This window comes from Streptomyces sp. SYSU D01066-1 (assembly GCF_054956795.1).
In genome coordinates, this window is the sequence record NZ_JBUDHV010000039.1 from 1 (window position 1) to 56,534 (window position 56,534).

At 72.3% G+C, this 56,534-nt stretch carries 53 protein-coding genes and 1 pseudogene (1 of these 54 running past the window's edge); 38 read left to right on the forward strand and 16 right to left on the reverse strand.

The window, feature by feature from the left end:
- Positions 1-114: 114 nt before the first annotated feature.
- Both tal and tkt read right to left on the reverse strand, forming a co-directional pair.
- A complete protein-coding gene (gene tal / locus ACY1JF_RS26735; RefSeq protein ID WP_462707817.1) occupies positions 115-1,233 on the reverse strand; it encodes a transaldolase in 1,119 nt (372 codons plus the stop codon).
- A 35-nt stretch (positions 1,234-1,268) separates the two neighbouring features.
- On the reverse strand, positions 1,269-3,356 hold the full coding sequence (gene tkt, locus ACY1JF_RS26740; protein WP_462707818.1) for a transketolase: 2,088 nt from the start codon (positions 3,354-3,356) through the stop codon (positions 1,269-1,271).
- 362 nt (positions 3,357-3,718) lie between these two features.
- Here tkt and ACY1JF_RS26745 point away from each other — a divergent pair, with 362 nt between their 5' ends.
- From ACY1JF_RS26745 to ACY1JF_RS26755, 3 genes are all read left to right on the forward strand, one after another.
- Positions 3,719-4,687: a heme o synthase gene (locus tag ACY1JF_RS26745; RefSeq protein WP_462707819.1), complete on the forward strand. Its 969-nt coding sequence runs from the start codon at positions 3,719-3,721 to the stop codon at positions 4,685-4,687.
- An 88-nt stretch (positions 4,688-4,775) separates the two neighbouring features.
- Positions 4,776-5,138, forward strand: a complete 363-nt coding sequence (locus ACY1JF_RS26750) for a hypothetical protein (RefSeq protein WP_462707820.1) — start codon at positions 4,776-4,778, stop codon at positions 5,136-5,138.
- A 60-nt stretch (positions 5,139-5,198) separates the two neighbouring features.
- A complete protein-coding gene (locus tag ACY1JF_RS26755; protein ID WP_462707821.1) occupies positions 5,199-6,305 on the forward strand; it encodes an amidohydrolase family protein in 1,107 nt (368 codons plus the stop codon).
- Between the two features lie 6 nt (positions 6,306-6,311).
- Here ACY1JF_RS26755 and ACY1JF_RS26760 read toward each other — a convergent pair whose 3' ends face one another.
- From ACY1JF_RS26760 to ACY1JF_RS26775, 4 genes are all read right to left on the reverse strand, one after another.
- Positions 6,312-7,319: a COX15/CtaA family protein gene (locus tag ACY1JF_RS26760; protein ID WP_462707822.1), complete on the reverse strand. Its 1,008-nt coding sequence runs from the start codon at positions 7,317-7,319 to the stop codon at positions 6,312-6,314.
- Between the two features lie 46 nt (positions 7,320-7,365).
- On the reverse strand, positions 7,366-8,148 hold the full coding sequence (locus ACY1JF_RS26765; protein WP_462707823.1) for an ABC transporter permease: 783 nt from the start codon (positions 8,146-8,148) through the stop codon (positions 7,366-7,368).
- Complete coding sequence (locus tag ACY1JF_RS26770) at positions 8,145-9,068, reverse strand: ABC transporter ATP-binding protein (RefSeq protein WP_462707824.1); 924 nt, start codon at positions 9,066-9,068, stop codon at positions 8,145-8,147. Before ACY1JF_RS26770 ends, ACY1JF_RS26765 begins: the two co-directional genes overlap by 4 nt.
- A gap of 188 nt (positions 9,069-9,256) precedes the next feature.
- The gene (locus ACY1JF_RS26775) at positions 9,257-10,069 is read right to left on the reverse strand and encodes an AAC(3) family N-acetyltransferase (protein ID WP_462707825.1); all 813 of its coding nucleotides are present in this window, start codon (positions 10,067-10,069) and stop codon (positions 9,257-9,259) included.
- 161 nt (positions 10,070-10,230) lie between these two features.
- Between ACY1JF_RS26775 and ACY1JF_RS26780 the strand changes: the two genes are divergently transcribed.
- The 12 genes from ACY1JF_RS26780 (at position 10,231) to ACY1JF_RS26835 (ending at position 20,267) form a co-directional block, all read left to right on the forward strand.
- Entirely contained in the window at positions 10,231-10,962 is a 732-nt protein-coding gene (locus ACY1JF_RS26780; protein ID WP_462707826.1) for a helix-turn-helix transcriptional regulator, read from the forward strand.
- Positions 10,959-12,380 carry a Fe-S cluster assembly protein SufB gene (gene sufB, locus ACY1JF_RS26785; RefSeq protein WP_462707827.1) on the forward strand — a complete coding sequence of 474 codons (1,422 nt, stop codon included), beginning with the start codon at positions 10,959-10,961 and terminating at the stop codon, positions 12,378-12,380. The genes ACY1JF_RS26780 and sufB overlap by 4 nt, the downstream gene beginning before the upstream one ends.
- 56 nt (positions 12,381-12,436) lie before the next feature.
- On the forward strand, positions 12,437-13,663 hold the full coding sequence (gene sufD, locus ACY1JF_RS26790) for a Fe-S cluster assembly protein SufD (RefSeq protein WP_462707828.1): 1,227 nt from the start codon (positions 12,437-12,439) through the stop codon (positions 13,661-13,663).
- Positions 13,660-13,977 carry a non-heme iron oxygenase ferredoxin subunit gene (locus ACY1JF_RS26795; protein WP_462707829.1) on the forward strand — a complete coding sequence of 106 codons (318 nt, stop codon included), beginning with the start codon at positions 13,660-13,662 and terminating at the stop codon, positions 13,975-13,977. Before sufD ends, ACY1JF_RS26795 begins: the two co-directional genes overlap by 4 nt.
- A 7-nt stretch (positions 13,978-13,984) precedes the next feature.
- On the forward strand, positions 13,985-14,749 hold the full coding sequence (sufC, locus tag ACY1JF_RS26800; protein WP_462707830.1) for a Fe-S cluster assembly ATPase SufC: 765 nt from the start codon (positions 13,985-13,987) through the stop codon (positions 14,747-14,749).
- Positions 14,746-16,002, forward strand: a complete 1,257-nt coding sequence (locus tag ACY1JF_RS26805; RefSeq protein ID WP_462707831.1) for a cysteine desulfurase — start codon at positions 14,746-14,748, stop codon at positions 16,000-16,002. Before sufC ends, ACY1JF_RS26805 begins: the two co-directional genes overlap by 4 nt.
- An 11-nt stretch (positions 16,003-16,013) precedes the next feature.
- A complete protein-coding gene (sufU, locus tag ACY1JF_RS26810; protein WP_462707832.1) occupies positions 16,014-16,487 on the forward strand; it encodes a Fe-S cluster assembly sulfur transfer protein SufU in 474 nt (157 codons plus the stop codon).
- The gene (locus ACY1JF_RS26815; protein ID WP_462707833.1) at positions 16,484-16,816 is read left to right on the forward strand and encodes a metal-sulfur cluster assembly factor; all 333 of its coding nucleotides are present in this window, start codon (positions 16,484-16,486) and stop codon (positions 16,814-16,816) included. Before sufU ends, ACY1JF_RS26815 begins: the two co-directional genes overlap by 4 nt.
- A gap of 118 nt (positions 16,817-16,934) precedes the next feature.
- On the forward strand, positions 16,935-17,924 hold the full coding sequence (locus ACY1JF_RS26820) for a sulfotransferase family protein (RefSeq protein WP_462707834.1): 990 nt from the start codon (positions 16,935-16,937) through the stop codon (positions 17,922-17,924).
- A 50-nt stretch (positions 17,925-17,974) separates the two neighbouring features.
- The gene (locus ACY1JF_RS26825; RefSeq protein WP_462707835.1) at positions 17,975-18,295 is read left to right on the forward strand and encodes a DMT family transporter; all 321 of its coding nucleotides are present in this window, start codon (positions 17,975-17,977) and stop codon (positions 18,293-18,295) included.
- A 345-nt stretch (positions 18,296-18,640) separates the two neighbouring features.
- Positions 18,641-19,630: a 2,3,4,5-tetrahydropyridine-2,6-dicarboxylate N-succinyltransferase gene (gene dapD, locus ACY1JF_RS26830; RefSeq protein WP_462707836.1), complete on the forward strand. Its 990-nt coding sequence runs from the start codon at positions 18,641-18,643 to the stop codon at positions 19,628-19,630.
- A 412-nt stretch (positions 19,631-20,042) separates the two neighbouring features.
- Positions 20,043-20,267, forward strand: a complete 225-nt coding sequence (locus ACY1JF_RS26835; protein ID WP_462707837.1) for a hypothetical protein — start codon at positions 20,043-20,045, stop codon at positions 20,265-20,267.
- Between the two features lie 33 nt (positions 20,268-20,300).
- Here ACY1JF_RS26835 and dapA read toward each other — a convergent pair whose 3' ends face one another.
- Positions 20,301-21,203 carry a 4-hydroxy-tetrahydrodipicolinate synthase gene (gene dapA / locus ACY1JF_RS26840; RefSeq protein WP_462707838.1) on the reverse strand — a complete coding sequence of 301 codons (903 nt, stop codon included), beginning with the start codon at positions 21,201-21,203 and terminating at the stop codon, positions 20,301-20,303.
- Between the two features lie 165 nt (positions 21,204-21,368).
- Positions 21,369-22,316: a LysR family transcriptional regulator gene (locus tag ACY1JF_RS26845; protein WP_462707839.1), complete on the reverse strand. Its 948-nt coding sequence runs from the start codon at positions 22,314-22,316 to the stop codon at positions 21,369-21,371.
- A 103-nt stretch (positions 22,317-22,419) separates the two neighbouring features.
- Between ACY1JF_RS26845 and ACY1JF_RS26850 the strand changes: the two genes are divergently transcribed.
- From ACY1JF_RS26850 to ACY1JF_RS26865, 4 genes are all read left to right on the forward strand, one after another.
- The gene (locus tag ACY1JF_RS26850; protein ID WP_462707840.1) at positions 22,420-23,313 is read left to right on the forward strand and encodes an NAD(P)H-binding protein; all 894 of its coding nucleotides are present in this window, start codon (positions 22,420-22,422) and stop codon (positions 23,311-23,313) included.
- A gap of 121 nt (positions 23,314-23,434) precedes the next feature.
- A complete protein-coding gene (locus ACY1JF_RS26855; protein ID WP_462707841.1) occupies positions 23,435-23,800 on the forward strand; it encodes a darcynin family protein in 366 nt (121 codons plus the stop codon).
- Between the two features lie 173 nt (positions 23,801-23,973).
- A complete protein-coding gene (locus tag ACY1JF_RS26860; protein ID WP_462707842.1) occupies positions 23,974-24,348 on the forward strand; it encodes a DUF3618 domain-containing protein in 375 nt (124 codons plus the stop codon).
- Positions 24,349-24,440: 92 nt separating this feature from the next.
- The gene (locus ACY1JF_RS26865) at positions 24,441-25,145 is read left to right on the forward strand and encodes an antibiotic biosynthesis monooxygenase (RefSeq protein WP_462707843.1); all 705 of its coding nucleotides are present in this window, start codon (positions 24,441-24,443) and stop codon (positions 25,143-25,145) included.
- A gap of 3 nt (positions 25,146-25,148) precedes the next feature.
- On the opposite strand, the gene ACY1JF_RS26870 is transcribed toward ACY1JF_RS26865, so the two are convergent.
- Positions 25,149-26,966 carry an endonuclease/exonuclease/phosphatase family protein gene (locus tag ACY1JF_RS26870; RefSeq protein ID WP_462707844.1) on the reverse strand — a complete coding sequence of 606 codons (1,818 nt, stop codon included), beginning with the start codon at positions 26,964-26,966 and terminating at the stop codon, positions 25,149-25,151.
- A 274-nt stretch (positions 26,967-27,240) separates the two neighbouring features.
- Between ACY1JF_RS26870 and ACY1JF_RS26875 the strand changes: the two genes are divergently transcribed.
- Both ACY1JF_RS26875 and ACY1JF_RS26880 read left to right on the forward strand, forming a co-directional pair.
- Entirely contained in the window at positions 27,241-28,683 is a 1,443-nt protein-coding gene (locus ACY1JF_RS26875; RefSeq protein WP_462707845.1) for a hypothetical protein, read from the forward strand.
- A 54-nt stretch (positions 28,684-28,737) separates the two neighbouring features.
- Positions 28,738-29,129, forward strand: a pseudogene (locus ACY1JF_RS26880) (alkaline phosphatase PhoX); the annotation flags it as partial.
- 58 nt (positions 29,130-29,187) lie between these two features.
- Here ACY1JF_RS26880 and ACY1JF_RS26885 read toward each other — a convergent pair.
- The 7 genes from ACY1JF_RS26885 to ACY1JF_RS26915 form a co-directional block, all read right to left on the reverse strand.
- Positions 29,188-30,393 carry a TerD family protein gene (locus tag ACY1JF_RS26885; protein ID WP_462707875.1) on the reverse strand — a complete coding sequence of 402 codons (1,206 nt, stop codon included), beginning with the start codon at positions 30,391-30,393 and terminating at the stop codon, positions 29,188-29,190.
- A 206-nt stretch (positions 30,394-30,599) separates the two neighbouring features.
- On the reverse strand, positions 30,600-31,589 hold the full coding sequence (locus ACY1JF_RS26890) for a zinc-dependent alcohol dehydrogenase family protein (RefSeq protein WP_462707846.1): 990 nt from the start codon (positions 31,587-31,589) through the stop codon (positions 30,600-30,602).
- Positions 31,586-32,440 carry a carbohydrate ABC transporter permease gene (locus ACY1JF_RS26895; RefSeq protein ID WP_462707847.1) on the reverse strand — a complete coding sequence of 285 codons (855 nt, stop codon included), beginning with the start codon at positions 32,438-32,440 and terminating at the stop codon, positions 31,586-31,588. The genes ACY1JF_RS26890 and ACY1JF_RS26895 overlap by 4 nt, the downstream gene beginning before the upstream one ends.
- A complete protein-coding gene (locus tag ACY1JF_RS26900) occupies positions 32,437-33,378 on the reverse strand; it encodes a carbohydrate ABC transporter permease (protein WP_462707848.1) in 942 nt (313 codons plus the stop codon). Before ACY1JF_RS26900 ends, ACY1JF_RS26895 begins: the two co-directional genes overlap by 4 nt.
- Positions 33,375-34,745, reverse strand: a complete 1,371-nt coding sequence (locus ACY1JF_RS26905; RefSeq protein WP_462707849.1) for an ABC transporter substrate-binding protein — start codon at positions 34,743-34,745, stop codon at positions 33,375-33,377. The genes ACY1JF_RS26900 and ACY1JF_RS26905 overlap by 4 nt, the downstream gene beginning before the upstream one ends.
- 78 nt (positions 34,746-34,823) lie before the next feature.
- Positions 34,824-35,594: a DeoR/GlpR family DNA-binding transcription regulator gene (locus ACY1JF_RS26910; RefSeq protein WP_462707850.1), complete on the reverse strand. Its 771-nt coding sequence runs from the start codon at positions 35,592-35,594 to the stop codon at positions 34,824-34,826.
- 262 nt (positions 35,595-35,856) lie between these two features.
- Positions 35,857-36,666: an NAD-dependent epimerase/dehydratase family protein gene (locus ACY1JF_RS26915; protein ID WP_462707851.1), complete on the reverse strand. Its 810-nt coding sequence runs from the start codon at positions 36,664-36,666 to the stop codon at positions 35,857-35,859.
- A gap of 388 nt (positions 36,667-37,054) precedes the next feature.
- Here ACY1JF_RS26915 and ACY1JF_RS26920 point away from each other — a divergent pair, with 388 nt between their 5' ends.
- The 17 genes from ACY1JF_RS26920 to ACY1JF_RS27000 all read left to right on the forward strand — a co-directional run.
- Positions 37,055-37,996, forward strand: coding sequence for a 5-dehydro-4-deoxyglucarate dehydratase (locus ACY1JF_RS26920; protein WP_462707852.1), 942 nt, complete (start codon positions 37,055-37,057; stop codon positions 37,994-37,996).
- Positions 37,993-39,174, forward strand: coding sequence for a hypothetical protein (locus ACY1JF_RS26925; RefSeq protein ID WP_462707853.1), 1,182 nt, complete (start codon positions 37,993-37,995; stop codon positions 39,172-39,174). The genes ACY1JF_RS26920 and ACY1JF_RS26925 overlap by 4 nt, the downstream gene beginning before the upstream one ends.
- A 159-nt stretch (positions 39,175-39,333) precedes the next feature.
- Positions 39,334-40,011, forward strand: a complete 678-nt coding sequence (locus ACY1JF_RS26930; protein ID WP_462707854.1) for a GntR family transcriptional regulator — start codon at positions 39,334-39,336, stop codon at positions 40,009-40,011.
- A complete protein-coding gene (locus ACY1JF_RS26935; protein ID WP_462707855.1) occupies positions 40,008-40,916 on the forward strand; it encodes a dihydrodipicolinate synthase family protein in 909 nt (302 codons plus the stop codon). The genes ACY1JF_RS26930 and ACY1JF_RS26935 overlap by 4 nt, the downstream gene beginning before the upstream one ends.
- On the forward strand, positions 40,913-42,643 hold the full coding sequence (gene araD, locus ACY1JF_RS26940; RefSeq protein ID WP_462707876.1) for an L-arabinonate dehydratase: 1,731 nt from the start codon (positions 40,913-40,915) through the stop codon (positions 42,641-42,643). Before ACY1JF_RS26935 ends, araD begins: the two co-directional genes overlap by 4 nt.
- A 176-nt stretch (positions 42,644-42,819) precedes the next feature.
- Positions 42,820-43,755 carry a carbohydrate ABC transporter permease gene (locus ACY1JF_RS26945; protein WP_462707856.1) on the forward strand — a complete coding sequence of 312 codons (936 nt, stop codon included), beginning with the start codon at positions 42,820-42,822 and terminating at the stop codon, positions 43,753-43,755.
- The gene (locus ACY1JF_RS26950) at positions 43,752-44,651 is read left to right on the forward strand and encodes a carbohydrate ABC transporter permease (RefSeq protein ID WP_462707857.1); all 900 of its coding nucleotides are present in this window, start codon (positions 43,752-43,754) and stop codon (positions 44,649-44,651) included. Before ACY1JF_RS26945 ends, ACY1JF_RS26950 begins: the two co-directional genes overlap by 4 nt.
- Positions 44,648-45,967: a pectate lyase family protein gene (locus ACY1JF_RS26955; protein WP_462707858.1), complete on the forward strand. Its 1,320-nt coding sequence runs from the start codon at positions 44,648-44,650 to the stop codon at positions 45,965-45,967. The genes ACY1JF_RS26950 and ACY1JF_RS26955 overlap by 4 nt, the downstream gene beginning before the upstream one ends.
- A complete protein-coding gene (locus ACY1JF_RS26960) occupies positions 45,964-47,109 on the forward strand; it encodes a Gfo/Idh/MocA family protein (protein ID WP_462707859.1) in 1,146 nt (381 codons plus the stop codon). The genes ACY1JF_RS26955 and ACY1JF_RS26960 overlap by 4 nt, the downstream gene beginning before the upstream one ends.
- Positions 47,106-47,951 (forward strand): DUF6807 domain-containing protein, encoded by an 846-nt coding sequence (locus ACY1JF_RS26965; RefSeq protein ID WP_462707860.1) that lies wholly within the window; start codon positions 47,106-47,108, stop codon positions 47,949-47,951. Before ACY1JF_RS26960 ends, ACY1JF_RS26965 begins: the two co-directional genes overlap by 4 nt.
- Positions 47,948-49,453, forward strand: coding sequence for a glycoside hydrolase family 43 protein (locus tag ACY1JF_RS26970; protein ID WP_462707861.1), 1,506 nt, complete (start codon positions 47,948-47,950; stop codon positions 49,451-49,453). The genes ACY1JF_RS26965 and ACY1JF_RS26970 overlap by 4 nt, the downstream gene beginning before the upstream one ends.
- 34 nt (positions 49,454-49,487) lie before the next feature.
- A complete protein-coding gene (locus ACY1JF_RS26975; protein WP_462707862.1) occupies positions 49,488-51,467 on the forward strand; it encodes a pectinesterase family protein in 1,980 nt (659 codons plus the stop codon).
- Between the two features lie 49 nt (positions 51,468-51,516).
- Positions 51,517-52,866 (forward strand): ABC transporter substrate-binding protein, encoded by a 1,350-nt coding sequence (locus ACY1JF_RS26980; protein ID WP_462707863.1) that lies wholly within the window; start codon positions 51,517-51,519, stop codon positions 52,864-52,866.
- 127 nt (positions 52,867-52,993) lie between these two features.
- On the forward strand, positions 52,994-53,782 hold the full coding sequence (locus tag ACY1JF_RS26985; protein WP_462707864.1) for a rhamnogalacturonan acetylesterase: 789 nt from the start codon (positions 52,994-52,996) through the stop codon (positions 53,780-53,782).
- A 34-nt stretch (positions 53,783-53,816) separates the two neighbouring features.
- Positions 53,817-55,142 carry a pectate lyase family protein gene (locus ACY1JF_RS26990; protein WP_462707865.1) on the forward strand — a complete coding sequence of 442 codons (1,326 nt, stop codon included), beginning with the start codon at positions 53,817-53,819 and terminating at the stop codon, positions 55,140-55,142.
- A 77-nt stretch (positions 55,143-55,219) separates the two neighbouring features.
- Positions 55,220-56,326, forward strand: a complete 1,107-nt coding sequence (locus ACY1JF_RS26995; protein ID WP_462707866.1) for a pectinesterase family protein — start codon at positions 55,220-55,222, stop codon at positions 56,324-56,326.
- Positions 56,319-56,534, forward strand: the 5' portion of a protein-coding gene (locus ACY1JF_RS27000) for a pectate lyase family protein (protein WP_462707867.1). Its footprint extends 1,062 nt past the window's final position; 216 of the gene's 1,278 nt are visible here — the first part of the coding sequence; its start codon is at positions 56,319-56,321; its stop codon lies beyond the right edge, outside the window. The genes ACY1JF_RS26995 and ACY1JF_RS27000 overlap by 8 nt, the downstream gene beginning before the upstream one ends.

Below are 56,534 nucleotides of genomic sequence, written 5' to 3' on the forward strand. Positions count from 1 at the left end.
TCTTGCGGGACAGATCACCGGTGACACCGAAGATGACCAGGCCCGACGGCCCCGCGATGCGCGGGAGCCGTCGGTCTGCGGGGTCACGCAGCGGGTTGCTGCTCGACAAGGATCTCAGCCCTCCGAGGGGGCGAGGCGCTGGAGCTCGGCCTCGGTCGACTTGAGCAGGTCGTTCCAGGAGCCCTCGAACTTCTCCACGCCCTCGTCCTCCAGGAGCTGGACGACCTCGTCGTAGGAGATGCCGAGCGCCTCGACCGCGTCGAGGTCGGCGCGGGCCTGCTCGTAGGTGCCGGAGACGGTGTCACCGGTGATCTCGCCGTGGTCCTCGGTGGCGAACAGGGTCGCCTCCGGCATGGTGTTCACCGTGTTGGGTGCGACCAGTTCGGTGACGTACATGGTGTCGTCGTACGCCTTGTCCTTCACGCCGGTCGATGCCCACAGCGGACGCTGCTTGTTGGCGCCGGCCTTCTCCAGGGCCGCCCAGCGCTCGCCGGAGAAGATCTCCTCGTACGCCTGGTAGGCCAGGCGGGCGTTGGCGAGCGCGGCCTTGCCGCGCAGGGCCTTGGCCTCGTCGGTGCCGAGCGCGTCGATCCGCTTGTCGATCTCGGTGTCCACGCGGGAGACGAAGAAGGACGCCACGGAGTGGATGTCCGACAGGTCCAGACCGCGCTCCTTCGCCTTCTCCAGGCCGGTCAGGAACGCGTCCATGACCTTGCGGTAGCGCTCCAGGGAGAAGATCAGCGTCACGTTGACGCTGATGCCCAGGCCGATGACCTCGGCGATGGCCGGGATGCCGGCCTCGGTCGCCGGGATCTTGATCAGCGTGTTGGGGCGGTCCACCAGCCAGGCGAGCTGCTTGGCCTCGGCCACCGTCGCCTTGGTGTCGTGCGCCAGGCGCGGGTCGACCTCGATGGAGACCCGGCCGTCCTTGCCGCCGGTCGCCTCGTAGGTGGAGCGCAGGATGTCGGCGGCGTCGCGGACGTCCGCCGTCGTGATCATGCGGATGGCCTCTTCGACGGTCACCTTCCGGGCGGCCAGGTCGGAGAGCTGCTGGTCGTAACCGTCGCCCTCGGAGATCGCCTTCTGGAAGATGGTCGGGTTGGTGGTGACGCCCACGACGTGCTGCTGGTCGATCAGCTCGGCGAGGTTGCCGGACGTGATCCGCTTGCGCGACAGGTCGTCCAGCCAGATCGCCACGCCTTCATCGGAAAGGCGCTTGAGTGCGTCTGTCATGGAAAATGCATCTCCTACGTGTCGTTGTACGAGCGTCAGCGCTGGGCCGCGGCGATCGATTCCCTCGCCTTTTCGACGACGTTCTCCGCAGTGAAACCGAACTCCTGGAAGAGCACCTTGCCGTCGGCGGAAGCACCGAAGTGCTCCAGGGAAACGATGCGGCCGGCGTCCCCGACGTAACGGTGCCAGGTGAGACCGATCCCGGCCTCGACGGCGACGCGGGCCTTCACGGACGGGGGCAGGACGCTGTCCCGGTACCCCTGGTCCTGCTGCTCGAACCACTCGACGGACGGCATCGACACCACGCGCGTCGGCACGCCGTCGGCCTGGAGCCGCTCGCGCGCCTCGACGGCCAGGTGCACCTCGGAGCCGGTGGCGATGAGGATGACCTCGGCGTCGCCGCCCTCGGCGTCGAACAGTACGTAGCCGCCCTTGGCCGCGTTGTCGTCGGCCTCGTAGGTCGGCACGCCCTGGCGGGTCAGCGCCAGGCCGTGCGGCTGGCCCTTGCCGAACTCCTTCGTCCAGCGGCGCAGGATCTCGCGCCAGGCGATGGCCGTCTCGTTGGCGTCGGCCGGGCGGACGATGTTCAGGCCCGGGATGGCGCGCAGCGAGGCGAGGTGCTCGACCGGCTGGTGGGTGGGGCCGTCCTCACCCAGACCGATGGAGTCGTGCGTCCACACGTACGTCACCGGCAGGTGCATGAGGGCGGAGAGGCGGACGGCGTTGCGCATGTAGTCGGAGAACACCAGGAAGGTGCCGCCGTAGATGCGGGTGTTGCCGTGCAGCGCGATGCCGTTCATCTCCGCGCCCATGGAGTGCTCGCGGATGCCGAAGTGGATGGTGCGGCCGTACGGGTCGGCCTCCGGCAGCGGGTTGCCCTCGGGCAGGAACGACGACGTCTTGTCGATCGTGGTGTTGTTCGAGCCGGCCAGGTCGGCGGAGCCGCCCCACAGCTCGGGGACGACCGCGCCGAGCGCCTGGAGGACCTTGCCGGAGGCGGCACGGGTGGCGACGCTCTTGCCGGTCTCGAAGACCGGGATCTTCTCCTCCCAGCCCTGGGGCAGCTCGCCCCGGGCGATCCGGTCGTACTCGGCGGCGCGCTCGGGGTTGTTGTCCCGCCACTGCTGGTACGCCTTCTCCCACACGGCGCGGGCCGCCCGGCCCTTCTCCAGGGCCTTGCGGGTGTGCTCGATGACCTCGTCGGAGACCTCGAAGGTCTGCTCCGGGTCGAAGCCGAGGACGCGCTTGGTGGCCGCGACCTCGTCGTCACCGAGCGCCGAGCCGTGCGCGGCCTCGGTGTTCTGCGCGTTCGGCGCCGGCCAGGCGATGATCGAGCGCATGGCGATGAACGACGGCCGGTCGGTGACCTGCTTGGCCGCCTCGATCGCGGCGTGCAGGGCGTGGGGGTCCAGGTCGCCGTCCGGCTTCGGGGCGACACGCTGGACGTGCCAGCCGTAGGCCTCGTAGCGCAGAACGGTGTCCTCGGAGACGGCCGTCTCGGTGTCGCCCTCGATCGAGATGTGGTTGTCGTCCCACAGCAGGATCAGGTTGCCGAGCTTCTGGTGGCCCGCCAGCGAGGACGCCTCGGCGGAGATGCCCTCCTGGAGGCAGCCGTCACCGGCGATGCAGTAGACGAAGTGGTCGAACGGCGACTCGCCGGCCGGGGCCTCGGGGTCGAACAGGCCCCGCTCGTAGCGGGCGGCCATCGCCATGCCCACCGCGTTGGCGACGCCCTGGCCCAGCGGGCCGGTGGTGGTCTCCACGCCGGTGGTGTGGCCGTACTCCGGGTGGCCCGGGGTCTTCGACCCCCAGGTCCTGAAGGACTTCAGGTCGTCCAGCTCCAGGCCGAAGCCGGCCAGGTACAGCTGGGTGTAGAGGGTCAGGGACGAGTGTCCGGCGGACAGCACGAAGCGGTCGCGCCCGACCCAGTCCGCGTCGGAGGGGTCGTGCCGCATCACCTTCTGGAAGAGGGTGTAGGCGGCAGGTGCCAGGCTCATCGCCGTACCCGGATGGCCGTTACCGACCTTCTGTACGGCGTCGGCGGCCAGGACGCGGGCGGTGTCCACGGCCCGCTGGTCCAGCTCGGTCCACTCGAGGTCTGTGGTGGTCGGCTTGGTGCTCACCCTGGGTCAGGGCTCCTCTCCACATGTCGGATGCCGGTGCGCGCGAAACGCCCACCGGCTGCCGGCGTTCTTTCGGCATCGGCCGGCCGCTGTCGAGCCTACCCCCGTGAGTACGTGCGCTTTTCCCCGCTATTCCAGACTGCCGGGCGTCCGTGTGATCCGCCTGTCGACCGGGTGAAACGGTATTCGGCAAGTGAATACGGAGGCGCTCATCCGACTGCTCAGCCGACTCCGTGTACGCACGTCGGAGCGTGGTCGCCAACACGAGCCCACCCCCGCGACGGCCGGGGTACGGGCAACGTCTAAAGTGGCGTGGTACGCGCGAGCCTTTACCCGCACTTCACGCGGGAGGGCTTGCTGGGATGTCTCTGTCAGGGGTGTGCGTGACGGCCGTTGAATCCCGTCCTGCGGGGGTTATCGGGACGAGCCAGAGCCCGAGTCACCGGCCGTTCGGGGCCCGTGTCAAGGCGTTCGTGGCGCTGACCAAGCCGCGGATCATCGAGCTTCTGCTGATCACCACCGTTCCGGTGATGTTCCTCGCCGAACAGGGTGTGCCCGATCTGAAGCTGGTGCTGCTGACCTGCGTCGGCGGCTACCTCTCCGCGGGCGGCGCCAACGCGCTGAACATGTACATCGACCGGGACATCGACGCGCTGATGGACCGCACCTCCCAGCGTCCGCTGGTCACCGGGATGGTCAGCCCGGTCGAGTGCCTGGTCTTCGGCATCGCCCTGGCGGTCGTCTCCACGCTGCTGTTCGGCCTCACCGTCAACTGGTTCTCGGCCTGGCTCTCCCTCGGCGCGCTCCTCTTCTATGTCGTCGTCTACACGATGATCCTCAAGCGCCGCACGTCGCAGAACATCGTCTGGGGCGGCATCGCCGGCTGTCTGCCGGTGCTGATCGGCTGGTCGGCGGTGACCGACTCGATCTCCTGGGCGCCGGTCGTCCTCTTCCTGGTGATGTTCTTCTGGACGCCGCCGCACTACTGGCCGCTGTCCATGAAGGTGAAGGACGACTACGCGCGCGTGGGCGTGCCGATGCTGCCGGTCATCGCCTCCAACAAGGTCGTCGCCAAGCAGATCGTCGTCTACAGCTGGGTGATGGTCGCCGTCTCCCTGCTGCTGACCCCGCTGGGCTACACCGGCTGGTTCTACACGGCCGTCGCCCTGCTCGCGGGCGGCATGTGGCTGTGGGAGGCGCACGGGCTGCAGAACCGGGCGAAGGCCGAGGTGACGGGCGGCAAGCTCAAGGAGATGCGGCTGTTCCACTGGTCGATCACCTACGTGTCGGTGCTGTTCCTGGCCGTGGCGGTCGATCCGTTCCTGCGCTGACCCCCGGCTCCCGACGGGCGGGGCGCGTGGCCCGGGCCACGCACCCCGCCCGTCGCCGTTTCCCCTACCCGCCGGTAGCATCCAGGGCATGGCAGACACGCAGCAGGCAGAAACCGGGCAGGGCGCCGCGAAGGCCGCCGCGAAGGCCGAGCGCGCGGCGGGCCGGCTGGCCGGGCGGATCGGGTCCTTCGCCCGGGCGCACGGCGGGGCCGAGGGCCAGGTGGCCCACCTCGGCCGGCGCGGGGCGCGGATCGTGCTCGTCGGCGCGGACGGCGGCTGGGGCGACGTGGTCGCGCCGACGTACGAGATCGCCGAGAAGGCGGTGGAGAAGGCGGGGATCACCGTCCACGAGTCCTTCGACGGCGAGTTCGCGGGCAAGGTGCGGACGGGACCGTACGAGTGGTCGAGGATGGCCGGGATCCAGCTCGGCGGCCCCCGCAGCAACACCTAGGACGCCGGTCACCCGTTAGGACTCGTGAGCAGCAGCACGGCGTCTACACGGGGAGCCCGGATGATCGAAACGCCGTCCCTGGTGGACCAGTACTGCCACGGCGTCCTCAAGACGGAGCTGGGCCTGGGCACCTTCGAGGCCCAGCTGGGCCTGACCGAGGGCCCGCCCGCCCCGGGCACCACGCTGTTCGACACCCAGACCGGGTTCGCCGTACGCCGCTGGTGCCCGCCCCTGCTCGGCCTGGAACCGCACTGCCCGCCGGCCCGCTACCTGGCCCGGCGCCGCGAGCTGGGCGTCCTGGAGGCGGACCGCAAGCTGCTGCGCGGCAGCGGCATCACCACCTACCTGGTCGACACGGGCCGGCCCGGCGACCTCACCGGCCCGGCCGAGCTGGCCTCGGCCGCCGCCGCCGACGCCCATGAGATCGTGCGGCTCGAACCGCTGGCCGAACAGGTGGCCGACACCTCCGGCACGGTGGAGTCCTTCCTCGCCAACCTCGCCGAGGCGGTGCACGGCGCCGCCGCCCACGCCGTCGCCCTCACCTCGGTGGCGGGCGCCCGGCACGGCCTGGCCCTGGCGCCCGAGCCGCCGGAGCCGGGCGAGGTGCGCGGCGCCGCCGGACGCTGGCTGGCCGCACGCCGGGCCGGCGGCGAGCTGAGCGACCCGGTGCTGCTGCGCCACCTGCTGTGGATCGCGCTCACCTCCGGACGGCCGCTCCAGCTCCACGCGGGCCTCGGCGCGCCCGGCCCGCACACCGACCGCGCCGACCCGGTGCTGCTCACCGGTTTCGTACGGGCCACCGCCGGCCTCGGCACCGACCTCGTCCTGCTGCACGGCTACCCGTACCACCGGCACGCCGCCCACCTCGCCGGCGCCTTCCCGCACGTGTACGCCGACTCGGGCGCCGCCCTGGTCCGCACCGGCGCCCGTGCCGCCACCGTCCTCGCCGAGATCCTGGAGCTGGCCCCCTTCGGCAAGATCCTCTTCTCCAGCGGCGGCGGGGGCCTGCCCGAGCTGCACGTGGTGGGCGCCCGGCTGTTCCGCGAGGCGCTCGGCCGGGTGCTCGGCACCTGGGTGGCCGAGGGGGCGTGGTCCCTGGCGGACGCGCAACGGGTGGCGGGGATGGTCGCCTCGGGGAACGCGGTCCGGGTGTACGGCCTGGCGTGAGCCCGGTCAGGTCCGGGCGAGCGTGGCCCGCGTCGCCGGGCCGGGCACCGGGGTGTCCTCCCGCGGCCGCTCGCGCAGCGCCAGCAGGACCCGCAGGGCACCGATCCACACCAGGCACGAGCCGACCATGTGCAGGCCGACCAGGATCTCGGGCAGGTCGGTGAAGTACTGCACATAGCCGATGACGCCCTGCGCCAGCAGGATCAGGAACAGGTCGCGGGTGCGGGCCAGCGGCCCCCGGGGCGCGTCGACCGCCTTCAGCACGAACCACAGGGCGAAGGTCAGCGTCACCACGATCCACGCCAGCACGGCGTGCGCCTTGGAGACCGTCTCCCAGTCCAGCGGCATGCGCGGGACCTCGCTGGAGTCGCCCGCGTGCGGGCCCGCGCCGGTGACCACCGTGCCGACCGCGATCAGCAGCACGCAGACGGCGACGAGCACCCACACCAGCTGCTGGACGGACGTGCCGGTCAGGGGACGCGGTGCCGCGTCGCCCTCCCGGGTGCGCTGCCACATCACGGTCGCGACCGAGATCAGCGCGGTCGACAGCAGGAAGTGGGCGGCGACGGTGTACGGGTTCAGGCCGACCAGGACGACGACGCCGCCGAGGACCGCGTTGCCCATCACGACCCAGAACTGCGCCCAGCCCAGCCGGGTCAGCGAGCGCCGGTACGGCTTCTCGGACCGGGCGGCGACGATCGCCCAGCCGACCGCCGCGCACAGGACGTAGGTCAGCAGCCGGTTGCCGAACTCGATGACGCCGTGGACGCCCATCTCGCTGGTGGTGGTGAGCGACTCGCCCGTGCACTTGGGCCAGGTCGGGCAGCCCAGGCCGGAGCCGGTCAGGCGGACGGCACCGCCGGTGCCGACGATGATCACCGACATCACGAGGGCGGACAGCGCCGACCGCCGGACGGTGCGGGGCCGCGGGGTCCAGCGCGCGGCGATGAAGGCGAGCGGGTTGCGCACGGCGGCTGCGAGGTCGTCGCGGGTCACGTTTGGCACGCGTTCCATCGTAGGGGGCCGCTTGTGCACGCGTTCACGAGGGTCCGGCTCCGCGTCACTCCCAGCGGAAGAACCGCCCCGCCGCGGCCAGCGCCACGGCCGCCCACCCGGCGAGGATCCCCAGGTCGGCCCATGGCAGCCCGGCCCCGTGCTGGAGCACGTCCCGCAGTCCGCCGGAGAGCGCGGAGAGGGGCAGCAGGCCCAGGACGTCCTGCGCCGCGCCGGGGAACTTCTCCAGCGGCACGATCACACCGCCCCCGACGAGCAGCAGCAGGAAGACCAGGTTGGCGGCGGCCAGCGTCGCCTCGGCCTTCAGCGTGCCGGCCATCAGCAGTCCGAGGCCGGAGAAGGCCGCCGTGCCGAGGACCAGGAGGAGCAGTACGGCGAACGGGCCGCCGTGCGGGGACCAGCCCAGCGCGAACGCGATCACGGTGAGCAGGACGACCTGGAGCACCTCGGTGACCAGCACGGACAGGGTCTTGGCGGTCATCAGGCCCCAGCGCGGCAGCGGCGAGGACGCCAGCCGCTTCAGCACCCCGTACCGGCGTTCGAAACCGGTCGCGATGGCCTGGCCCGTGAACGCCGTCGACATCACGGCGAGCGCCAGGACGCCGGGGGCGAGGAAGTCGACGGCCGCGCCCGCCCCGGTGTCGATGATGTCCACCGAGCTGAACAGCGCCAGCAGCAGCGTCGGGATGATCACCGTCAGCAGCAGCTGCTCGCCGTTGCGCAGCAGCATCTTCGTCTCCAGGACGGCCTGGGCGGCGATCATGCGGCCGAGCGGGGCGGCGCCGGGCTTGGGCGCGTAGGTGCCGGGCGTGCCGGTGGATGTGGTCACGAGCGCAGCTCCTTGCCGGTCAGCTCCAAGAAGACGTCCTCCAGGGTGCGCCGCTCCACCGAGATCCGGTCGGGCATCACCCCGTGCTGGGCGCACCACGACGTCACCGTCGCCAGCAGCTGCGGGTCTATCTTGCCGGTGACCCGGTACGCGCCCGGCGTCAGCTCGGCCGCCGAGGAGTCCGCCGGGAGCGCCTTGAGCAGGCTCGCCACGTCCAGTCCCGGGCGGCCGGTGAAGCGCAGGGTGTTCTCGGCGCCGCCGCGGCACAGCTCCTCGGGCGAGCCCTGGGCGATCACCCGGCCCGCGTCGATGACCGCGACGTCGTCGGCGAGCTGCTCGGCCTCGTCCATGTGGTGCGTGGTCAGGATCACCGAGACGCCGTCGGCGCGCAGGTCCCGGACCAGGTCCCAGGTGGCGCGGCGGGCCTGCGGGTCCAGGCCGGCGGTGGGCTCGTCCAGGAAGACCAGCTCCGGGCGCCCCACCACGGCCATCGCCAGCGCGAGCCGCTGCTGCTGGCCGCCGGAGAGCCGGCGGTAGGCGGTCCGGCCGCAGGAGCCCAGGCCGAGGCGCTCGATCAGGGCGGGCACGTCCAGCGGGTGCGCGTGCAGCTTGGCGACGTGGCGCAGCATCTCGTCGGCGCGGGCGCCGGAGTAGACGCCGCCGGACTGGAGCATCACCCCGATGCGGGGCCGCAGCTCGGCGGCCTGGCGCCGGGGGTCGAGGCCCAGCACGCGCACCGTGCCGGAGTCCGGCCGCCGGTACCCCTCGCAGGTCTCGACCGTGGTCGTCTTGCCCGCCCCGTTGGGACCGAGGACGGCGGTCACCCCCGCCCGGGCCACCAGGTCGAGGCCGTCCACCGCGGTCTTCGTGCCGTACCGCTTCACCAGGGCCTGGACCTGGACCACGGGCTCGCTTCGCATGGGTCACGAGTCTAGGGAGGCGCGCGGCGGCCCGGGCGCCGGGGTGCGCGGTCTCCTTCTCGCGGGGGCGGTGCGGGGTCGGTGGTGGCCGGGGCGGGTGCCGGGGTCCGGTGCGGGGCTTGCGTGGCCGGGGCGGTGCCGGGGTCCGGGGTCCGTCCGGTGGGGGACGGCGCGGGGCCGGCCGCGGTTCACGCGCCGGGGTGCGCGGTCTCCTCCTCGCGGGGACGGTGCAGCGCCAGCCACCGCTCGGCGTAGGCCACCGCGTCCGCCACCGGGAACAGGCGCGCGTCGGCCGCGCCGACCGTGCCGCGTACGACGGGCCGGTCCCGTTCGAAGTCGTGCCCCAGTTCGTCGAACCGGTCCGAGGTGATCGACACCTCCGTCACCCGCTCCCAGCCGTACGGACCGGGGCGGCCCACCTCGACGAGCGGGGCGGGTACGCGGTACTCGGCCAGGTGGAAGGCGGTGCAGGAGCCGTAGCCGGCGCCCAGCAGGAGGACCCGGGCGCCGAGCCGCTCCAGGGTGGCGAGGGGGCTGCGCTCGCCGAGCCGGCAGTCGGTGGCGTGGTCCGCGACGACCTCGGCGGCGCGCGGGCCGACGGCCGCGAACGACGTCTGCGGGTGCGCGCTGCGCAGGGCGCCCGGCCAGGTCCGTACGGTCTCCGGGACCACGCCGACGCCGCGGGCGGGGGTGGTGCGCGGGTCGTACGGGGGCATGGCGGTGCGGATGGCGGGCCACCACTCGGCGGGCACCGGCGGGTTCTCCCACAGGGCCGGGTCGCAGAGGTCGGCGGTCTGGGTCGGCACGACCAGGGTGCCGTCCGGACCGAGGGCGTCGAGGAGCCCCTGGACCACGGCCACGGCACCGCCGCACACCCAGCCGAGGGAGCGCAGCGAGGAGTGGACCAGCAGGATCTCGCCGGAGCGCACGCCGAGGGCGCGCAGTTCGCCGACGAGGGTGCCGCGGGTGACGAGCGGGCCGGTGGGAGGAGGTGCGGGCATGTCGGCGAGTGTCCCCGAGCCGGGCTGGACGCGCTACCGTTTCCGGTCGGTCAGTGATCGTTTCCGCAGGTCAGATTAGGTATACCTAAGTGACGCACGGCACCGTCGGCGGGCCCTGGCGCGGCTTGCCGGGCTCGGAAGAATTACGCAACAATGGCGTTGTGAAATACGTCGGCGAGGCGCCCCACGAGGAGCTCGCGACCGGTGAGCGCTCCACGCGCAACCGCGTCGCGCGGTCCATCCTGGACCACGGACCGTCGACCGTCGCCGAGCTGGCCGGCCGCCTCGGCCTCACCCAGGCCGCCGTCCGCCGCCACCTCGACGCGCTGACCGCGGACAACGTCGTGGAGCCCCGCGACCGCCGCGTCTACGGCGCGCGCACGCGCGGGCGGCCCGCGAAGGCGTTCGCGCTGACCGACTGCGGCCGGGACGCCTTCGACCAGTCCTACGACAAGCTCGCCGTGGACGCGCTGCGCTGGATCGCCGAGCGCGAGGGCGGGGAGCAGGCGGTCGCCGCCTTCGCCCGCGCCCGGATCGCCGCCCAGAGCGGCGCGTACCGCAAGGCCGTCGAGACGGCGCCCCCCGAGCGGCGGGCGGAAGCGCTGGCCAAAGCCCTGAGCGCGGACGGGTACGCTGCCACCGCGCGCAGCGCTCCCCACCCCCGGCGGGGTGAGCAGCTCTGCCAGCACCACTGCCCGGTCGCCCACGCCGCCGAGAAGTTCCCGCAGCTGTGCGAGGCCGAGACGGAATTTTTCGCCGAGCTGCTCGGTACTCACGTACAGCGGCTGGCGACCATCGCGCACGGCGACGGCGTCTGCACGACGTTCATTCCGAAGACTTCCAAGACCACTGACAACGCAGCCGAAAGCACGGCCGGGAGGAACCCCGCATGACTCTCCCCACGGAGACTGCCCACCCCGAACTCGAGGGCCTGGGCAAGTACGAATACGGCTGGGCCGACTCCGACACGGCCGGCGCCTCCGCCAAGCGCGGTGTCGACGAGGACGTCGTCCGGGACATCTCCGCCAAGAAGTCCGAGCCGGAATGGATGACCAAGCTCCGTCTCAAGGGCCTGAAGCTGTTCGAGAAGAAGCCCATGCCGAACTGGGGCTCGGACCTCTCCGGCATCGACTTCGACAACATCAAGTACTTCGTGCGCTCCACGGAGAAGCAGGCGGAGTCCTGGGAGGACCTGCCCGAGGACATCAAGAACACCTACGACAAGCTCGGCATCCCCGAGGCGGAGAAGCAGCGCCTGGTCGCCGGTGTCGCCGCCCAGTACGAGTCCGAGGTCGTCTACCACCAGATCCGCGAGGACCTGGAGGAGCAGGGCGTCATCTTCCTGGACACCGACACGGCGCTCAAGGAGCACCCGGAGCTGTTCAAGGAGTACTTCGGCACGGTCATCCCGGCCGGTGACAACAAGTTCGCCGCGCTGAACACCGCCGTGTGGTCGGGCGGCTCCTTCATCTACGTCCCGCCGGGCGTGCACGTGGAGATCCCGCTCCAGGCCTACTTCCGGATCAACACCGAGAACATGGGCCAGTTCGAGCGGACCCTGATCATCGTCGACGAGGGCGCCTACGTGCACTACGTCGAGGGCTGCACCGCGCCGATCTACAAGTCGGACTCGCTGCACTCCGCCGTGGTCGAGATCATCGTCAAGAAGAACGCCCGCTGCCGCTACACGACCATCCAGAACTGGTCGAACAACGTCTACAACCTGGTCACCAAGCGCGCCGTGGCGTACGAGGGCGCGACCATGGAGTGGATCGACGGCAACATCGGCTCCAAGGTGACGATGAAGTACCCGGCCGTCTACCTGATGGGCGAGCACGCCAAGGGCGAGACCCTCTCCATCGCCTTCGCGGGCGAGGGCCAGCACCAGGACGCCGGCGCCAAGATGGTCCACATGGCCCCGAACACGTCCTCCAACATCGTCTCCAAGTCGGTGGCGCGCGGCGGCGGCCGTACCTCCTACCGCGGCCTGATCGAGATCGGCGAGGGCGCCCCGGGCGCCAAGTCCAACGTGCTGTGCGACGCGCTGCTGGTGGACACCATCTCCCGCTCCGACACCTACCCCTACGTGGACGTCCGCGAGGACGACGTGTCCATGGGCCACGAGGCGACCGTCTCCAAGGTCTCCGAGGACCAGCTCTTCTACCTGATGAGCCGCGGTCTGACCGAGTTCGAGGCGATGGCGATGATCGTGCGCGGCTTCGTCGAGCCGATCGCCAAGGAACTGCCGATGGAGTACGCCCTCGAACTCAACCGGCTGATCGAGCTGCAGATGGAAGGCGCGGTCGGCTGACCCCCGCGCCGTACCGTCAAACCCTTACGTAACGGAAAGCGAGCACTACGACAGCCATGGCTGAGGCTCAGAACTCCCCCACTTCCGGCTTCGCTCCAGCGGGGGGACCCCTACCGGTGGGCTCCACCACCGCCGGTGCGATCGCGGTGGCCGCCGAGGCCGACTCGACCGTCGCCACCCGCATGAGCGCGCCCCCGTCCTTCGACGTGGCCGACTTCCCGGTCCCGCACGGCCGGGAGGAGGAGTGGCGGTTCACCCCGCTGGAGCGGCTGCGCGGCCTGCACGACGGCACCGCGACCGCCTCGGGTGACGGCGTCAGGGCCGACATCGAGGCCCCCGAGGGCGTCACCGTCGAGACCGTCGGCCGGGACGACGCGCGGCTCGGCAGGGCCGGCACCCCGGTGGACCGCGTCGCGGCCCAGGCGTACTCGGCGTTCGAGCAGGCCTCGGTCATCACCGTCCCCAAGGAGACACAGCTCACCGAGCCGGTCCGCATCGCCGTGCACGGCCAGGGCGGGGTCGCCTACGCCCACCAGGTGATCGAGCTGGGCGCGTTCGCCGAAGCCGTGGTCGTCATCGACCACACCGGTGACGCGGTGCTCGCCGCCAACGTCGACTACGTCCTCGGCGACGGCGCCAAGCTGACCGTCGTCTCCGTCCAGGACTGGGACGACAAGGCCGTCCACGTCGCCCAGCACAACGCGCTGGTCGGCCGCGACGCCTCCTTCAAGTCGGTCGTCGTCACCTTCGGCGGCGACGTCGTCCGCCTGCACCCGCGCGTCACGTACGCCGGCCCCGGCGGCGAGGCCGAGCTGTTCGGCCTGTACTTCACCGACCGGGGACAGCACCAGGAGCACCGCCTCCTGGTCGACCACAACGTGCCGCACTGCAAGTCCAACGTCGTCTACAAGGGCGCGCTCCAGGGCGACGAGGCGCACGCGGTCTGGATCGGCGACGTGCTCATCGAGGCCAAGGCCGAGGGCACCGACACCTACGAGATGAACCGCAACCTCGTCCTCACCGACGGCGCCCGCGTCGACTCGGTCCCCAACCTGGAGATCGAGACCGGCGAGATCGTCGGCGCCGGCCACGCCAGCGCCACCGGCCGCTTCGACGACGAGCAGCTCTTCTACCTGATGGCCCGCGGCATCCCCGAGCTGGACGCCCGCCGCCTGGTGGTCCGCGGCTTCTTCGCCGAACTGGTCCAGCAGATCGGTGTCCCGGACATCGAGGAGCGCCTGATCGCCAAGATCGAGCAGGAGCTGGAGGCGTCGGTCGCATGACCTTCGTACGCGCCTGCGGACTGAGCGAGCTGGAGGAGGACACCCCGAAAAGGGTGGAACTCGACGGCACGCCGGTCTGCGTCGTCCGCACGGAGGGCGAGGTGTTCGCGGTCAACGACGTCTGCTCGCACGCGAACGTCTCCCTGGCCGAGGGCGAGGTCGACGACTGCCACATCGAGTGCTGGCTGCACGGCTCGCGCTTCGACCTGCGCTCCGGCAAGCCCGACAGCCTTCCGGCGACGCGCCCCGTCCCCGTATACCCCGTAAAGATCGAAGGGGACGACGTGCTCGTCTCCCTCACCCAGGAGTCCTGAGGCACCCATGGCAACGCTTGAAATCCGAGACCTGCACGTCACCGTCGAGGCCGACAACGCCACGAAGGAGATCCTCAAGGGTGTCGACCTGACCGTGAAGCAGGGCGAGACGCACGCCATCATGGGCCCCAACGGCTCCGGCAAGTCGACCCTCGCCTACGCGCTCGCCGGTCACCCCAAGTACACGATCTCCGGCGGCACCGTCACCCTCGACGGCGAGGACGTCGTCGAGATGGCCGCCGACGAGCGCGCCCGCGCCGGCCTCTTCCTCGCCATGCAGTACCCGGTCGAGGTCCCCGGCGTCTCCGTCTCCAACTTCCTGCGCACCTCCGCCACCGCCGTCCGCGGCGAGGCCCCCAAGCTGCGCACCTGGGTGAAGGAGGTCAAGGAGGCCATGGAGCGCCTCAACATGGACCCCGCCTTCGCCGAGCGCAACGTCAACGAGGGCTTCTCCGGCGGTGAGAAGAAGCGCCACGAGATCCTCCAGCTCGAACTGCTCAAGCCGAAGGTCGCGATCCTCGACGAGACCGACTCCGGCCTCGACGTCGACGCGCTGCGCATCGTGTCCGAGGGCGTCAACCGCGTCCGCGAGTCCGGCGAGGTCGGCACCTTGCTGATCACGCACTACACGCGCATCCTGCGCTACATCAAGCCCGACCACGTCCACGTCTTCGCAGGCGGGCGGATCGTGGAGTCCGGCGGCCCCGAGCTGGCCGACAAGCTGGAGAACGAGGGCTACGAGGCATACACGAAGGGTGGCGCATCCGAGTGACACAGCTGCCGGGCCTCCTCGACACCGAGGCGATCCGCAAGGACTTCCCGATCCTGGACCGCCAGGTCCACGAGGGACGCAAGCTCGTCTACCTGGACAACGCGGCGACCAGCCAGAAGCCGCGTCAGGTGCTCGACGCTCTCAGCGAGTACTACGAGAGCTACAACGCCAACGTCCACCGTGGCGTGCACGTCCTCGCCGAGGAGGCCACGGCGCTGTACGAGGGCGCGCGCGACAAGGTCGCGGAGTTCATCAACGCGCCCTCCCGCGACGAGGTGGTCTTCACCAAGAACGCCTCGGAGTCGCTCAACCTCGTGGCGAACATGCTGGGCTGGGCCGACGAGCCCTACCGGGTGGACTCCGACACCGAGATCGTCATCACGGAGATGGAGCACCACTCCAACATCGTGCCGTGGCAGCTGCTCGCGCAGCGCACCGGCGCCAAGCTCCGCTGGTTCGGCCTCACCGACGACGGCCGCCTCGACCTGTCGAACATAGAGGAGATCATCACCGAGAAGACGAAGATCGTCTCCTTCGTGCTGGTCTCCAACATCCTCGGCACCCAGAACCCGGTCGAGGCGATCGTCCGCCGCGCCCAGGAGGTCGGCGCCCTGGTGTGCGTCGACGCCTCCCAGGCCGCGCCGCACATGCCGCTGGACGTCCAGGCCCTCCAGGCCGACTTCGTGGCCTTCACCGGCCACAAGATGTGCGCCCCGACCGGCATCGGCGTCCTGTGGGGCCGCCAGGAACTCCTGGAGGACCTGCCCCCCTTCCTCGGCGGCGGCGAGATGATCGAGACGGTGTCGATGCACTCGTCGACGTACGCGCCCGCCCCGCACAAGTTCGAGGCGGGCACGCCCCCGATCGCCCAGGCGGTCGGACTCGGCGCGGCGATCGACTACCTGTCGGCGATCGGCATGGACAAGATCCTCGCCCATGAGCACGCGCTGACCGAGTACGCGGTGAAGCGGCTGCTGGAGGTCCCGGACCTGCGCATCATCGGCCCGACCACGGCCGAGGAGCGCGGCGCCGCGATCTCCTTCACGCTCGGTGACATCCACCCGCACGACGTGGGCCAGGTCCTCGACGAACAGGGCATCGCGGTCCGGGTCGGCCACCACTGCGCCCGGCCCGTCTGCCTGCGCTACGGAATTCCCGCGACCACGCGAGCGTCGTTCTATCTGTACTCCTCGCCGGCCGAGATCGACGCCCTGGTCGACGGCTTGGAGCACGTACGGAACTTCTTCGGATGAGGGGCTGACGCGTGAAGCTGGACTCCATGTACCAGGAAGTCATCCTGGACCACTACAAGAACCCCCACGGGCGTGGTCTGCGCGATGGCGACGCCGAGGTGCACCACGTGAATCCGACGTGCGGCGACGAGATCACCCTCCGAGTGAAGTACGACGGCACGACGATCGAGGACGTCTCGTACGAGGGGCAGGGCTGTTCCATCAGCCAGGCGTCGGCCTCCGTACTGAACGACCTGCTGGTCGGCAAGGACCTCGCCCAGGCGCGGCAGATCCAGGAGACCTTCCTGGAGCTGATGCAGTCCAAGGGCAGGCTGGAGCCCGACGACGCGATGGAGGAGGTCCTGGAGGACGCCGTCGCGTTCGCCGGGGTCTCGAAGTACCCGGCCCGGGTCAAGTGCGCCCTCCTGAGCTGGATGGCGTGGAAGGACGCGACGGCCCAGGCGCTGGACGGCGCCGGCACCGACGCCGAGAGGAAGACGGTATGAGCGAGACCCTGGAGATGAAGCCGGCCTCGGAGGAGGAGCTCCGCGAGGCCCTGATGGACGTCGTCGACCCCGAGCTGGGCATCGACGTCGTCAACCTGGGCCTGATCTACGGCATCCACATCGACGACGCCAACATCGCGACCGTCGACATGACCCTGACCTCGGCGGCCTGTCCGCTGACCGACGTCATCGAGGACCAGGCCAAGTCCGCCACGGACGGCCTCGTCAGCGAGCTGCGCATCAACTGGGTCTGGATGCCGCCGTGGGGCCCCGACAAGATCACGGACGACGGGCGGGAGCAGCTGCGCGCGCTCGGCTTCAACGTCTGAGCCACCCCCCCGCCGTACGACGGCCCCCGGCGCGATCCGCCGGGGGCCGTCGCCGTTTCACAGTCCTTTCTCCCCCCGCTCTCAGTCTCCGCTCAGACCCGGGCGGCAGCGTGGGCCGGTGAACGCTTCCCCCCGCCCCGTCTTCCTGCTCGGCTGCCCCCGCTCCGGCACCACCCTGCTCCAGCTGATGCTGCACGCCCACCCGAGGATCGCGCTGCCGCCGGAGAACCGCTTCGTGCTCCCGGCCTACGAGCGCCGGCTGGCCTTCGGCGACCTGCGCGACCGCGGCAACCGGGCCGACCTGGCACAGTGGATCACCGGGCGGAAGGAGACCCGCTTCCACGAGCTGGGGCTCGACCCGGCGACCGTGGCGGCGCGCATCACCGACGGACCGCCGACGCTCGGCTCGGCGCTGGGCACCGCGCTGCGGGCCTACGCCGAACGGCACGGCAAGACCCGCTGGGGCGACAAGCGCCCGGCGTACGCCCTGCACGTCCCGGAGATCCTGCGCCTCTTCCCCGACGCGCAGTTCGTCCACCTGGTGCGCGACGGACGGGACTGCGTGGCCTCGCTGCTGCGGATGCCGTGGTGGCACGCCGGGTTCCACGAGGCGGTCGCCACCTGGTCCCAGGTCATGGACACCACCCGCCGCCACGCCCGCCGCCTGGGCCCGGGCAGTTGGCACGAACTGCGCTACGAGGACCTCCTCACCGACCCCGGACCGGCCCTGCGGGGGCTGTGCGCCTACCTGGGCGAGGAGTACGACCCGTCGATGACCGAGCCGTACCGGCTCGCGGAGGTCGCCGTGCCCGCCCGCAAGACCTGGCACCGCAACACCCACGGCGCGCTGGACGCCTCCCGCTCGGGCACCTGGCGGCAGCGGCTCACCCCCGACCAGATCCAACTGTGCGAGGCCGCGTTCGGCGACCGGCTGGTGCGCGCCGGGTACGAGCCGAGCGGCGCGGTGCGGCCCGCCCCCGCCGACATGCTCCGCTACCGCCAGGTGTCGGCGCTGCGCCGCGCGGCGCACGCCAGGCGGCGGCTGCGCGACCGGCGGGCACGGCTGGCGGAGCGGGGCCCGGTCGCGCGGGTGCCGACGGCCGGCTGACCGTCCGTCACGCGTACGCCCGTGCGGGCCTCCTGTATACGCTCGCCCGCATGGGATACCTGCTGCTCGTCGGCGCCATCGCCGCGGAGGTCGCCGGCACCACCGCGATGAAGTACAGCGAGGGGTTCAGCAGACCGGTGCCGAGCCTGCTCACGGTGGCCGGCTACATCGTCTCCTTCACCCTGCTGGCCCGGACGCTGAAGACGCTCTCGGTCGGCACGGCGTACGCCATCTGGTCCGGCCTCGGCACGGCCGCCATCGCCACGATCGGCGTCGTCTTCATGGGCGAGGGCATGACCGCCGCCAAGGCCGCCGGGATCGCGCTGATCATCGTAGGAGTGGTGGTGCTGAACCTGGGCGGGGCGCACTGACCCCCGCCGCCGGCCCGCGACCGCCGACCGGAGCACCGGCGCGGCGATCCGGCGCGTGGGCCGCGGGGGACACCACCGCCTCGGCTGCCGCACGGCCGCGCCCCGGCTCTTCGGCGCGCCCCCGCGCGACGCCGGACGAACCGCTGGTGCGGTACGCGGTGGCGGCGGGTGAACGACGGCCTCGCCGAGGCGCCCGGAGGCCCACCCGGCGCTGAGGGGCACGCGGGGGATGCGCCGGGCGCGAGAGCCGGTACGGGGGCGTCCGGCCGGGCGACGATACCGGCAGGTGAGACGTACCAGCGGGCTGGTTCGCCCTCGGCGGGCCCGGCCGGTTAAGTTGCCCCCATGACCGACACGACTGCTCCCCGCACCACCGGTGCCGTGGCCGCCGGCCTGGCCACCGTCGCCGCCGACGGCACCGTTCTCGACACCTGGTTCCCCGCCCCCGAACTGGTCGACGGGCCCGGCCCGTCCGGCACCGAGCGCCTCACCGCAGAACAGGCCGCCGAACTCCTCGGCGGCGGCGCCACCGCCGCCGTCGGCCCGGACACCCGCCGGGGCGTCGAGGTGGTCGCGGTCCGCACGGTCATCGCCTCCCTGGACGAGAAGCCGATCGACGCGCACGACGTCTACCTGCGCCTCCACCTGCTCTCCCACCGCCTGGTCAGGCCGCACGGCCAGAACCTGGACGGCGTCTTCGCCCACCTCGCCAACGTCGCCTGGACCTCGCTGGGCCCGGTCGCCGTCGACGACCTGGAAAAGGTCCGCCTCAACGCCCGCGCGGAGGGCCTGCACCTCCAGGTCACCTCGGTCGACAAGTTCCCCCGCATGACGGACTACGTCGCCCCCAAGGGCGTGCGCATCGCCGACGCCGACCGCGTCCGCCTGGGCGCGCACCTCGCCGAGGGCACCACGGTCATGCACGAGGGCTTCGTCAACTTCAACGCCGGCACGCTGGGCACGTCGATGGTCGAGGGCCGCATCTCCGCCGGCGTCGTCATCGGTGACGGCTCGGACATCGGCGGCGGCGCCTCCACGATGGGCACGCTGTCCGGTGGCGGCAACGTCATCATCTCCATCGGCGAGCGCTGCCTGATCGGCGCCGAGGCGGGCGTCGGCATCGCGCTGGGCGACGAGTGCGTGGTCGAGGCCGGCCTCTACGTCACCGCCGGCACGCGGGTGACGATGCCCGACGGCGAGATCGTCAAGGCCCGCGAACTGTCCGGCGCGTCCAACATCCTCTTCCGCCGCAACTCGGTGACGGGCACGGTGGAGGCCCGGCCGAACAACGCGGTGTGGGGCGGGCTGAACGACGTGCTGCACAGCCACAACTGACGACGGGCGGTTCCGCCCCGTTCCGGCAGTGACGAGCTGTCCGCGGCGGGGCGGACACCGTTCCGGTCGGCGCCGGTCGGGGCCCGTACGCCGGTCAGGCCGTCAGTCCCGGAGGACCGGCCCGATCGGCGGTTCGTGAGCGCCGACGACGTCCCCGGCCCGGGCCCCGGTCCAGCGGCTCCTCCCGGCCGGCCCATCTCTTGACCTCCGACACGCCGCAGCTCTCCGCGGCCTCCCGGCGCATGCGCTCGTCCGGTCCCTGACACCCCTGGTGGAGAGGGCGGTTCGGGAAACGACCCGACGAGTCGAGGAAGCCGTCGCAGCGTGGGCGTGACCTCACCACGGGTTCGGCAGATGAACAGGCGGACGCTTCTGTCCGATCAGACGGCGAACCGACGAAACGAGGTCTGGTATGAGGAACGAGCGGGCGAAGAGTGTGGCGCGTTGGGTGACCGGGGCGGGGGCCGCCGCAGTGGTCTGCTGGCTTCCGGCGGGGGCCGCGCACGCCGACGAGACCAACACCGAATCGCACAACGGGCCCCGGATCGGTCTGGTGAACGTCGGGCAGGTCGACGACCCGATGGAGGACGTGCTGGAGCACACGCTGCTGTTCGGGGACGGTTACCGCTGGCAGTGACGTACGTGTGTCAGCGGTGGGAGCCCGTGTTCGTCACCCGGTGACGTCCGTGGTCAGGCGCTCGTACGCCGCTCGCAGCCCGTCGGCCGCCTCCCGGCCGGCGGGGCGCAGCGGCGCGCGGACCGGGTCCGCGGGGAGGCCGAGGTGGCGCAGGAGGGCCTTGGCGGTGACCGTTCCGGGCAGGCCCGCGGCCGTCGTCGCCTCGATCAGCTCGCTCGCCCGCAGCTGGAGCCGGGCCGCCTCGGCCGTGCGGCCCGCGTCGTGGGCGTCCAGGATGGCGCGCATGCGGTCCGGGATCACGTTCGCGACCGTACTGACGTAGCCGGTGCCACCTGTGGCGTACAGGGGCAGGGCGTATTCGTCGCAGCCCGTGCAGTACGCCAATTCCGTCCGCGCGAGGAGTCGTTGGGTGCCGAGGAGGTCGTACGCGCAGTCCTTCACGGCGACGATCCGCGGGTGGCCGGCGAGGCGGAGCAACGTGTCGGGTGCGATGCGGGTGCCGGTGCGGGCCGGGATGTCGTAGAGCATGACCGGGAGGTCCGACGCGTCGGCGACCTCGCGGAAGTGTGCCTCCAGCGCGTCCTGGGGAGGCCTGCTGTAGTACGGCGTGACCACCAGCAGGCCGTCCGCGCCGGCGCGCTGGGCCGCGCGGGCCAGGGCCGCGCTACGGCGGGTGTCGGCGCTGCCCGCCCCGGCCACGATCGTCCCCCGGTCGCCCACCGCCTCCCGCACCGCCGAGATCAGCTCGGTCTTCTCGGTGTCCGTGGTGGTCGGGGACTCGCCCGTCGTCCCCGACAGGACCAGGCCGTCGCAGCCCCGGGTGACCAGGTGGTCGGCGAGGCGGCGGGCGCCGTCGAGGTCGAGGGCGCCGGAGTCGGTGAAGGGCGTGACCATGGCGCACAGGGCGCGGCCGGAGGGAGGGGTGGTGGTCGTCATGGAGGGAGTGTCGACCGGTGGAGTGTGCAGCTCCACTTAATATCCCTACCGCTTTCCGGTAAGCATCGCTGAAACGGGCGGGTGCCGGGTCCGGTGGGCGGCCGGCCGGGGCAGGTCCGCCCCCCACCGGCCGCTATCGGTCGATGCCGCGCCCCGGGAACGGCGTCAACCGGTGCCGGACGCGCGGAGTGTGCGGCGAACGGCGCCGCGGAGCCATCGGTGGGCTCCGTCGGCCGCGTGACGGGGATGCCAGGCCATGCCGATGGTCAGGGGCGGCAGCGGCAGGGGGATGTCGAGCAGGACCAGGCCGAGGGCGGTGGCGGTCCGGGTGAGAGGTGACACAGGCTCGCCGGGAAGGGCGTCGGGGACGAGACAGACGACGTCGTCGCGGGCCGCGAGGCTCATCGCCGCCAGGTGGCTGGGGAGGACCACGGCGACGCGCCGGTGGAGGCCCTGCTCGGCCAGGGCGGTGTCGAGGGGGCCGGTGAACCGGCCTTTGCGGCTGACCACGACATGCGCGGCGGCGGCGAGCCGTGCCGGGGTCAGGGGCTTCGCGGCGAGGGGGTGGTCCGGGCGGACGGCCGCCACCATCCGGAGCGTGGCGAGTTCTTCGACCCGGGTCTCCGGGTCCACGTGGTCGATGGACCCGACCTCCAGGTCGATCCGGCCGTCGCGCAGGGCCGGTCCGGCCTCCAGTTCCTCGGCCCGGAGCCGGAACGAGACGCCCGGTGCCTCCTGCCGGGCCAGACGCAGCAGTCCGGGCGTCAGCGCCGCACCGACCAGGTCGGCGGTCTGGAGGGTGAAGGTGCTGCTCAGGGTGGCGGGGTCGGTGCCCTCGCCGGGGCTGAGCAGCGCTCCCAGGCGCCGTACCACCGCGGCGGCCTCGTCGCGCAGAGCCAGGGCGCGGGGGGTGGGGACCATGGTCTGTCCCGCCCGGACGAGAAGCGGGTCCTGGAGGGTACGGCGCAGGCGGCCGAGGGTGCGGCTCATGGCGGCGGGGGAGGTGCGCAGGCGGGCGGCGGCGCGAGTGACGCTCTGCTCGGTCAGCAGGGCGTCCAGCGCCAAGGCGAGATTGGCGTCGAGGTTCGAATGGGGGGCGCTCACCAGCATCATTCCATTTCAGGCAACACCTTCTTGCTGAAGTTCCCATTGTGGCATCACCGCCGCCTTCCCCAGGATGGAGCCGTACCGACCGACACGGACCCTTGAGGTTTTCATGATCGTCATTACCGCCCCCACCGGGAACATCGGCCGCCACCTGCTCAGCCGGCTCCTGGAATCCGCCCCCGCCGCCGGTGAGGAACTGCGCGTGATCGTGCGGGACCCCGCCCGGCTGCCGGACGCGGCACGCGGACGCGTCGAGGTGGTCGTCGGCTCGCACGGCGACGCCGAGGTCGTCGACAGGGCCTTCCAGGGCGCGGACGCCGTCTTCTGGCTGGTCCCCCCGGACACCTCCCTGACCCCCGAGGACGCCTACACCGGCTTCACCCGCCCCGCCGCGAAGGCGCTCACCGCCCACGGGGTCGGCCACGTCGTCGGTGTCTCCGCCCTCGGCCGCGGCACCCCGCTGGCCGGCCGCGCCGGACTCGTCACCGCCTCCTTGGCCGTGGACGACCTGCTGGCCGGCACCGGCGTCGCCTACCGGGCCCTGGCCAACCCGTCCTTCTTCGAGAACCTCCTGGAGGAGGCCGACTCGATCCGCGAGAAGGGCGTCTTCACCGACACCGTCGACGCCGACCGCAAGGCGCCCCTCGTCGCTGTCGCCGACATCGCGGCCGTCGCCGCCGGCCTGCTGCTGGACCGCTCGTGGACGGGCACCGGCAGTGTCCCGGTCCTCGGGCCGCAGGACCTGTCCCCCCGTGACCTGGCCCGCGTCATGACGGAGCGGCTCGGCCGCCCCGTCCGCTACGAACGCCAGTCGCTCGACGAGCTGTACACCACCCTCGTCGGCTACGGCCTCGACGAGGAGTTCGCACAGGGCGTGGTCGACATGAAGCGGGCCAAGGACGAGGGACTCGACGCCGGTGTCCCCCGCACCCCGGACACCGCCGGCTCCACCACCTTCGAGCACTGGTGCGCCCAGACCCTCAAGCCCGCCGTCCTCTCCTGAAACCACCGGCCCTTTCACCATCGAGCCACCGGCCCCTTCGTCACCGCCCGTGACGCCGCGGGGCCCGGGACGCCACGGGTCCCGTGGCGTCCGACCACCCGACACCTGGGAGACACCCACCATGCCTGTTGAGAAAAGCGACCCGCCGGTCACCGCGTTCATACTCGTCAAGACCACGCCCGAGTGGCTCGCGCTGACCGTCCCCGAGCGGATGGACGTCTTCACCACCCAGATCGTCCCCACGATCGAGGCCAGGACCACCGGTGTGCGGTCACGCTTCTACGACACCGAGTTCTACTCCGCGCGCGTCACCGACGTCTGGGTCTGGGAAGCCGACGACCACCACGCCTACCAGCTCCTCATCGACGCACTGCGTGAGACCCCGTTCTGGGACCGCTACTTCGAGGTCGTGGACCTCCTCGTCGGCACCGAGAACGGCTACGCCCGCACCTACCACGTCGACCCCGCTGCCACCATCAGCACCTGACGCACCGCTTCAGGTCACCGGAACCCGTCGGGCCGGGCTCCGTCGCGGGCCCGGTCCGACGGGTTCCGGTGCCGGCCGGACCGGCGGACTGCCGGGAGGGGCACGGGTAGCGGGCGGCGCGAGCGGGTACCCGGAGCCGTCAGGAACGGAGCGGAGCGAGGGAGGGCGCGCTGATGACGAACGTGAGGAACGGCAGCGGTACGGCGGCGGCCGGGGCCAAGGGCCCCGACGAGCTGCGGCGTCAGATCGAGGAGGTCCGCGGGCGGCTCGGCGCCACCGTCGGGGAGCTGGCGGGCCGGGCGGACGTGAAGGGGCGGGCGCAGACACGCGCCGCCGACCTGCGGGACAAGGCCGGTGCGATGACCGTCCAACTGCGCAGCAGCGTCGCGCAGGCCGGGCACACGGTGCGGGACCGGGCCGGCCGTGGTGTGCCGGAACCGGTGCGGACGGGGCTGCGGCAGCCGCGGCCGGTGCTGATCGCCGGCGCCGTGGCGGGCGCGGTCGTCGCGGCCGGGGTGCTGCGGCGGCGGGGCGGTGGACACCGCTGACGCGGCCCGGTGGTCCTGCTTGACCTCAAGTCCGGTTCAGGTCGCAGAGTGGGTGATCGCACGCGACGATCACCCACGCGACGGAGGCCCGCATGACCCGCCGTACCGACAGCCACCCCGATCTCACCCGTCCGGATGCCGGGGCCCCCTTCTTCAGCACCTGGCGGGTGGGCACGCCCGAGCGGCAGAGGCAGGCGGTGGAGGCGATCGCCCGGACCTGGGAGCGGCGGCCGTGGCCCGCCGACGGCCTGCGGAGCTACCACGTCTACACCGGACACGACGGTGAGACCCTGCTGCACCACTCGCAGTGGGCGAGCGAGCAGGCGTACGAGGCGTTCGTCAAGACGCACCGGCAGGAGCGGGTCGACGAGATCGACACCGCCGTGCCGGGGATCGAGCGGCTGGGGCTCGGGCGGTACCGCCACTACCGCAGCGGCACCCGCGCGGAGGTTCCGGGGCCCGTCCCGGGCTGCGTCGTGATCGTCGAGGTGGAGTTCGAGGGGCCCGACCCGCAGCGGCAGCGCGCGTGGGTCGACGCCGTCTTCGAGGCGCTGGCGAGCGAGCCGGAGCCCCGCCCCGGGGGCATCTCCGCCCACTTCCACCTCAGCACCGACGGCACCCGGGTCCTCAACTACGCCGAGTGGGCCAGTGCTGAGGCCCACGCCGATGCCCTCGCCGCACCGGGCGACGGCATCGGCTCGGCGACACCCCTGTGGGAGCGGGTGCGGAACTGGCCCGGCCTGAGAAGCAGCACGGTCCGGCGCTACGACCACGCCCTCGGCCTCGTGCCCGGCTGACGGCTACGGACGAAACCGCAGCACCTGCGGGTCGTGGTCGCTGATCTGGTCGTGGAACTCGGCGTTGACGTGCACGCTGTCGTAACGGAAGTGCCCCCCGCGCCGGATCGACGGGCTGATCAGGATCTGGTCCAGGACCTGGCTGTTGCCCTGGTAGACGTACGAGTAACGCTCGTCGCGCGGCAGCGACTTGACCGCCGACCACAGGGCTCCGCCGTCCTCCAGCAGCCGGGTGGTGGTGGAGAATTCGAAGTCGTTGATGTCGCCGAGGGCGACGATGTCGGCGTTCTTCTGGGTGGCGAGGATGTCCTTGACGAAGGCGTTGACGGCCGTGGCCTGGAGGTGGCGCTGCGTCTCGGAGGCGCGCGCCGGGGGCTGGTACTGGCTCGTCAGCCCCTGGTCGCCGCCCTTGGAGGCGAAGTGGTTGGCGATGACGAAGACCGTCTTGCCGCGGAAGACGAACTCGCCCGCCAGCGGCTTGCGGCTGTTCTCCCAGGCGGCGTCCGCCGGGTCGACGCGGCCGGGGGAGAGGGTGAGCGCCGCCTTGCCGCGGACCTTCGTCACCTCCGTGGCCGTCGTCGCGTCGCCGCCCGCGCGGTCGGTGAAGGAGACCCGCTCGGGGTTGAACAGGAACGCCTGGCGGATGTTGCCGCCGGGTTCGCCGCCGTCCTCGCCGTCGGCCGGGTCGACCGAGCGCCAGTCGTAGCGCGGGCCGCCCGCCGCCACGATCGCGTCGATCAGCTTCGCCATCGTCTCGTCGGCGGCCACCGTGCCGTCGTCCACGGCGCCGTTGTTGTCCTGGATCTCCTCCAGGGACACGATGTCGGGGGAGGCGAGGTTGTGCGTGATCGCCTCCGCGTGCGCGGCGAAGGTGTCGTCGGCCGGGTCGAGGTTCTCGACGTTGTACGTCGCCACCGCCAGCTCGCCGCGCTGCTGGGCGCGGGTGGTCTCGCGCTCCGTGCCGCCGTCGCGCAGGGTCCCGAGCTGGTTGGCCACCAGGGTGTAGCCGCCGTACTGGTTGTAGTCCAGCGGGCCCGCGGTGGTGCCGGCGAGGGTGTCGCCCACGGTGGCGTCGGGGAAGTCGGCGACCGCGCCCAGGGACTGGATCTGGAGCCGGCCGGTGTTCTGGGAGCCGTAGGAGCCGTAGACCGTGCCGCCGCCCGCGCTCGGGTTCTCCTTGGGCTTCACCGTCACCCACAGCTCGGTGTACGGGTCGGTGGCGCCCACCACGCGGGTGTCGGAGACCTGGACGTTCATGCCCTCCAGGGACTCGTAGTGGTCCAGGGCGTAGCGGGAGGGGCGCAGCGGCAGGGCGTTGACCGAGCCGCCGCCGGCCTCGGGGGTGTACGTGTCGGGCACCGACCGGGTGGTGATCCGGGTCGCGGCCGGGACCGGGTTGCCGGAGGAGACGACGGTGACCGTCGGGCGGGTGATCTCGGTCAGCGACTGGTTGCCGGAGGAGGTGCCGCCGGGGACGTACTCCGAGACCGTGCCGGAGACGGTGACCGCGTCGCCGACGGAGACCTTCGGGGTGGAGCTGGTGAAGACGAAGACGCCCTCGCTGGTGGCCGGGTCGGCGTCCGGGGACGGGTCCTGGATCCAGAAGCCCCGGGAGGAGCCGTAGCCGCGCACGCCGGTGACGATCCCGGCCACATCGGTGACCTGCTGACCGGCGTACGGGGAGATCCGGGTGGTGCCCTGGACGTCGTGGACGCGCACCGAGGCCGCGTGCGCGGACGGGACGAGGACGACGGTGGACGCCGCTGAGCAGACGGCGGCGACGGTGAGCGCGGCGAGGCGCGCGGACGACTTGCTCGGCATGGGGTCCCTCCGGGGACGTGACGTCGAGTGCGGGGAGGCACGGGAAGCGTGAGGGGGGGCGCGCACGCCTGTGTGAACACTTGTGCCCCCCGGTTTCTACGCGCGTCAATCTCCTGCGCGGCCAGGGCCGTTGTCAAGGTTTCGGCCATGTACGGCGGCCGACGGGGAGATGAACCGGGCGGCATGGGTGGAAACCCGTCTAGGCTGAGCGGCTGAGCCGTACGGCGTCCAGGTGGCCGTACGGCCGTCGAGGCGCGCGAGGAGAAAACAGCCCATGTCAGACAGCTCCACCCTGCCGCCCGCGCGGCTCCACCCCGAAGCGGAGCTGGCCCGCGACGCGCTCTCCACCCCGCTGCTCTCCCGGGCCGTCCGGCTCGCCCGCTGGGCCGGGCCGGACACCCGGGTGGAGGCCGGGGGAGAGCTGGTCGAGGAGCAGCTCGGCGCGGCGGCCGAGGCGCTCGGCCTCAGCGGCGGCGACGCCGCGGCGGACGCGGGCGAGGCGTGGCGGATCGCCGTGGAGGCCGGGCTGGTCGAGGTCGTCGACGAGGAGGAGGGCACCGTCACGGCGGGCGAAGAGCTGGCGCTGCTCACCGGCGGCTCCCCGCAGGACGTGCTCGGCGTGTGGCTCGCCGCCCTGGAGACCGTCCTCGCCGACGCGAGCGCGCCCGACCTCGGCGCCCTGGTCGACGCGATGGCCGAGGGCGAGGGCGAGCTGGACCTCTCCTCCCTGGACTGGGACCCCGAGGCCGAGGCGGAGTTCCTCGACGGGGTGCTCGGCAACCTCTACCTGCTCACCGTCGGCGAGGACGTGCCCGGCGACACCCCGGCCCACGCCCCGGTGCCGCTTCCGGCGCTGGCCGCCTCCGTCCTCCTGCCCAGCGGCGTGGGCGAGCCCAGCGACGACGTGCTGCAGCAGGTGTCCGACGCGATGATGCGGCTGGACGACCAGTTCCGGCTGCTGGAGCCGATCGGGCTGGTCACCTACCAGCCGGTCGACGAGGCGCTGATGGCCGAGGGCGACGAGGAGCCGGCCGCGTCCGTCGACGACACCGACGTCTCCCGCTACGGCATGGTGGGGCTGACCCCCCTCGGCCTGTACGGGCTGCGCGCCCGGCTGCTGGAGGCCGGGTTCACCGCGCCCGTCGTCGGCGAACTCGCCGACAAGGGCGCCGACACCCTGCTCGACGGCACGGCCGGCTTCCCGCCGGCCGCCGCGCACGCCGAGACCGAGGGGTGGCTGGCCCGCCGCGAGCCCCTGGCCGCCGCCCGGGAGCTGCTGGCGGCGGCGCGCGGCGCGGACGCCGGGGCGCCGCTGCGCCGGCTGCGCTGCCAGCAGGCGCTGGCCCTGGTCGGCGCCGACGCCGAGCCCGCGCTGCGCGAGGTCCTCGGCGACCCGGAGCTGGGCGGGCTGGCCCGGGTGTGGCTGGCCGAGCAGGGGGCCCGCGACGTTCCGCCGCCGCCGGAGTCCATGGTCTTCTGGCTGACCGTCGACACGGTGGCCGCGCAGCTCGCCGCCGAGGGCAACTCCGAGGAACTGCAGGCCCTGGTGGAGGGACTGGCCGCGCAGCACAGCGGTTTCTTCGACACCGCCTGGCGGGTCGAGCACCCCGCCACCGCCGACGTCCTGGAGGCGATGGGGCGGCTGCACCCCGACAAGAAGATCGCCAAGGAGGCCCGCAAGGCGGCGTTCAAGGCGCGGTCGCAGCACGGGGGATGACGGGGTCTTCCGCGCGTCGCCGGGAGGGGACGACGGGACTTCCCGCGTGCTGCCGAGAGCCCCGGCGAGCCGCACGACGGCCAGGTGTGGTTCCCCGGCCCCGGACGCCGCACCCTCACCCTGAAGGTGCTGCTCGGCGTCGACCCCGGCCCGGAGGCGGAGGGCGCCCTCGACGGCCCGGACGACACCACCGTCTCCCCGTGCGGTGGTCCGGTCGTCGCCGAGGACGGTGACGGCGTGCAGCACCTGTCCGGCGCCACCGACGGCGGACGGACGTACCCCATCGCCCACGACGAGCTGGACGTCGGGACCGCGCGGGAGCCCGAGTGCGGCGAGTTCACCGGCGTCGCCTGCTCGCCCGACGGACGCCCCCCTGCGCCGACGTCCGGACGCCCGGCGTCATGCCGGCGATCACCGGGCCCTGGAAGCGGCACGAGCGCCGCTGAGGCCCGACGGCGGTGGTGTCCCGCGCCCCCCGCGGTCCCGGGCGCGGGACACCGGCGTTCACAGCGCCTTGGCGGCGGGCTTCACCATCCCGCGCACCGTGCGGGACTTGACGAACTCGCCCATCGCCGTCATGTCCCACTCCCCGGAGAACTGCCGGATCAGCTTGGCCATCATCACGCCGGTCTGCGGCTCGGCGGTGGTGAGGTCGAAGCGGACCAGTTCCTCGCCGGTCGCGGCGTCCAGCAGGCGGCAGTACGCCTTGGCGACCTCGGTGAACTTCTGCCCGGAGAAGGAGTTGACCGTGAAGACCAGGCCGGTGACCTCCTGCGGGAGCCGGCCGAGGTCGACGACGATCACCTCGTCGTCGCCGCCGCCCTCGCCGGTGAGGTTGTCACCGGAGTGCCTGATGGCGCCGCCGACGATGGAGAGCTTGCCGAAGTAGCAGCTGTCGATGTGGTTGCGCTGCGGGCCGTAGGCGATGACCGAGGCGTCCAGGTCGATGTCCTTGCCGCGGTACGCCGGCTCCCAGCCGAGGCCCATCTTGACCTGGGACAGGACCGGGCGGCCACCCTTGACCAGGGAGACGGTCTGGTTCTTCTGGAGGCTGACGCGGCCCTTGTCCAGGTTGACCTTCCCGGCCCCGGGGGCGGGGGCCGCGGGAGCGGCGGGCGGGGCCGGCTGGGCGGCGGGGGCGGTGACCGGCGGGGGCGGCGGCTGTACGGCGGCCGGGGCCGGGGGCGGCGTGACCGGCTGGGCGGCGGGTGCGGCCGGCTCCTCCACCGAGACGCCGAAGTCGGTGGCGATGCCGGCGAGGCCGTTGGCGTAGCCCTGGCCGACCGCGCGGGCCTTCCAGACGCCGCCCCGCAGATAGACCTCGACGATCACCAGGGCCGTCTCGCTGCCGAGCCGCGGGGGGGTGAAGGTGGCCAGGACGGAGCCGTCGTCCGCGCCGCGGATGGTGGCCGTGGGCTCGATGCCCTGGAAGGTCTGGCCCGCGGCGTCCGGGCTGGCGGTGACGACGATCTTCTCGATGCCCGGGGGCACCGCGGTGGTGTCGATGGTGATCGCGTCCGGGGCGGTGCCGCCGCCGGAGCGGTAGGTCACGCCCGGGCCGGTGGGCTGGTTGTAGAAGATGAAGTCGTCGTCGGAGCGCACCTTGCCGTCGGCGGTGAGCAGCAGGCCCGATACGTCGAGGCGCACGGGCGCGGCGACGTCCACCGTCACGCGGGCGGCGGACAGGGGGATGTTCGAGCCGGGGGTCATAGCTGTCATGCCGGATGAACGAGCGAGGGCGTTTTGCCGTTCCCTTACCGTCGGCCGTTCGGCGGGCCGGACGATTCCACCCCCCTGCCACCCCCCGCCGCCCCCCGCAGCCCTTGCCCGTCCCGTCCCCGAGGGCTGCGCCCCGGCCCGGACGGCCTCGCCCCCCAGCGCCGGACGGGCCGATCGGCGCGTCCGGCGCTCCTCCCTCAGGGGACGACCACGATCTTCCTCCCCACCCCCGCCGCGAACTGCTCCAGCGCCTGCGGGTACCGCTCCAGCGGGATGCGGTCGCTGATGAAGACGTCCGGGTCCAGGACGCCGTTGGCGAACAGTTCCGCCGCCCGCTCGTAGCTGTGCAGGACGGCCATCGAGCCGGTGATGGTGATCTCCTGGTTGTAGATGCGGTACGGGTCGATCTGGACGCGCGTCGCGTAGTCCGCCACGCCGAACTGGAGGAACGTACCGGCCTTGGCGACCCGGTCCAGGCCGTCCTGGATCGCCGCCGCGTTGCCGGTCGCGTCGATGACCAGGTCCCAGCCCTGGGGGCGGTCCAGTTCGTCGGGGGTGGCGGCGGCGCCCGAGACGCCCAGGGCCTTGGCGGTCTCCAGGCGGGCCGGGTTGAGGTCGACCATGTCGATGCTGGCCGCGCCCGTCCGCTTGGCCAGCTCCAGCATCATCAGCCCCATCGTCCCCGAGCCGTAGATCAGGACGTGGGCGCCGAGGCGGGACCGGAGGACGTCGTAGCCGCGGACCGCGCAGGACAGGGGCTCGATGAGGGCCGCGTCCTGGGTGCGGACGTGCTCGGGGAGCTTCACGCAGTTCGCCACGGGGGCCACCGCGTACTGGGCCGCGCCGCCCGCCGTCGTCACGCCGATGGCCGCCCAGCGCTCGCAGAGGTTGTTGTGGCCGCTGCGGCAGTAGCGGCACTCGTGGCAGTACAGGGACGGGTCCACCGCGACCCGGTCGCCGACCGAGACCTCGGTGACCCGCGTGCCCACCCCGACCACCTCGCCGGCGAACTCGTGCCCCGGCGTGACCGGCAGCTTCGGCGCGAACTCCCCCTGGAGGATGTGCAGGTCGGTGCCGCACAGCCCGCACGCGGCGACCTGGACGACGACCTCGCGCGGCCCTGGCGTCGGGTCCGGGACCTCGGTGACGACGGCGCGGCCCACGGACTCGATGACGGCGGCCTTCATTTCACGGCTCCAAGCGACAGGCCCTGGACCAGCTTGTCCTGGGCGGCGAACCCCGCGGCGAGCACCGGCAGGGAGATGACGAGCGACGCGGCGCACACCTTGGCCAGGAACAGGCCCTGGCTGGTGATGAAACCGGTCAGGAAGACGGGGGCGGTCTCGGCGACCACACCCGTCAGCACCCGGGCGAAGAGCAGTTCGTTCCAGCTGAAGATGAAGCAGATGAGGGAGGTCGCGGCGATGCCGGGCAGGGCGATCGGGGCGACCACCCGCGCCAGGACGGTGGGCAGTCTCGCGCCGTCCACCCGGGCCGCCTCGATGATCGCGACCGGGACCTCGGCGAGGAAGGACTGCATCATCCACACCGCGATCGGCAGGTTCATCGAGGTGTAGAGGACGACCAGCAGCCAGATGTTGTCCAGCAGGCCGGTGTTCTTGGCGAACAGGTAGATGGGGAGCAGGCCCGCCACCACCGGGAGCATCTTCGTCGACAGGAAGAAGAACAGGACGTCCGTCCACTTCTTCACCGGGCGGATGGACAGCGCGTACGCCGCCGGCAGGGCCAGGACGAGGACGAACAGGGTCGAGGCGACCGACGCGACGGCCGAGTTGGCCAGCGCCGGCCACGGGCTCGCGCCGCCGTCCGCGCCGAAGAACTCGCGGTAGCCGTCCAGCGTCAGGGCGGCGGCGAAGGACGGCGGGTTGGTGGCGGCGTCCTCCTCCGAGTGGAAGGAGGTCAGCGCCATCCAGGCGATGGGGAGGAAGAAGACGACGCCGAGCAGCCAGGCCACCAGGCCCAGACCGGCCCCGCGCCCCCGGCGGCGGACTCCTGTGGTCGTGGTCAGGGCGCTCATGCGCGGCCCACCTCCTCGCGGAACAGGGACGACACCACGCGCAGGGCGAAGGTCGCGATGATGATCGAACCGATGACGACCAGGACGCCGGCGGCCGAGGCGAGGCCGTTCTCGTGGGCCTGGTAGAAGCTCTGGTAGACGGTGTAGGGCAGGTTGGCGGTGCCCAGACCGCCGGAGGTGATCGTGAAGACCGCGTCGAAGTTCTGCACGATGTAGATCGAGCCCAGCAGGGCGCCGAGTTCGAGGTAGCGGCGCAGGTGGGGCAGGGTGAGGTGGACGAAGATCTGCCAGTCGCCCGCGCCGTCCACCCGGGCCGCCTCGATCTGCTGCTGGTCCCGGCTCTGCAGCCCGGCCAGCAGGATCAGCATCATGAACGGCGTCCACTGCCACACCAGGGACAGCTCCACCGCCAGCAGCGGGGTGTGGGAGATCCAGTCGGGCTGGGGGCCGCCGACGTAGTGCAACAGCCCGTTCAGCAGGCCGTACTCGGGGTTGTAGAGGACGTGCTTCCACAGCAGCGCCGCCGCCACCGGGACCACCAGGAACGGGGCGATCAGCAGGGTGCGGACCACGCCGCGGCCCTTGAACCTCCGGTCCAGCAGCAGCGCGAGGACGAGGCCGAGGACCAGGCTGGCCAGCACCACCGCGACCGTCAGCAGGACCGTCGTCCAGACCGACTTGCGCAGGTCGGGGTCGGTGAGGACGTCGCCGTAGTTGGAGAGGCCGGTGAAGTGGCGGGCGTCGGGGTAGAGGGCGTTCCAGTCGAAGAAGGAGATCACCAGCGTCGCCACGAAGGGCAGCTGGGTGACCGCGATCATGAAGATCAGGGCCGGCAGGAGTGGGGCCCGGGTGGCCCAGGCGCGCAGCCGCGCGGAGGGCCGGCCCTGCGGGGTGCGGACGTCGGGTGCGGCCAGGGGGGCCGTTGTCGTGGCGGTCATCGTCCCTCGTACTCCTCGGCGATCTCCTCGGCCAGCTCCTGCGACTTCTTCAGGGCCGCCTCGACGGACTGGCGTCCGGCGATGGCCGCGCTGATCTCCTGGGAGACCTTGGTGCCGAGGTCGGTGAACTCCGGGATGCCGACGAACTGGATGCCGGGCGCCGGGCGCGGCTGCACCCCCGGGTCGTTGGGCCGGGCCGCCTCGATCGCCTCCCGGGTCATCTCCTGGAAGGCGCCGGCCTCCGCGCGGTAGGCCGGGTTCTCGTAGGTGGAGGCGCGCTTGCCGGCCGGGACGTTGGACCAGCCGATCTCGTCACCGACGAGCTGCTCGTACTCCTTGCCGGACGCCCAGGAGACGAACTTCCACGCCTTGTCGGGGTTGCGGGAGGCCTTCTGGATGCCCCAGGCCCAGGTGTAGAGCCAGCCGGAACTCTCCGTCTTCTCGACCGGGGCGGGGGCGTAGCCCAGCTTGCCCTTGACGGGGGAGTCGGCCGCCTCCAGGGAACCGGCGGCGGAGGTGGCGTCGTACCACATGGCGACCTTGCCCTGGGTCATGTTGTTCAGGCACTCGGCGAAGCCGGCCTGCGGGGCGCCGGACTCGCCGTGCTCGCGCACCAGGCCGACGTAGAACTTCACCGCCTTCTCGAACTCGGGGGAGTCGAGGCGGGCCTTCCAGTCCTGGTCGAACCAGGTGCCGCCGAAGGTGTTCACGACCGTGGTGAGCGGGGCCATCACCTCGCCCCAGCCGGGCAGGCCGCGCAGGCAGATGCCCTTCATGCCGGACCGCGCGCCGTCCACCTTCGCGGCGAGGTCGGCGACCTGCCGCCAGGTGGGGTGCGCGGGCATGGTCAGGCCCTCCTTCTCGAAGATGTCCTTGCGGTACATCAGGAAGGAGGACTCGCCGTAGAAGGGCTGGCCGTAGAGCTTGCCGTCCTCGCCGGTGAGGGACTCGCGCATCGGCCCCAGGACGTCCCGCTCGTCGTAGGCGGTGTCCTTCGCGGTGTAGGAGTCCATCTCGTGCAGCCAGTCGTTCTTGGCGTAGATGGGGATCTCGTAGTTGGAGAGGGTGGCGACGTCGTACTGGCCCGCCTGGTTGGCGAAGTCTTGGCTGATCTTGTCGCGGACGTCGTTCTCCGGCAGCACGGTGAAGTTCACCTTGATGCCGGTCTCCTCGGTGAAGTGGTCGGCGGTGAGCTTCTGCAGCTCGACCATCTGGGGGTTGTTGACCATCAGGACGTTGATGGCGTCGCCGCCGGAACCCGCTCCGCCCGCCCCGACCCAGCAGCCGGAGAGCAGCGGGGCGAGCAGCGTCCCTGCGGCGGCCGTGGCGAGCGTGGCTCGCGGCCTTCGTCGGCTCTGGGTTCGCATGGCTCGCTCCTGAACATATGAGGAGGTGAGGGACGGTGAGGGAGGATCCCGTCCCGCGAGGGGAGGAAGGGGACGGGGTCAGACTCGGATGACCTGGGGGCCCAGCAGCGAGTAGCGGTGGGCCTCGGAGGCGGGCAGCTGGGTGCTGGTGACGATCGCCTCCAGGGCGCCGATCTCGGCGAACCGGCAGAAGCTGACCGCCCCGAACTTGGTGTGCACCCCCGCGAACACCGTGCGCCGCGCGGCCCGCACGGCCTGCGCCTTGACGTCGCCGACCGCCGGGTCGGGCGTGGTCAGGCCGTGTTCGCGGGAGATGCCGTTGGCGCCGATGAAGGCCAGGTCGAGGACGAACCCGGCCAGCATCCTGGTGGTCCAGTGGTCGACGGTGGCCAGCGTGCCCGGCCGGACCCGGCCGCCGAGCAGCAGCACGGAGGTGTCGCCGCGCCCGGCGAGCGCGCCGGCCACCGGCAGGGACGCGGTGACCACGGTCAGCGGCCGGTCCGCGGGGAGGGCCTCGGCGATGAGCTGGGGGGTGAAGCCCTCGTCGACGAAGACCGTCTCGGCGTCCCCGAGCAGTTCGGCCGCCGCGGCGGCGACCCGGCGCTTGGCGGGGACGTGGCTGGTGGCGCGCACGGCGAGGGTCGTCTCGAACCCGGCGCTCTCCACGGGATAGGCGCCGCCGTGGGTGCGGCGGACCAGACCGTGGTCCTCCAGGGCGCGCAGGTCCCGGCGCACGGTCTCCTTGGCCACGCCGAGTTGAGCCGCGAGGACGGTGACGTCGACCGAGCCGGCGGCGCGGGCGGCCCGTACGATCTCCCGCTGGCGCTCTTCCGCCGATCTCGTGCCCATGCCGTACCTGCCTCACGCGCGCCGTTGCCCGTTCGGGCCCGGTGGGGCCCCGGTGAAGAGTTCTACAGCGGGTGCGCGGCGCTGACCAGGTCTGTTGCGGAGCCGATGCTGCCCGCTTGGGCCCGTTTCGGCGGGCGGGGCGGGGCCGTGGACCAGGGGTGCGGCGGCGCGGGGCGTCTGATCGGGCAGCACGGATGCCCGAACGGGGAGGAGGACGGGCCCGTTCGGTGCCCGTCCTCCCCGGTGCCGCTGGGTGTTCCGGTCAGTACGGCCAGATCGGCGGGTCCGTGACGAAGTGGCCGCCGAGGCGGGCGTGGGCCGGGTTGTCCGGGTCCAGTTCGCCCTGTTCGGCGATGAGCTTGGCGGCGTACGGCTCGGAGTCGTCCTGCGGCTCGTAGCCGAGGGCGCGCGCGGTGGTGAGGTCCCACCACAGACGGGTGTTGGCGGAGGATCCGTAGACGACCGTGTGGCCGACGCCCTCGGCGGTCAGCGCGGCGTGGAAGAGCCGGGCGCCGTCGGCGGGGCTCATCCACACCGAGAGCATCCGGACGGTGGTCGGCTCGGGGAAGCAGGAGCCGATGCGGACGGAGACGGTCTCGATGCCGTGCTTGTCCCAGTAGAACTGGGCGAGGTCCTCGCCGAAGGACTTGGACAGGCCGTAGAAGGTGTCGGGACGGCGCGGGGCGTCGACGGGGATGAGGGGGTCGTCGCCCTGGGGACGCGGGATCCAGCCGACGACGTGGTTGGAGGAGGCGAGGACGACGCGGCCGACGCCCTCCTCGCGGGCGGCCTCGTAGACGTTGTACGTGCCCTCGATGTTGGCCTTCAGGATCTTGTCGAAGGACGCTTCCAGGGAGATGCCGGCCAGGTGCACGATCGCGTCGACGCCGCGCACCGCCTCGCGCACGGCGTCCTTGTCGGCGAGGTCGGCGACGATGGCGTCCGGCGCTCCCTCGACGGGGCGCAGGTCGAACAGGCGCAGCTCGTAGCCGTAGGCGGGGAGCAACTCCCGCATCAGGGTGCCGAGGCCGCCTGCGGCGCCGGTGAGCAGAACGGTGCGGGGAGCGGGCATTCTCGGGTCTCCTTGGATCGCCGTACACAACGCCATGCGCGATGCCGTGGGTGTCGCCGTACGTGCCGCCGTGCGTGACGCCGTACGTGTCGTCACGTGTGACCGCCGCACGTGCCGCCATGCGTGACGTCGTACGTAGCGCCATGCGTGACGCCGTGCGCGACGTCAGTACAGGGCGCCCTTACCCGGCGCCGCCCACACGAGTACACATGCGCATATCGCATTCACAAGCATGGACACGCTAAGGACACGCGTCGTCACGCGTCAAGGTGGTCGTGTGCTTGACCGGCCTCACGAAGGCGTCTTAGCGTTAAGCGTTCAGAGATATGGACGCAGATCATACACGTGGAAGATCCGTGGAGATCTGCTTCGGGAATCGGGAGTGCCTGTGACGCCAGCTCCGCTCGCCGCTCGACTCACCGCCCCCCGGGGGCCGCTGTTCTTCCCGGTCACGGCGTACGGCCCCGGCGGCGAGGTCGACCTCGACGTCTACCGCGCCCATGTGCGCCAGGGCGTGGAGGCGGGCGCCGCCGCCGTGTTCGCCTGCTGCGGCACCGGGGAGTTCCACGCGCTCACGCCCGAGGAGTTCCAGGACTGCGTCCGGGCGGCCGTCGAGGAGACGGCGGGCCGCGTCCCGGTCCTGGCGGGCGCCGGTTACGGCACCGCCCTCGCCGTCCGCTACGCGCGCCTCGCCGAGGAGGCCGGCGCCGACGGGCTGCTCGCCATGCCGCCGTACCTGGTGCTCGCCGGTCAGGAGGGGCTGCTGCGGCACTACCGGGAGCTGGCCGCCGCGACCTCCCTGCCCGTGATCGTCTACCAGCGCGACAATGTCGTGCTCAGCCCCCGCACGGTGGTCGAACTGGCCCGCACGGAGGGGATCGCCGGCCTCAAGGACGGCCTCGGCGACCTCGACCTGATGCAGCGCACCGTCAGCGCCGTGCGCACCGAGGCGCCCGGTGACTTCCTCTACTTCAACGGGCTGCCGACCGCCGAACAGACCCAGCTCGCCTACCGCGGCCTCGGCGTCACGCTCTACTCCTCCGCCGTGTTCTGCTTCGTCCCCGAGATCGCCCTCGCCTTCCACCGGGCGCTGCGCACCGGCGACGACGCCACCGCGCACCGCCTGCTGGACGGCTTCTACCGGCCCTTCACCGAACTGCGCGCCCAGGGCCGCGGTTACGCCGTCGCCCTGGTGAAGGCCGGGGTACGGTTGCGCGGTCTGGACGTGGGCGAGGTGCGGCCCCCGCTGCACGAGCCCACCCGGGACCACGTCGAGCGGCTCGCCGAGGTGATCGAGCGCGGCCACGCGCTGCTGGAGGAGGCACGGTGAAGGCATCGGCGTTCGTCTACCCCTGGGACGTCAACGGCGACCCGCGCGCGCCGGAGACGGTCGCCGGACTCGGCGTGGAACAGGTGACGCTGGCCGCCGCCTACCACTCCACCCGCGCTCTGACCCCCCGTCACCCGCGCCACCGGATCGTCACCGCCGAGCACGCCGCCGTCCTCTACCCGCCCGACGCCGGCCGCTGGGCCGGACGGGAACTGATCCCGTATTCGGCCGGTGACTGGGCGCCCGGGGACGCCTACGGCGAGGCCGCGGCCAGGCTCGCGGAGGCGGGTCTTGAGGTGCACACCTGGGTCGTGCTGGCCCACAACTCCCGCCTGGGCGCCGAGCGTCCGCACACCTCCGTCGTCAACGCCTACGGCGACCGCTACCCCTGGGCGCCCTGTATCGCGCAGCCCGCCACGCGCGCGTACCTCGTGGACCTGGCCGCCGAGGCGGCGGTGCGGCCGGGGGCGCGCGGCACCGAACTGGAGTCCCTCGGCTGGTACGGCCTGGCCCATCTGCACGCCCACGACAAGACCGCCGGCGTCGGCCTCGGCGACGCCGGGCAGTACCTGATGTCGCTCTGCTTCTGCCCCGACTGCCGGGCGGGCTACGGCGGTCAGGGCCTGGACCCCGACGAGCTGGCCGCCGCCGTACGCGACGCGCTGGAGCCGGTGTGGCGGGGGGAGGCGCCCCCGGACGGGGGCTGGGCGGGCGTGGCGAAGCTGCTCGGCGAGGCGCGGGCGAACGCCACGCGCGCGTGGCGGGACGCCACCGCCCGTTCCCTCCAGGAGGCGGCCGTCGCCGCGGTCCGCGCCGCCGCCCCCGAGGGGTTCCAGGTCCTGCTGCACGCCGACCCGGTCTCCTACCACTGCGGCGCCAACGCCGGCGTCGACCCCGCGCACATCCTGTCCGTCGCGGACGGGGTGGTCGTGCCCTGCACGGGCGGTGCGGGCCTGCTCGCCCCCTTCGCCGAGCAGGCCCACGAGGGCACGGTCCTCGCCGCCAACCTCACCGTCGTCTCCGGCATGGGCGGCAGTCCCGGCACCCTCGCCGCCGACGCGGCCCGCGCCGCCGGCCTGGGGGCCACGGAACTGCGGCTGTACCACGCCGGGCTGGCGTCGGACGGGGACCTGGCGGCGGTGCGGCGGGGGCTGGACGGGCGCCCCCGGCGAGGCTGACCGGGGTCGCCCGGGAGGGCGTCACCACCAGCGTCCGGGGACCGGTCCGCGCTTCTTCTGTCAGAAGCATTGACGAAGCACCGCGCCCCTCCTAGTTTCATCGCGTCGTACTCCGTACGTCATATATGAGACGCGATACGCGAGATCCGAGAGGCGCACATGACCTCTGTGCCCACGCCGATCCCCTCCCGCACGCAGTACGTGTTCCAGGAGATCCAGCGCCGCATCCTCACCGGCCGGCTGACACCCGGCCAGGCCCTGGTCGAGACCGAACTCGCCGCACAGTTCGGGGTCTCCAAGACCCCGGTGCGCGAGGCGCTCAAGACCCTGGCCGGCACCGGACTGGTCATGATGAGCCAGTACAAGGGCGCCACGGTGCGCATGGTGGACGCGGACATGGCGCGCGAGGTCTACGACGTGCGGCTGCTCCTGGAGCCGGAGGCGCTCAGGCGTGCCGTGCGGCGCGGCGCCTCCCTCGACGCCGCCCGGTCCGCGCTGGCCCGCGCCGACCGGGCCACCGACACCGCCGAACGGTCGCTGGCCAACCGGGAGTTCCACCGCGCCCTGTATCTGCCCTGCGGCAACCCGCTGCTCGGCCGGATGCTCGACGAGGTCCGCGACCAGGCGGCCCTGGTCTCCGCCGTCGCCTGGGCCGCCGACCCCTCCTGGGAGCGGGAGGCGGGCGAGCACCAGGAGATCCTGCGGCTCGCCCTGGCCGGTGACGCGGACGGTGCCGCGCGAGCCCTCCACGCGCACATCGCGTCCTTCGTCGAGCGGGCCTTCCCGGCAGCGGACCACGAGGCCGGGAAGGCCCAGGAAGAGGACGGTCAGGCATGACAACGACGTTCCAGACCCAGCGGGCGGCCCTGGCCGACGTGGTGGCGATCCCGGTGACCCCGTTCGCCGCGGACGGCTCCGTCGACCCGGCCACGTACCGGGCCCTGCTGCGCCGCCTGCTGGACGCCGGCATCACCACCCTCACCCCCAACGGCAACACCGGCGAGTTCTACGCCCTCACCCCGGCCGAGCGCCGCCAGGTCACCGAGCTGACCGTCGAGGAGGCCGACGGCCGGGCGGACGTCCTGGCCGGCGTCGGCCACGACGTGCCGACCGCGATCGCCTCCGCCCGGCACGCCCGCGACCTGGGCGTGACCATGGTGATGGTGCACCAGCCCGTCCACCCCTACGTCTCCCAGGCCGGCTGGGTCGACTACCACCGCGCCGTCGCCGAGGCCGTCCCCGAACTGGGCGTCGTCCCCTACATCCGCGCCCCGCAGCTGGCCGGGGCGCGGCTGGCCGAGCTGGCGGACGCCTGCCCCAACGTCATCGGCGTGAAGTACGCGGTGCCGGACGCGGCCAAGTTCGCCGCCTTCGCCCGCGACGCCGGGCTCGACCGGTTCGTGTGGGTGGCGGGGCTGGCCGAACCGTACGCCCCCTCCTACTTCTCGGCCGGTGCCACCGGCTTCACCTCCGGGCTGGTCAACGTCGCCCCGGCCGTCTCCCGGAACATGATCGAGGCGCTGCGGGCGGGCGACTACCCGGCCGCCATGAAGGTCTGGGAGCAGATCCGCCGCTTCGAGGAACTGCGCGCCGCCAACGGCTCCGCCAACAACGTCACCGTCGTCAAGGAGGCCCTCGCCTCGCTCGGCCTGTGCCGCCGTGACGTCCGCCCGCCGAGCCGCCCGCTCCCCGTCAGCGAGCGCGCCGAGGTCGCCGAGATCGCCGCGGGGTGGTCGATGTGACCGGCCGCAAGCGCCCGGAGGAGCTGCGCAGCCACCAGTGGTACGGCACCGAGGGCCTGCGTACCTTCAGCCACCGCGCCCGCACCCGCCAGCTCGGCTACCTGCCCGAGGAACACCTCGGCAAGCCCGTCATCGCCATCCTCAACACCTGGTCCGACATCAACCCCTGCCACGTCCACCTGCGCGACCGCGCCCAGGCCGTGAAGCGGGGCGTGTGGCAGGCGGGCGGCTTCCCCCTGGAGTTCCCGGTCTCCACGCTCAGCGAGACCTTCCAGAAGCCGACCCCGATGCTCTACCGCAACATGCTCGCCATGGAGACGGAGGAGCTGCTGCGGTCCTACCCGGTGGACGGCGCCGTCCTCATGGGCGGCTGCGACAAGTCCACGCCCGCCCTGCTGATGGGCGCGGCCTCCGCCGACCTGCCGGCCGTGTTCGTGCCGGCCGGGCCGATGCTCCCCGGGCACTGGCGGGGCGAGACCCTCGGCAGCGGCACCGACATGTGGAAGTACTGGGACGACAAGCGGGCCGGGCTCATCGGCGACTGCGAGATGCAGGAACTGGAGAGCGGGCTGGCCCGTTCGCCCGGTCACTGCATGACGATGGGCACGGCCTCCACCCTCACCGCCGCCGCCGAGGCCCTCGGCGTCACCGTGCCGGGCGCCTCCAGCATCCCGGCCGTCGACTCCGGGCACGACCGGATGGCCGCCGCGGCCGGACTGCGCGTGGTCGAACTGGTCCACCGGGGCCGCAAGCTGAGCGACATCCTCACCGCGGACGCCTTCGAGGACGCCGTCACCACCGTGCTCGGCCTCGGCGGCTCCACCAACGCCGTGATCCACCTGATCGCGATGGCGGGCCGCGCGGGCGTGCGCCTCACCCTCGACGACTTCGACCGCATCGCCCGCACCGTCCCGGTACTGGCCAACGTCCGCCCCGGCGGACGGACGTACCTGATGGAGGACTTCCACTTCGCCGGCGGCCTGCCCGGCTTCCTCTCCCGCATCCCCGACCTGCTCCACCTGGACCGGCCCACGGTCTGCCACGACACCCTGCGCGAACAGCTCGAAGGCGCCCTCGTCCACGACGACGACGTGATCCGCCCCCGCGACAACCCGGTCGCGGCCGAAGGAGGCGTCGCCGTGCTGCGCGGCAACCTCTGCCCGGACGGCGCCGTCATCAAGCACATCGCCGCCGAACCGCACCTGCTCAAGCACACCGGCCCGGCCGTCGTCTTCGACGACTACCGGACCATGCAGCGCACCATCAACGACCCGTCCCTCGGCATCACCGCCGACAGCGTGCTGGTGCTGCGCAACGCCGGCCCCAAGGGCGGCCCCGGCATGCCCGAGTACGGCATGCTGCCCCTCCCCGACCACCTCCTCAAGCAGGGCGTACGCGACATGGTGCGGATCTCCGACGCCCGGATGAGCGGCACGAGCTACGGCGCCTGCGTGCTGCACGTCGCGCCCGAGTCGTACGTCGGCGGACCGCTCGCCCTGGTCCGCACCGGCGACACCATCACCCTGGACGTCGCCGCCCGCACCCTGCGGCTCAACGTGGACGACGCGGAGCTGGAGCGCCGCCGCGCCGCCTGGACGCCGCCTCCGGCACGGTACGAGCGCGGCTACGGCGCGCTCTACAACGAACAGATCACCCAGGCCGACACCGGCTGCGACTTCGAGTTCCTGGCCCGCCCGGGCACGGTGCAGGACCCGTACGCGGGCTGACGCCCCCGGACGACGGAAGACCCCCGAGACGGAGAACCCCCGACGACAGAAAACCCCCGCACACCCCTGTACGGACAGAAAGCGCTTCCTGTACGCATCACGCACATCCGGTCACGCACGTGAATCACCTCCGCACGTACGCCCCCCCGCACGACGTCCCAGAACGGAGAACAGTCATGGCCCAAGCCGCAGCCGTGGCGAAACCGCCCGCGCCACCGAGGCGGCGCCGTGCCTTGGCCACGCCGCGCAGGCTCCCGTACCTGCTGATCGCCCCGGCGGGGCTGCTGATGCTGGGCTTCATCGCCTACCCGGTCCTCAGCGTCTTCTACTACAGCCTGCAGGAGTACAACCCCACCAAGCCGTGGCGCAACGGCTACGCGGGCCTCGACAACTTCGTCAAGATCTTCACCGAGGACCCGGTCTTCTGGGACACCCTCGTCTTCAGCGCCAAGTGGGTCTTCGTCGAGGTCGGCCTGCAACTGCTCTTCGGGCTGGTGCTCGCCCTGATCGTCAACCAGACCTTCGTGGGCCGGGGGCTGGGCCGCGCCCTGGTCTTCTCCCCGTGGGCCGTCTCCGGCGTGCTGACCTCCGCGATCTGGGTGCTGCTCTACAACTCCCAGACCGGCGTCACCCGCTACCTCGCCGACCTGGGCATCGGCTCCTACGGCACGAGCTGGCTGTCGGACACCTCCACCGTGTTCCCGGCGGCGGTCGTCGCCGACCTGTGGCGCGGGGTGCCCTTCTTCGCGATCCTCATCCTCGCCGACCTCCAGTCCGTCTCCAAGGACCTGTACGAGGCCGCCGAGGTCGACGGGGCCGGCCGCGTCAAGCAGTTCTGGCACATCACCCTGCCGCACCTGAAGGACGCGATCATCCTCGCCACACTGCTGCGCGCGGTGTGGGAGTTCAACAACGTCGACCTGCTCTACACCCTGACCGGCGGCGGCCCGGCCGGCGAGACCACGACCCTCCCGCTCTACATCGCCAACACCTCCGTCGACGCCCACGACTTCGGCTACGCGTCGGCGCTGACCACGGTCGCGTTCGTGATCCTGCTCTTCTGCTCGCTCGTCTACCTGCGGCTGAGCAAGTTCGGAGGCGAGAACAAGTGATCACCAAGGAGGCCGCCACGGCCGCTCCCGCCCCCGAGCGGGCCGCCCCCGCCCCGCCGCGCCCGGCGAAGAAGGAGGGCCCCGCCTGGGACCAGGTCCCCCGCTGGCAGATCTACCTCCCGCTCGGCATCTACCTCGTCTTCACCCTCGTCCCGTTCTACTGGATCCTGCTCTTCTCCCTGCGCCCGGCCGGCTCCACCTCGCTGGTGCCCTGGCCGATGACCTTCGACCACTTCGAGAAGGTCTGGACGGAGCGCAGCTTCGGCACCTACTTCGGCAACAGCGTCCTGGTCGGCGTCGCCACCCTGGTGATGACCACGGTCGTCGCCCTGGCCGGCGGCTACGCCCTCGCCCGGTTCGACTTCAGGATCAAGCGGGGCTTCATGCTCGTCCTGCTCTGCTCCCAGTTCGTGCCCGGCGCGCTGCTCCTCGTGCCGCTCTTCGAGATCTTCGCCGAACTCCAGATGATCAACTCCCTCGGCAGCGTCATCATCGCCGAGACCGTCTTCCAGCTCCCGCTGTCGATGATCCTGATCAGCAACTTCATCAAGAACGTGCCGTACTCCCTGGAGGAGGCCGCCTGGGTCGACGGCTGCGGGCGGATGCGGGCCTTCCGGATCGTCGTTCTGCCGCTGCTGCGGCCCGGTCTGATCGCGGTGGGCTCCTTCGCCTTCGTGCACTCCTGGAACCACTTCCTGTTCGCCCTGATGTTCCTCAGCAACCAGGACAAGCAGACCATCCCGGTCGGCCTCAACTCCCTGATGAGCGCGGACAGCGTCGACCTCGGCGCGCTGGCCGCCGGCGGCATCATCGCGGCCGTCCCGGTCGTCATCGTCTTCGCCTTCATCCAGAAGTGGCTGATCACGGGCTTCAGCGCCGGGGCGGTGAAGGGATGAGACGTCTCCGAGCGCTTCCCGGACCCAGGCGCCTCGCCGCCGCCACCGCCCTCCTCGGCCTGCTCTGCACCCTGCCCGCGCACGCCGGCCCCGGCCGGGACATCAGCCGCGACACCCTCGCCGCGAACGACGGCTGGGCCGCCGCCGAGGGCACCACCACCGGGGGAGCCGCCGCCGACGACGCCCACGTGTACACCGTGCGCGACCGGGCCGGGCTGGTCCGCGCCCTGGACGGCGGCAGCGGCACCCCGAAGATCATCAAGATCGCCGGGACGATCGACGCCAACACCGACGACGCCGGCCGCCCCCTGGACTGCGCCGACTACGCCACCGACGGCTACGCAGTGAAGGAGTACCTGGCCGCCTACGACCCCCGCACCTGGGGCGCCGCCAAGCCCAGCGGCCCCCAGGAGGAGGCCCGCCAGGCATCCGCCGCCCGGCAGGCAAAACGGGTCGTGCTGCCCGTCGGCTCGAACACCACCATCGTCGGCCTGGGCGACCGCGCCGTCCTGAAGGGCGCCAGCCTCCAGGTGAAGAACGCGGACAACGTCATCGTCCGCAACCTCGAACTGCGCGACGCCTACGACTGCTTCCCGGTCTGGCAGCCCAACACCGGCGGCCTCGGCGACTGGAAGACCGCCTACGACAACCTGTGGCTCAACGGCGCCACCCACGTCTGGGTCGACCACGTCACCGCCTCCGACGGCGACCGCCCCGACGCCGGGGAACCGGTGTACTTCGCCCGCAACTACCTGCGCCACGACGGACTGCTGGACATCACCAACGCCTCCGACCTGGTCACCGTCTCCTGGAGCCGGTTCACCGGCCACGACAAGGCGATGCTCATCGGCAGCGGCGACACCGCCACCGGCGACCGCGGGAAACTCCGGGTCACCCTGCACCACAACGCGTTCGAGTCGGTCGTGCAGCGCGCCCCCCGCGTCCGCTTCGGACAGGTGCACCTCTACAACAACCGGTACGTGGTCCGCGAGGACGACACCGAGTACCGCTACTCGCTGGGCGTCTCCACCGAGTCGGCGCTCTACGCGGAGAACAACGCCTTCACCACGCCCGGCCACGTGGAGGCCGCCGACCTGGTCAAGAGCTGGAACGGCAGCGCCCTGCACGCCACCGGCACCCTGTTCAACGGCTACCCGGTCGACCTGCTCACCATCCACAACGCCTACAACTCCGGCAGCGAACGCGACCTGACCGCCGACGTCGGCTGGACACCCGTCCTGCACGGCACGGTCGAGGACGCCGCCGCGGCCGACCGGGCCGTCGGACGCGGCGCGGGCGCGGGGAGGATCTCATGAGCGCACCCCTGCCCGTCGTCCTCGCCGGCGCCCGCGGCCACGGCCGCTGGCACCTCGCCAACCTCCGCCGCCTGGAGCGGGCGGGCCGCGTCCGCCTGGCCGGCCTGTGCGAGCTGACCCCCCTGACGGAGGAGGAGTACGGCGGTGAGCCGCCCGCCCAGTCCGCCGACTTCGGCGCCCTCCTCGACACCACCGGCGCCCGGGCCGCCGTCGTCTGCACGCCGATCCCCACCCACACCGACCTCGCGCTGACCGCCGCCTGCCGGGGCGTGCACCTGCTCCTGGAGAAGCCCCCGGCGCCGTCGTTCGCGGAGTTCCGGCGGATGGCCGACGGGGTCGCCGAGGCGGGCGTCGCCTGCCAGATCGGGTTCCAGTCGCTGGGCTCGCATGCGGTGCCCGCCCTCCGGGAGCTGATCGCCGACGGCGCGATCGGCGAGGTCACCGGCATCGGCGGGGCCGGCGCCTGGGTGCGCGACGAGGCGTACTTCCGGCGTTCGCCCTGGGCCGGGCGGCGCCGGACGGACGACGGCGCCGACGTGGTCGACGGGGCGCTGACCAACCCCCTCGCGCACGCCGTCGCCACCGGCCTCGCACTCGGCGACGCCACCCGCGACCAGGACGTCAGCTCCGTCGAGACCGAACTGCACCGCGCCAACGACATCGAGGCCGACGACACCTCCTGCGTCCGCGTCACCGCCACCACGGGCCTGAGGATCACCGTCGCCGCCACCCTGTGCGCCGAACGCGCCGCCGAACCGTACGTCCTGGTGCACGGCACCCGCGGCCGGATCACCTTCTGGTACAAGCAGGACCGCGTCCTGCTCCAGCGCGCCGGCCACGGCCCCGAGGAGTACGAGCACGGCCGCACCGACCTGCTGGAGAACCTCCTCGACCACCTGGAGGGCCGCGCCGACCTGCTGGTCACCCCCGACGGCACCGGCGCCTTCATGCGGGTCGTCGAGGCGATCCGCCGGGCCCCCGACCCCCGGCCGCTGCCCGGGAACGCCTGGCACCGGATCGCCGCCGAGGGCCGCCGGGTGGTCCCCGGCGTCGACGCCCTGGTCGACTCCGCCGCCGGCACCCTCTCCCTCTACTCCGAACTCGGCGCCCCCTGGGCCGCCAAGGAGGTGACCGTCCGATGACCGGCACCGACGCCCCGGTCCTGTGCGTCGCCGGCCGCCCCGTCGCCCGGTACGTCACCCGGCCCGAGCTGCCCGCCCGCCTCTCCCCACGCCCCTACCTGCACCCCGTCACCACCCTGGCCGGCACGCCGGTCACCGAGTCCGTGCCCGCCGACCACCCCCACCACCTCGGCGTCGGTGTCGCCGTTCCCGACGTCGAGGGGCACAACTTCTGGGGCGGGCGCACCTTCGTCCGCGACCGGGGCCCGACCGAACTGGACAACCACGGCGCCCAGCGGCACACCGCCTTCCCGCTGTGCGACCCCGACGGGTTCGTGCAGGAGCTGTCCTGGGTCGCCGCCGGCACCGAGCTGCTGCGCGAGCGCCGTACGGTGGCCGCCACCGCGCTCACCGACCGGGCCTGGGCCCTGGACCTCACCTTCTCGCTCACCAACGTCACCCCGGGCCCGCTCACCCTCGGCAGCCCCGCCACCAACGGCCGCCCCGGCGCGGCCTACGGCGGCTTCTTCTGGCGGGCCCGCAAGGAGGACGCGGCGCCGGACGTCCTGACCCCGGACGCCGAGGGCGAGGACGCCGCGCACGGGCGCCGCGCCGACTGGCTCGCCCTGGTCGGCTCCACCTGGTCGCTGGTGTTCGCCGGCGCCACCGAACGGACCCGCGAGGACCCCTGGTTCGTGCGCACCGAGGAGTACCCCGGCGTCGGCTCCTCGCTCGCCCACGACACCCGGCTGGCGGTGGCCCCGGGCGGCACGGCCGTCCGCCGGATCGTCACCGTCGTCACCGACGGCCGCCTCGACGCCGACGGCGCCGCGGCCCTCGTACGGAAGGCGGTCAGCCCGTGAGCGGCGGTACGTACCGCAACCCCGTCCTGAACGCCGACTGGTCCGACCCGGACGTCGTGCGCGTCGGCGACGACTTCTACCTGACCGCCTCCAGCTTCGGCCGCGTCCCCGGCCTGCCGCTGCTGCACTCCCGGAACCTGGTCGACTGGACCCTCATCGGCCACGCGCTCGACCGGCTGGAACCGGCGGAGACCTTCGCCGCGCCCCGGCACGACTGCGGCGTCTGGGCCCCGTCCATCCGGCATCACGACGACCGCCTCTGGATCTTCTGGGGCGACCCCGACCAGGGGGTCTTCCAGGTCAACGCCCCCTCGGCCGAGGGCCCGTGGACCCGCCCGCACCTGGTCAAGGAGGGCAAGGGCCTGATCGACCCCTGCCCGCTGTGGGACGAGGAGACCGGCGAGGCGTACCTCGTGCACGCCTGGGCCCGGTCCCGCTCCGGCGTCAAGAACCGTCTCACCGGCCACCGCATGCGCCCCGACGGCACCGGCCTGCTCGACGACGGCGAGGTGATCGTCGACGCCGACCGCCTCCCCGGCTGGTTCACCCTGGAGGGTCCCAAGCTCTACCGGCACGACGGCTGGTTCTGGATCTTCGCGCCCGCCGGGTCGGTGGAGACCGGCTGGCAGGGCGCCTTCCGCTCCCGCGGCTTCTTCGGGCCGTACGAGGAGCGGGTCGTCCTGGAGCAGAAGGACACCGACGTCAACGGCCCCCACCAGGGCGGCTGGGTACGCACGGCGGCCGGGGAGGACTGGTTCCTGCACTTCCAGCAGCGGGGGGCGTACGGGCGGGTGGTGCACCTCCAGCCGATGCGCTGGGACCCGGACGGCTGGCCGGTGCTGGGCGACGACGGCGCGCCCGTCACCGAGCACCGGCGGCCCGCGCTGCCGCCCTCACCGGGCGCACCCGCCACCGACGACGACTTCCCCGGCGGCCGGTTCGGCCCCCAGTGGTCCTGGACCGCCAACCCCCAGGGCGGCTGGAGCGTCCCGCACGCCGGGGACGGGCTGCGGCTCGCCTGCGTCCGCTCGGCCGACGCGCACGACCCGCGCAGGCTGCCGAACGTGCTCACCCAGCGGCTGCCCGGCACCCCGTGCGCGGTCGAGGTGGAGCTGTGCCTGGACAGCGACGCACCCGGCGCGCGGGCCGGGCTCGTGGTGCTCGGGGACGCGTTCGGCTGGATCGGGCTCCAGCGGGACGCGGACGGGGCGGTGCGCCTGGTGCACCGGTTCGGCGAGACGGTCGCGGAGGCGGAACGGGACGCGGCGCACGCGCGGCCCGCGCCCGAAGGCCGGGCCCGGCTGCGGATCGGGATCGGCCCGCACGCGCGCTGCCGCTTCCACGCCGACACCGGGGACGGCTTCCGTCCCTCGGGGCAGGTCTTCGCCGCCACCCCCTGGCGCTGGGTCGGCGCCCTGCTCGGCCTGTTCGCCGTCGCACCCGCCGGAGGGCCGGCCGCGGGCACGGCCGACTTCACCCGGTTCCGGATCACCCCGCTGTGACCCCCTGACCTCCGTAAGCCTGTGAGGAGCCGCAATGACGCACTTCCTTAGCAAGCGCTTGCCGGGCGGTGGCGGAGTCCTCGCCGCCGTCCTGGGCCTGGTCGCCGCCCTGACCCTGGGGACGGCCGGCCAGGCGAGGGCCGCCGAGGTCCCCGTACCCGGGGCGGACCGCCTGGCCGACCGTCCGCACGGCTTCGCCTCCCTGGCCGGCGGCACCACCGGCGGCGCGGGCGGCGAGGTCGTCACCGTCACCGACCAGGCGGCGCTGGCGCGGTACGCGGCGGCCGAGGAGCCGTACGTCATCCGGGTGGCGGGATCGATCGCGGTGGAGCCGTTCGGCTCGGACATCCAGGTCGCCTCCGACAAGACGATCGTCGGCGCCGGCACGAGCGGCGAGATCGTCCACGGCGAGCTGCACCTCGCCCCGGGCACGCACAACGTCATCATCCGCAACCTGACGATCCGCGACTCCTACGTCGAGGGGGACTGGGACGGCAAGACCACCGACTTCGACGCCATCCAGATGGACACCGCCGACCACGTCTGGATCGACCACAACACCTTCACGCACATGGGCGACGGGCTGCTCGACATCCGCAAGGACAGCCGGTACGTCACCGTCTCCTACAACCGTTTCACGCACCACAACAAGGCGATGGGCATCGGCTGGACGGAGAACGTCCAGACCGAGATCACCATCGACCACAACTGGTTCACCGGCACCAAGCAGCGCAACCCCTCGGCCGACAACTGCGCCTACGCGCACCTCTACAACAACTACCTGTCGGCGCAGGTGAGCGACGGCGACCCGGTGTGGACCTACGGGAACTGGGCGCGCGGCGCCACCCGGATGGTCATCGAGAACAGCTACTACGACGGCGTCCAGCACCCCTACCAGGCGGACGCCACGGCCGAACTGGTGCAGCGCGGGTCGGTCCTGAGGAACACCACCGGCCGGCACGACGCCTGGGGCGACGCCTTCGAGCCGGGCGACCTCTACCGCTACCGGCTCGACCCGGCGGCGGCCGTCCCGGCACTGGTGAAGCGGTTCTCCGGCCCGCAGGCGGGGATCGGCGACGCGGTGACCCTGCAGGTCCCGGCGCAGTACCCGACGGTCCAGGCCGCCGTGGACGCCGTCCCGGACGGCAACGACCTGCCCGTGACCATCGCCGTGGCACCCGGTGTCTACCGCGAGAAGGTGTTCGTCCCGGCGACCAAGCCGTACCTCACCCTGCGGGGGACCGGACGGGACCGGGCCGACACCGTCATCGTCCACGACACACCCGCGGCCTACGGCGGTTCGACGGGCAGCGCCACGGTCCGGATCGCGGCCCACGACGTCACCGCCCGCCACCTCACCTTCAGCAACGACTTCGACGAGGCCGCGCACGAGCTCAACGGCGAGCAGGCGCTGGCGGTGAAGACGACCGGTGACCGGATCGTCTTCGAGGACACCGCGTTCCTGGGCAACCAGGACACCCTGATGACCGACAGCCCCAAGCTGGACGTGATCAGCCGGGTCTACATCCGCGACTCCTACATCGAGGGCGACGTCGACTTCGTCTACGGGCGGGCGACCACCGTCATCGAGCGTTCCGTGATCCGGGCGCTGAGCCGGGGCTCCGACTCCAACAACGGCTACATCACGGCCGCCTCCACCTGGACGGGCAACCCGTACGGGTTCCTGATCACCCGCTCCCGGATCGTGAGCGACGCGCCGGACGGCACCTTCCACCTCGGCCGGCCCTGGCACCCGGGCGGGGAACCGGAAGCGGTCGCGCAGGTGCTGATCCGGGACACCGCACTGCCCGCCGCGGTCAAGGCCGCCCCGTGGACCGACATGGGCGGCTTCTCCTGGCGCGACGCCCGGTTCGCCGAGTACCGCAACACCGGGCCGGGGGCCACCGTCACCGCGGACCGGCCGCAGCTGAGCGACGCGGAGGCGCGGAACCACACCGTCGCGCGCTACCTCGCGGGCACGGACCACTGGGCTCCGTACGCCCGACACCACTGACCCCCCCACTTCCCAGCAGTTCACCGATCCAGCAGAGAAGAGCCGACCAATGAGGATCAGCATGCGCAGCAGCAGGCGTGCCGCCACCGCCGTCGCCCTGGGGGCCGTACTCACGCTGACCGCCACCGCCTGCGGGGACGACGGCAGCGGCACGGGCGGCGGCGACGGCGCCGAGGGCAGCGGCAAGGGGAAGATCGTCTTCTGGGACAACAACGGCGGTGTCCGCACCGACATCTGGAAGGAGATCATCGCCGACTTCGAGAAGGCCAACCCGGACATCGACGTCGAGTACGTCGGTATCGCCGCCACCGAGTACCAGTCGAAGGTCGACACGTCCATCCAGGCGGGCGGGCTGCCGGACGTCGGCGGGGTCGGCGCGGCCATGCTCGCCGGGTTCGCCGCGCAGAACGCGCTGGAACCGCTGGACGACCGGCTCGCGGACTCCTCCCTGAACGGCAAGCTCAACGAGGACATGGTCGAGTCGCTGAAGGCGGCCGGCGGCGGCGACGGCACGCTGTACTCGGTGCCGACCTCCGCCAACAACGGTGTCCTGTACTACCGCACCGACCTGTTCGAGAAGGCGGGGCTGAAGGAGCCGGCCACCTGGGACGCCTTCTTCGAGGCCGCCGACAAGCTCACGAACGCCGGCGACAACGAGTTCGGGTACACCATCCGCGGCGGCGCCGGTTCCATCGCCCAGGCCCTCGACGCGATGTACGGGCAGTCCGGGATCACCTCCTTCTGGGACGCCGCCGGGGAGAAGACCACCGTCGACGACCCGAAGAACGTGGCGGCGCTGGAGAAGTACGCCGCGCTCTACAAGAAGGTCACGCCGGCCGCCGACCTCAACAACGACTTCACCAAGATGGTCGCCCAGTGGGACTCGGGCACGATCGGCATGCTCAACCACAACCTGGGCTCCTACCAGGACCACGTGAAGGCGTTCGGCGAGGACAGGTTCCGCGGCATTCCGCAGCCGGTCGGACCGGGCGGCAAGCGGGTGCAGGTCTCCAACCCGGTCGACGGGCTGGGCGTGTTCAAGAGCTCCAAGAACAAGGAGGCGGCCTGGAAGTTCATCGAGTTCGCCGTCTCGCACGAGGAGAACTCGAAGTTCAACGAGTCGGCGGGGCAGGTGCCGGCCAACACCGACGCGGCGAAGGACGCGTGGGTCACGGAGTCGGAGCCGACGAAGCTGGCCGCCCAGGCGCTGTCGGACGGTTCGACGACGATCGTGCAGCTGCCGTACTACCTGCCGGACTGGAACACGATCTCCAAGGCCGACAACGAGCCGAACTTCCAGAAGGTCCTGCTGGGGAAGATGTCGGCGAAGGACTTCCTGGACACGATGGCCGATCAGCTCAATGAGGCACGGGCCGAGTGGAACGAGCAGAAGGGCTGAAGCCCGCCGTGGGACGGCCCGTCTCTCCGCGGGGTGCGGGCCGTCCCGGGCCGGTCGCGCCCACGCGGCGGAGCCGCGTGTCGGAACAGCCCCGCGCCCCCAGGGACCTCTTGAAAGGTTGACAGGCGTGTCTCTCAGCCGCAGACAAGTCGCCGCCGCTGCCGTTGCCTCCGTACCTCTGGCCTTTGCCGCCACCGGTACCGCACAAGCCGGTGCGCACAGGCGGACCGTCCACATCGCCGGCGACTCCACCGCCGCCCAGAAGTACGCCGACGCCGCGCCCGAGACCGGGTGGGGCATGGCGTTGCCGTTCTTCCTCCGCAAGGACCTCCCCGTCGCCAACCACGCCGTCAACGGGCGCAGTTCCAAGAGCTTCGTCGACGAGGGACGGCTGGAGGCGGTCCTGGGGGAGATCCGGCCCGGCGACCTCCTGCTGGTCCAGTTCGCGCACAACGACGAGAAGAGCGAGGACCCCACCCGCTACACCGAGCCCTGGACGACGTACCAGGAGTACCTGCGGCTGTACGTCGACGGGGCCCGGGCGCGAGGTGCCCGGCCGGTGCTCGCCACCCCCGTCGAGCGGCGCCGGTTCGACGCGGCGGGGACCGCGCTGCCCAGCCACGGGGAGTACCCGGCGGCCATGCGGGCGCTCGCCGCCGAGGAGGGCGTGGCGCTGCTGGACGTCCAGGCGCTGTCGCTGGCGCTGTGGCAGCGGCTCGGCGTGGAGGGGACCAAGACGTACTTCAACTGGACCGCCACCGAGCAGGACAACACCCACTTCAACCCGCCCGGCGCGATCGAGGTGGCCCGGCTCGTGGTGCGGGAGCTGCTGCGCACCCGGGTGCTGGGACACCGTGACGCGCGCCGCCTGGACGCGGAGATCCCCGCGTCCTGGATCAGCTGGCCACAGGCCTGAGACGACGTATCCGTATCCGAGGAGAGCCGCACACATGCAGACACAGAGATGGCATGGGCACGTCATAGGAAAGGGTGTCGCGCTGGCCGGCTGCACCGCCCTGGTGGTGGGGCTGACCGCCGTCGGCGCCGAGGCCCGCCCCCAGCACCCCGACCCCGCCCGGCAGACGCTGCCCGCCCGCGACGGCTGGGCCGCGTACGGCACCGGGACGACCGGGGGCGCCGCCGCCGACGCGGAGCACGTGTACACCGTGACGACCTGGGCCGAGTTCAAGGCGGCCCTGGCGGCGGACGGCACCGCGCCGCGCGTCGTCAAGGTCGAGGGCACCATCGACGCCGTCGCCGAGGGCTGCGACGCCTTCGCCGTGCCCGGCTACGACTTCGACGCCTACCTGGCCGCGTACGACCCGGCGACCTGGGGCCACGACACCGACCTGAGCGCCGAGCCCGACGACAGCCCCGAAGGACTGCGGCGGGCCTCCGCGGCTCGGCAGAGCCAGGCCGTCAAGGCGAGCGTCCCGGCGAACACCACCATCATCGGCGTCGGCCGGAACGCGGCCATCAAGGGCGCCAGCCTCCAGATCAAGGGCGTGGACAACGTCATCGTCCGCAACCTGACCTTCGAGAGCCCCGTCGACTGCTTCCCGCAGTGGGACCCGACCGACGGCGACACCGGCAACTGGAACAGCGAGTACGACAGCACGGTGGTGTACGGCTCCACCCACGTCTGGCTGGACCACAACACGTTCACCGACGGCGAGCACCCCGACAGCGCGGCCCCCGTCTACTTCGGGATGCTGTACCAGCAGCACGACGGGCAGCTCGACATCGTGCGCGGCGCCGACTACGTCACCGCCTCCTGGAACGTCTTCACCGACCACGACAAGACCATCCTGATCGGCAACAGCGACAGCGAGTCCACGGCCGCCGGCGACCGCGGGCACCTGAAGGCGACCTTCCACCACAACCTGTTCAAGGACCTCGTCGAACGCGCGCCCCGGGTCCGCTTCGGCCAGGTCGACGTCTACGACAACCACTTCGTGGCGGACGAGGACTACGCCTACAGCTTCGGCATCGGCAAGGAGTCCGCGCTGGTCGCCGAACACAACGCGTTCACCCTGCCGGACGGGACCAGCCCCGCCAAGGTGCTGAAGAAGTGGAGCGAGGCGCCGGTCACCGCCGCCCACAACCGGGTCAACGGCAAGCCCGTGGACCTGATCGCCGTGCACAACGCACAGATCCCGGCCGAGACCCTCACCCCCGGCGCGGGCTGGACGCCAAAGCTGCGCACGAAGGTCGACCCGGCCAGGGCGGTGCCCCGTCTCGTCGATGGCGGCGCCGGTGCCGGCCGGCTGCGCTGACCTCGTCCGCAAGGGGGCCGGGGCGCCCGTACCGCCCCGGCCCGCCCCCGCCGATCCCCTCGCGAAGGAGCACCCGCGTGTCCCGTCCCGCCCCCTCCCGCAGAGCCTTCCTCCTGGCGACCGCCGGCGCCGGCGCCGCCCTCGGCCTCGCCGCCGCCCCCGCCACCGCGGGCGACCGGCCCTTCGGCCGCTACGGCTCCCCGGCCGCCCGCCGCACCCCGGGCACCCTCTACGTCGACCCGCGCGGCCGCGGCGACTTCACCTCCGTACAGGCCGCCGTCACCGCCGCCACCGGCAGCGGCCGGACCCTGGTCCTCGCCCCCGGCACCTACCGGGAGACCGTCACCGTCGACGCCACCCGCACCGAGGCCACCTGGATCGGCGCCTCCGAGGACCCCCGCGACACCGTCATCGTCTACGACAACGCGGCCGGCACCCCCAGGCCCGACGGCTCCGGCACCTACGGCACCAGCGGCTCCGCCACCACCACGGTCGCCGCCGACGGCTTCACCGCCCGCTGGATCACCTTCGCCAACGACTGGCTGCGCAGCGACAACCCCGACTACACCGGCACCCAGGCCGTCGCGATCAAGGTGCAGGGCGACCGCTCCGCCTTCCACCACTGCCGCTTCCTCGGCCACCAGGACACCCTGTACGCCGACACCCGCGACCTGGCCCTCTTCGCCCGCCAGTACTACGCCCACTGCTACGTCGAGGGCGACGTCGACTTCGTCTTCGGCCGGGCGACGGCGGTCTACGAGCACTGCCACTTCCGCACGCTGGTCCGCACCGACCTGGCGGCGGCGCCGTACGGCTTCGTCTTCGCGCCCTCCACGGCGGGTGCCAACCCGCGCGGCTACCTGGTGACCGGCAGCCGGATCAGCAGCGAGGCCCCCGACGGCTACTACAAGCTGGCCCGCCCCTGGGTGCCCAGCTCCGACACCACCGCCCGCCCGATGCTCACCGTCCGCGAGACCCGCCTCGGCGCCGGCATCGACGCGGTCGCCCCGTACGCCACCATGCGCGACGCCTACCCCTGGCAGGACCAGCGCTTCAGGGAGTACCGCAACACCGGCCCCGGCGCCGTGATCACCGTCCCGGAGAACCGGCCCCAGCTCACCCGCGTCGAGGCCGCGGCCCACACCAAGGCGGCCTACCTCGGCGACTGGCGGCCCCGTGCGTAGGGCCGCGACCGCCGCGCTGCTCGCCTGCGCGGCCCTGCTGCTGCCCCCGGCCCCCGCCTCGGCCGCCGCGCCCGGACCCGTCGGCTGGGCCGCCACCGGCCCCGGCACCACCGGCGGCGCGGGCGGCCGGACCTGGACGGTGCACAACCGGGCCGAGCTGAAGGAAGCCCTCGCGAACGACGGCGACCCGGCCGCCCCCAAGGTGATC

Excerpts from the sequence above, each read along its gene's own strand:
- tal (WP_462707817.1), bottom strand. The coding sequence starts at position 1,233 with ATGACAGACGCACTCAAGCGCCTTTCCGATGAAGGCGTGGCGATCTGG.
- ACY1JF_RS26745 (WP_462707819.1), top strand. The coding sequence starts at position 3,719 with ATGTCTCTGTCAGGGGTGTGCGTGACGGCCGTTGAATCCCGTCCTGCG.
- ACY1JF_RS26750 (WP_462707820.1), top strand. The coding sequence starts at position 4,776 with ATGGCAGACACGCAGCAGGCAGAAACCGGGCAGGGCGCCGCGAAGGCC.
- ACY1JF_RS26755 (WP_462707821.1), top strand. The coding sequence starts at position 5,199 with ATGATCGAAACGCCGTCCCTGGTGGACCAGTACTGCCACGGCGTCCTC.
- ACY1JF_RS26760 (WP_462707822.1), bottom strand. The coding sequence starts at position 7,319 with ATGGAACGCGTGCCAAACGTGACCCGCGACGACCTCGCAGCCGCCGTG.
- ACY1JF_RS26770 (WP_462707824.1), bottom strand. The coding sequence starts at position 9,068 with ATGCGAAGCGAGCCCGTGGTCCAGGTCCAGGCCCTGGTGAAGCGGTAC.
- ACY1JF_RS26775 (WP_462707825.1), bottom strand. The coding sequence starts at position 10,069 with ATGCCCGCACCTCCTCCCACCGGCCCGCTCGTCACCCGCGGCACCCTC.
- sufB (WP_462707827.1), top strand. The coding sequence starts at position 10,959 with ATGACTCTCCCCACGGAGACTGCCCACCCCGAACTCGAGGGCCTGGGC.
- sufD (WP_462707828.1), top strand. The coding sequence starts at position 12,437 with ATGGCTGAGGCTCAGAACTCCCCCACTTCCGGCTTCGCTCCAGCGGGG.
- ACY1JF_RS26795 (WP_462707829.1), top strand. The coding sequence starts at position 13,660 with ATGACCTTCGTACGCGCCTGCGGACTGAGCGAGCTGGAGGAGGACACC.
- sufC (WP_462707830.1), top strand. The coding sequence starts at position 13,985 with ATGGCAACGCTTGAAATCCGAGACCTGCACGTCACCGTCGAGGCCGAC.
- ACY1JF_RS26815 (WP_462707833.1), top strand. The coding sequence starts at position 16,484 with ATGAGCGAGACCCTGGAGATGAAGCCGGCCTCGGAGGAGGAGCTCCGC.
- ACY1JF_RS26825 (WP_462707835.1), top strand. The coding sequence starts at position 17,975 with ATGGGATACCTGCTGCTCGTCGGCGCCATCGCCGCGGAGGTCGCCGGC.
- dapD (WP_462707836.1), top strand. The coding sequence starts at position 18,641 with ATGACCGACACGACTGCTCCCCGCACCACCGGTGCCGTGGCCGCCGGC.
- ACY1JF_RS26835 (WP_462707837.1), top strand. The coding sequence starts at position 20,043 with ATGAGGAACGAGCGGGCGAAGAGTGTGGCGCGTTGGGTGACCGGGGCG.
- dapA (WP_462707838.1), bottom strand. The coding sequence starts at position 21,203 with ATGACGACCACCACCCCTCCCTCCGGCCGCGCCCTGTGCGCCATGGTC.
- ACY1JF_RS26845 (WP_462707839.1), bottom strand. The coding sequence starts at position 22,316 with ATGATGCTGGTGAGCGCCCCCCATTCGAACCTCGACGCCAATCTCGCC.
- ACY1JF_RS26850 (WP_462707840.1), top strand. The coding sequence starts at position 22,420 with ATGATCGTCATTACCGCCCCCACCGGGAACATCGGCCGCCACCTGCTC.
- ACY1JF_RS26855 (WP_462707841.1), top strand. The coding sequence starts at position 23,435 with ATGCCTGTTGAGAAAAGCGACCCGCCGGTCACCGCGTTCATACTCGTC.
- ACY1JF_RS26860 (WP_462707842.1), top strand. The coding sequence starts at position 23,974 with ATGACGAACGTGAGGAACGGCAGCGGTACGGCGGCGGCCGGGGCCAAG.
- ACY1JF_RS26865 (WP_462707843.1), top strand. The coding sequence starts at position 24,441 with ATGACCCGCCGTACCGACAGCCACCCCGATCTCACCCGTCCGGATGCC.
- ACY1JF_RS26870 (WP_462707844.1), bottom strand. The coding sequence starts at position 26,966 with ATGCCGAGCAAGTCGTCCGCGCGCCTCGCCGCGCTCACCGTCGCCGCC.
- ACY1JF_RS26875 (WP_462707845.1), top strand. The coding sequence starts at position 27,241 with ATGTCAGACAGCTCCACCCTGCCGCCCGCGCGGCTCCACCCCGAAGCG.
- ACY1JF_RS26885 (WP_462707875.1), bottom strand. The coding sequence starts at position 30,393 with ATGACCCCCGGCTCGAACATCCCCCTGTCCGCCGCCCGCGTGACGGTG.
- ACY1JF_RS26890 (WP_462707846.1), bottom strand. The coding sequence starts at position 31,589 with ATGAAGGCCGCCGTCATCGAGTCCGTGGGCCGCGCCGTCGTCACCGAG.
- ACY1JF_RS26895 (WP_462707847.1), bottom strand. The coding sequence starts at position 32,440 with ATGAGCGCCCTGACCACGACCACAGGAGTCCGCCGCCGGGGGCGCGGG.
- ACY1JF_RS26900 (WP_462707848.1), bottom strand. The coding sequence starts at position 33,378 with ATGACCGCCACGACAACGGCCCCCCTGGCCGCACCCGACGTCCGCACC.
- ACY1JF_RS26905 (WP_462707849.1), bottom strand. The coding sequence starts at position 34,745 with ATGCGAACCCAGAGCCGACGAAGGCCGCGAGCCACGCTCGCCACGGCC.
- ACY1JF_RS26910 (WP_462707850.1), bottom strand. The coding sequence starts at position 35,594 with ATGGGCACGAGATCGGCGGAAGAGCGCCAGCGGGAGATCGTACGGGCC.
- ACY1JF_RS26915 (WP_462707851.1), bottom strand. The coding sequence starts at position 36,666 with ATGCCCGCTCCCCGCACCGTTCTGCTCACCGGCGCCGCAGGCGGCCTC.
- ACY1JF_RS26930 (WP_462707854.1), top strand. The coding sequence starts at position 39,334 with ATGACCTCTGTGCCCACGCCGATCCCCTCCCGCACGCAGTACGTGTTC.
- ACY1JF_RS26935 (WP_462707855.1), top strand. The coding sequence starts at position 40,008 with ATGACAACGACGTTCCAGACCCAGCGGGCGGCCCTGGCCGACGTGGTG.
- ACY1JF_RS26945 (WP_462707856.1), top strand. The coding sequence starts at position 42,820 with ATGGCCCAAGCCGCAGCCGTGGCGAAACCGCCCGCGCCACCGAGGCGG.
- ACY1JF_RS26955 (WP_462707858.1), top strand. The coding sequence starts at position 44,648 with ATGAGACGTCTCCGAGCGCTTCCCGGACCCAGGCGCCTCGCCGCCGCC.
- ACY1JF_RS26960 (WP_462707859.1), top strand. The coding sequence starts at position 45,964 with ATGAGCGCACCCCTGCCCGTCGTCCTCGCCGGCGCCCGCGGCCACGGC.
- ACY1JF_RS26965 (WP_462707860.1), top strand. The coding sequence starts at position 47,106 with ATGACCGGCACCGACGCCCCGGTCCTGTGCGTCGCCGGCCGCCCCGTC.
- ACY1JF_RS26975 (WP_462707862.1), top strand. The coding sequence starts at position 49,488 with ATGACGCACTTCCTTAGCAAGCGCTTGCCGGGCGGTGGCGGAGTCCTC.
- ACY1JF_RS26980 (WP_462707863.1), top strand. The coding sequence starts at position 51,517 with ATGAGGATCAGCATGCGCAGCAGCAGGCGTGCCGCCACCGCCGTCGCC.
- ACY1JF_RS26990 (WP_462707865.1), top strand. The coding sequence starts at position 53,817 with ATGCAGACACAGAGATGGCATGGGCACGTCATAGGAAAGGGTGTCGCG.